Origin of the sequence: Streptomyces sp. NPDC001222 (assembly GCF_042896945.1) — a bacterium.
Taxonomy (GTDB): Bacteria; Actinomycetota; Actinomycetes; order Streptomycetales; family Streptomycetaceae; genus Streptomyces; species Streptomyces gibsoniae.
In genome coordinates this window covers 57,672-106,154 of sequence record NZ_JBIAXT010000031.1, presented here as the reverse complement: position 1 = coordinate 106,154, position 48,483 = coordinate 57,672, and the positions used below count along the sequence as shown (strand labels likewise).

The 48,483-nt window shown below is 71.3% G+C and carries 36 protein-coding genes, 1 tRNA gene, 4 pseudogenes and 1 riboswitch (1 of these 42 cut by a window edge); of the genes and pseudogenes, 23 read left to right on the top strand and 18 right to left on the bottom strand.

The window, feature by feature from the left end; genetic code table 11:
* Positions 1-247 precede the first annotated feature (247 nt).
* Positions 248-706 (top strand): annotated as a pseudogene (locus ACFY2Z_RS32255) (HAD-IC family P-type ATPase); the annotation flags it as partial.
* A gap of 687 nt (positions 707-1,393) precedes the next feature.
* Here ACFY2Z_RS32255 and ACFY2Z_RS32250 read toward each other — a convergent pair.
* Together ACFY2Z_RS32250 and ACFY2Z_RS32245 are read right to left on the bottom strand one after the other, a co-directional pair.
* Complete coding sequence (locus ACFY2Z_RS32250) at positions 1,394-1,612, bottom strand: hypothetical protein (RefSeq protein ID WP_390747602.1); 219 nt, start codon at positions 1,610-1,612, stop codon at positions 1,394-1,396.
* A 208-nt stretch (positions 1,613-1,820) separates the two neighbouring features.
* The gene (locus ACFY2Z_RS32245; protein WP_390747601.1) at positions 1,821-2,930 is read right to left on the bottom strand and encodes a HoxN/HupN/NixA family nickel/cobalt transporter; all 1,110 of its coding nucleotides are present in this window, start codon (positions 2,928-2,930) and stop codon (positions 1,821-1,823) included.
* Positions 2,931-2,956: 26 nt separating this feature from the next.
* Positions 2,957-3,160: riboswitch (cobalamin riboswitch) on the bottom strand.
* Positions 3,161-3,225: 65 nt separating this feature from the next.
* Between ACFY2Z_RS32245 and ACFY2Z_RS32240 the strand changes: the two are divergent.
* Positions 3,226-3,561: pseudogene (locus ACFY2Z_RS32240) on the top strand (ArsR/SmtB family transcription factor); the annotation flags it as partial.
* A 216-nt stretch (positions 3,562-3,777) separates the two neighbouring features.
* Positions 3,778-4,068: pseudogene (locus ACFY2Z_RS32235) on the top strand (hypothetical protein); the annotation flags it as partial.
* A gap of 75 nt (positions 4,069-4,143) precedes the next feature.
* Here ACFY2Z_RS32235 and ACFY2Z_RS32230 read toward each other — a convergent pair.
* A tRNA-Gly gene (locus ACFY2Z_RS32230) sits at positions 4,144-4,217 on the bottom strand.
* Positions 4,218-4,721: 504 nt separating this feature from the next.
* Between ACFY2Z_RS32230 and dcd the strand changes: the two genes are divergently transcribed.
* Together dcd and ACFY2Z_RS32220 are read left to right on the top strand one after the other, a co-directional pair.
* On the top strand, positions 4,722-5,297 hold the full coding sequence (gene dcd / locus ACFY2Z_RS32225; RefSeq protein ID WP_390747600.1) for a dCTP deaminase: 576 nt from the start codon (positions 4,722-4,724) through the stop codon (positions 5,295-5,297).
* A 7-nt stretch (positions 5,298-5,304) separates the two neighbouring features.
* A complete protein-coding gene (locus ACFY2Z_RS32220) occupies positions 5,305-5,814 on the top strand; it encodes a phosphoribosyltransferase (protein WP_390747599.1) in 510 nt (169 codons plus the stop codon).
* 166 nt (positions 5,815-5,980) lie between these two features.
* Here ACFY2Z_RS32220 and ACFY2Z_RS32215 read toward each other — a convergent pair whose 3' ends face one another.
* From ACFY2Z_RS32215 to ACFY2Z_RS32195, 5 genes are all read right to left on the bottom strand, one after another.
* Positions 5,981-6,280 carry a hypothetical protein gene (locus ACFY2Z_RS32215; RefSeq protein WP_390747598.1) on the bottom strand — a complete coding sequence of 100 codons (300 nt, stop codon included), beginning with the start codon at positions 6,278-6,280 and terminating at the stop codon, positions 5,981-5,983.
* A gap of 137 nt (positions 6,281-6,417) precedes the next feature.
* Positions 6,418-7,605 (bottom strand): PP2C family protein-serine/threonine phosphatase, encoded by a 1,188-nt coding sequence (locus tag ACFY2Z_RS32210; RefSeq protein ID WP_390747597.1) that lies wholly within the window; start codon positions 7,603-7,605, stop codon positions 6,418-6,420.
* A 200-nt stretch (positions 7,606-7,805) separates the two neighbouring features.
* Positions 7,806-8,798, bottom strand: coding sequence for a YIP1 family protein (locus ACFY2Z_RS32205; RefSeq protein WP_390747596.1), 993 nt, complete (start codon positions 8,796-8,798; stop codon positions 7,806-7,808).
* A gap of 72 nt (positions 8,799-8,870) precedes the next feature.
* Positions 8,871-9,668, bottom strand: coding sequence for a WecB/TagA/CpsF family glycosyltransferase (locus tag ACFY2Z_RS32200; protein WP_390747595.1), 798 nt, complete (start codon positions 9,666-9,668; stop codon positions 8,871-8,873).
* A 16-nt stretch (positions 9,669-9,684) separates the two neighbouring features.
* Positions 9,685-10,701, bottom strand: coding sequence for a glycosyltransferase family 4 protein (locus ACFY2Z_RS32195; RefSeq protein ID WP_390747594.1), 1,017 nt, complete (start codon positions 10,699-10,701; stop codon positions 9,685-9,687).
* A gap of 391 nt (positions 10,702-11,092) precedes the next feature.
* Here ACFY2Z_RS32195 and ACFY2Z_RS32190 point away from each other — a divergent pair, with 391 nt between their 5' ends.
* The 5 genes from ACFY2Z_RS32190 (at position 11,093) to ACFY2Z_RS32170 (ending at position 17,230) form a co-directional block, all read left to right on the top strand.
* A complete protein-coding gene (locus ACFY2Z_RS32190; protein WP_390747593.1) occupies positions 11,093-12,406 on the top strand; it encodes an O-antigen ligase family protein in 1,314 nt (437 codons plus the stop codon).
* A gap of 204 nt (positions 12,407-12,610) precedes the next feature.
* On the top strand, positions 12,611-13,657 hold the full coding sequence (gene gmd / locus ACFY2Z_RS32185) for a GDP-mannose 4,6-dehydratase (RefSeq protein WP_390747592.1): 1,047 nt from the start codon (positions 12,611-12,613) through the stop codon (positions 13,655-13,657).
* Between the two features lie 164 nt (positions 13,658-13,821).
* Positions 13,822-15,114 (top strand): hypothetical protein, encoded by a 1,293-nt coding sequence (locus tag ACFY2Z_RS32180; RefSeq protein WP_390747591.1) that lies wholly within the window; start codon positions 13,822-13,824, stop codon positions 15,112-15,114.
* Complete coding sequence (locus ACFY2Z_RS32175) at positions 15,111-16,274, top strand: DegT/DnrJ/EryC1/StrS family aminotransferase (RefSeq protein WP_390747590.1); 1,164 nt, start codon at positions 15,111-15,113, stop codon at positions 16,272-16,274. Before ACFY2Z_RS32180 ends, ACFY2Z_RS32175 begins: the two co-directional genes overlap by 4 nt.
* The gene (locus tag ACFY2Z_RS32170; protein WP_390747589.1) at positions 16,271-17,230 is read left to right on the top strand and encodes a GDP-L-fucose synthase family protein; all 960 of its coding nucleotides are present in this window, start codon (positions 16,271-16,273) and stop codon (positions 17,228-17,230) included. Before ACFY2Z_RS32175 ends, ACFY2Z_RS32170 begins: the two co-directional genes overlap by 4 nt.
* Positions 17,231-17,251: 21 nt before the next feature.
* Here the strand turns inward: ACFY2Z_RS32170 and ACFY2Z_RS32165 are convergent, their stop codons facing one another.
* Positions 17,252-18,025 (bottom strand): glycosyltransferase, encoded by a 774-nt coding sequence (locus ACFY2Z_RS32165; protein WP_390747588.1) that lies wholly within the window; start codon positions 18,023-18,025, stop codon positions 17,252-17,254.
* Between the two features lie 253 nt (positions 18,026-18,278).
* Between ACFY2Z_RS32165 and wecC the strand changes: the two are divergent.
* Positions 18,279-19,457: pseudogene (gene wecC / locus ACFY2Z_RS32160) on the top strand (UDP-N-acetyl-D-mannosamine dehydrogenase); the annotation flags it as partial.
* Here wecC and wecB read toward each other — a convergent pair.
* Positions 19,359-20,741 carry a non-hydrolyzing UDP-N-acetylglucosamine 2-epimerase gene (gene wecB, locus ACFY2Z_RS32155; RefSeq protein ID WP_390747587.1) on the bottom strand — a complete coding sequence of 461 codons (1,383 nt, stop codon included), beginning with the start codon at positions 20,739-20,741 and terminating at the stop codon, positions 19,359-19,361. The pseudogene wecC and the gene wecB sit on opposite strands and share 99 nt — an antisense overlap.
* A 290-nt stretch (positions 20,742-21,031) precedes the next feature.
* Here wecB and ACFY2Z_RS32150 point away from each other — a divergent pair, with 290 nt between their 5' ends.
* Entirely contained in the window at positions 21,032-23,305 is a 2,274-nt protein-coding gene (locus ACFY2Z_RS32150) for a bi-domain-containing oxidoreductase (protein WP_390747586.1), read from the top strand.
* The gene (gene asnB, locus ACFY2Z_RS32145; RefSeq protein WP_390747585.1) at positions 23,305-25,212 is read left to right on the top strand and encodes an asparagine synthase (glutamine-hydrolyzing); all 1,908 of its coding nucleotides are present in this window, start codon (positions 23,305-23,307) and stop codon (positions 25,210-25,212) included. Before ACFY2Z_RS32150 ends, asnB begins: the two co-directional genes overlap by 1 nt.
* On the opposite strand, the gene ACFY2Z_RS32140 is transcribed toward asnB, so the two are convergent.
* The 6 genes from ACFY2Z_RS32140 to ACFY2Z_RS32115 form a co-directional block, all read right to left on the bottom strand.
* Complete coding sequence (locus tag ACFY2Z_RS32140) at positions 25,188-26,432, bottom strand: hypothetical protein (protein WP_390747584.1); 1,245 nt, start codon at positions 26,430-26,432, stop codon at positions 25,188-25,190. The genes asnB and ACFY2Z_RS32140 overlap by 25 nt on opposite strands.
* Before the next feature lie 58 nt (positions 26,433-26,490).
* Positions 26,491-27,963: a sugar transferase gene (locus tag ACFY2Z_RS32135; protein WP_390747583.1), complete on the bottom strand. Its 1,473-nt coding sequence runs from the start codon at positions 27,961-27,963 to the stop codon at positions 26,491-26,493.
* 232 nt (positions 27,964-28,195) lie between these two features.
* Positions 28,196-30,478: a (Fe-S)-binding protein gene (locus tag ACFY2Z_RS32130; RefSeq protein ID WP_390747582.1), complete on the bottom strand. Its 2,283-nt coding sequence runs from the start codon at positions 30,476-30,478 to the stop codon at positions 28,196-28,198.
* A 173-nt stretch (positions 30,479-30,651) separates the two neighbouring features.
* The gene (locus ACFY2Z_RS32125) at positions 30,652-31,539 is read right to left on the bottom strand and encodes a glutaminyl-peptide cyclotransferase (RefSeq protein WP_390747581.1); all 888 of its coding nucleotides are present in this window, start codon (positions 31,537-31,539) and stop codon (positions 30,652-30,654) included.
* Positions 31,532-33,409 carry a DUF4012 domain-containing protein gene (locus tag ACFY2Z_RS32120; protein ID WP_390747580.1) on the bottom strand — a complete coding sequence of 626 codons (1,878 nt, stop codon included), beginning with the start codon at positions 33,407-33,409 and terminating at the stop codon, positions 31,532-31,534. Before ACFY2Z_RS32120 ends, ACFY2Z_RS32125 begins: the two co-directional genes overlap by 8 nt.
* Positions 33,406-33,948: a hypothetical protein gene (locus ACFY2Z_RS32115; RefSeq protein ID WP_390747579.1), complete on the bottom strand. Its 543-nt coding sequence runs from the start codon at positions 33,946-33,948 to the stop codon at positions 33,406-33,408. Before ACFY2Z_RS32115 ends, ACFY2Z_RS32120 begins: the two co-directional genes overlap by 4 nt.
* A 390-nt stretch (positions 33,949-34,338) precedes the next feature.
* Here ACFY2Z_RS32115 and ACFY2Z_RS32110 point away from each other — a divergent pair, with 390 nt between their 5' ends.
* From ACFY2Z_RS32110 to ACFY2Z_RS32085, 6 genes are all read left to right on the top strand, one after another.
* On the top strand, positions 34,339-35,802 hold the full coding sequence (locus ACFY2Z_RS32110) for a polysaccharide biosynthesis tyrosine autokinase (protein WP_390747578.1): 1,464 nt from the start codon (positions 34,339-34,341) through the stop codon (positions 35,800-35,802).
* A gap of 16 nt (positions 35,803-35,818) precedes the next feature.
* Entirely contained in the window at positions 35,819-36,376 is a 558-nt protein-coding gene (locus ACFY2Z_RS32105; protein ID WP_390747577.1) for a low molecular weight phosphatase family protein, read from the top strand.
* A 165-nt stretch (positions 36,377-36,541) separates the two neighbouring features.
* Positions 36,542-38,380 carry a molecular chaperone DnaK gene (dnaK, locus tag ACFY2Z_RS32100; RefSeq protein WP_390747576.1) on the top strand — a complete coding sequence of 613 codons (1,839 nt, stop codon included), beginning with the start codon at positions 36,542-36,544 and terminating at the stop codon, positions 38,378-38,380.
* The gene (gene grpE, locus ACFY2Z_RS32095; RefSeq protein ID WP_390747575.1) at positions 38,377-39,036 is read left to right on the top strand and encodes a nucleotide exchange factor GrpE; all 660 of its coding nucleotides are present in this window, start codon (positions 38,377-38,379) and stop codon (positions 39,034-39,036) included. The genes dnaK and grpE overlap by 4 nt, the downstream gene beginning before the upstream one ends.
* Positions 39,037-39,075: 39 nt before the next feature.
* Positions 39,076-40,245 (top strand): molecular chaperone DnaJ, encoded by a 1,170-nt coding sequence (gene dnaJ, locus ACFY2Z_RS32090; RefSeq protein ID WP_390747574.1) that lies wholly within the window; start codon positions 39,076-39,078, stop codon positions 40,243-40,245.
* Between the two features lie 4 nt (positions 40,246-40,249).
* On the top strand, positions 40,250-40,702 hold the full coding sequence (locus ACFY2Z_RS32085; RefSeq protein ID WP_311696519.1) for a heat shock protein transcriptional repressor HspR: 453 nt from the start codon (positions 40,250-40,252) through the stop codon (positions 40,700-40,702).
* 659 nt (positions 40,703-41,361) lie between these two features.
* On the opposite strand, the gene ACFY2Z_RS32080 is transcribed toward ACFY2Z_RS32085, so the two are convergent.
* Positions 41,362-41,619 (bottom strand): hypothetical protein, encoded by a 258-nt coding sequence (locus ACFY2Z_RS32080; RefSeq protein ID WP_390747573.1) that lies wholly within the window; start codon positions 41,617-41,619, stop codon positions 41,362-41,364.
* 481 nt (positions 41,620-42,100) lie between these two features.
* Here ACFY2Z_RS32080 and ACFY2Z_RS32075 point away from each other — a divergent pair, with 481 nt between their 5' ends.
* Together ACFY2Z_RS32075 and ACFY2Z_RS32070 are read left to right on the top strand one after the other, a co-directional pair.
* Entirely contained in the window at positions 42,101-43,207 is a 1,107-nt protein-coding gene (locus ACFY2Z_RS32075) for a sugar ABC transporter substrate-binding protein (RefSeq protein ID WP_390747572.1), read from the top strand.
* A gap of 273 nt (positions 43,208-43,480) precedes the next feature.
* Positions 43,481-44,515: a LuxR C-terminal-related transcriptional regulator gene (locus ACFY2Z_RS32070; protein WP_390747571.1), complete on the top strand. Its 1,035-nt coding sequence runs from the start codon at positions 43,481-43,483 to the stop codon at positions 44,513-44,515.
* Here the strand turns inward: ACFY2Z_RS32070 and ACFY2Z_RS32065 are convergent.
* Positions 44,510-45,565 (bottom strand): helix-turn-helix transcriptional regulator, encoded by a 1,056-nt coding sequence (locus tag ACFY2Z_RS32065; RefSeq protein WP_390747570.1) that lies wholly within the window; start codon positions 45,563-45,565, stop codon positions 44,510-44,512. The two genes, ACFY2Z_RS32070 and ACFY2Z_RS32065, sit on opposite strands and share 6 nt — an antisense overlap.
* 297 nt (positions 45,566-45,862) lie before the next feature.
* Here ACFY2Z_RS32065 and ACFY2Z_RS32060 point away from each other — a divergent pair, with 297 nt between their 5' ends.
* On the top strand, positions 45,863-46,198 hold the full coding sequence (locus tag ACFY2Z_RS32060; protein WP_388973515.1) for a hypothetical protein: 336 nt from the start codon (positions 45,863-45,865) through the stop codon (positions 46,196-46,198).
* Between the two features lie 602 nt (positions 46,199-46,800).
* Positions 46,801-48,483: the 5' portion of an ATP-dependent chaperone ClpB gene (gene clpB, locus ACFY2Z_RS32055; protein ID WP_390747569.1), read on the top strand. It continues 915 nt past the right edge of the window; only the first 1,683 of its 2,598 coding nucleotides appear in the window; the start codon lies at positions 46,801-46,803; its stop codon lies off the right edge, out of view.

The following is a 48,483-nucleotide window of genomic DNA, read 5'->3' as shown; positions in this document are numbered from 1 at the left end:
CTTACGGCCTTGGGCCACCGTCCGCACCTTGCGGATCTGGAACTCCATCGCACCCCTTGGGCTGGGGTGTTGCGACGACTCCTAGAACTCAAGGTTTGGTCCGGGGCCTTTCCCCTTGTGCCCCCGGCAGGATTCGAACCTGCGACATCCGCTTCAGGAGTTCGATCTCGGCGCCGCGCCGTCCGCCGGTGTCCATGAAGGCGGTGGCTTGGCAACGATCGTCGGACCTGCCTGCGCGCGCAGAGCGCTCGCGGACGCCCTGCCGGTGGCCGAAGCCGCCGCCCACACGCCCGTACTGGTCCGCGTGGACGGCGTGGCCGAAGCCCTGATCGAGATCGGGGACGTCGTACGCCCCGGCAGCTACCGGGCCGTCGACCGTCTGCGACGCCTCGGCGTCCGCCCCGTGCTCGCCACCGGCGACCGCGAGGCGCCCGCCCGGGCCGTCGCCTGCGACCTGGGCATCGAAGAGGTGCACGCCCGCCGCACACCCGAGGAAAAGGCCGCCCTCGTCCGGGACCTGCGCGAGCAGGGCTACGGGGTCGCGGTCGTCGGCGACGGCGTGAACGACGCCGCCGCGCTCGCCGGTGCCGACCTGGGCATCGTCATGGGCAGCGGCACCGACGTGGCCATCGGCGCCGCCGACCTCACGCTGGTGCGCGGCGACATCGAGGCCCTCGCGGACGCGATCGGGCTCGCCCGGCGCAGTCCGGTGACCTCGTGGCGTGCACCCTGCACTTCGAACACAGCGGGGCCGCGAAGACGCTCGCGGTGGCGGTGCGCGCAGGCCGGGAGGGAATATGACAGCAGCGGTCCGGAAAACGTGCCGCTGGAGCGCCGGCCCTTAGGACGCTGCCAGACGTCGGGGCCGCGGCCCTGCGGGTTCCGGCCTGCGGTGGCGGGGAAGGACTTCCCCGCAGCCCGGATCGAACGCGATGGCGGAACTGCGTCGATCGGGCGGAGGAGGGATGGCCGGATGCCAGGTCCCGTACGAGTGCCGAGGAAACGGACACCGCAGGTCTGGCCGTGGCAACAGCAGCCAGCCCGAGCCGGACACCTGGGGTCACGGAGCGGCGGGGCGTGGCTCCTGATTGCCGCCACCGTGACGGTGCTGGCGAGCGGTTGTGCCTGGCTGGGCTCCCTGGTGGGGGGTATGCCCGGGGCCCTGGTGGGCTGCGCCCCGGGGCTGGTACTGAGCGGGTTGCTCTTACTGCTGGTGGAGTCGGCGGTCTCGGGTCCTCACAAGTCGCACCTCAGAGGCCCTGGGGCTGCGGAGGCCAGGCGGCGTCTACGCAGACGCCGCTGATCAAAATGCCGAGGAACACGGGGAGCGGCACCACCCGCCCGCTTGCCGCGGGACCTGATCTGCCGCTGCTCCCCCGCCAGTGCACCGGTATCACGCAGGGGTCGCGGTCAGCCGGTCCAGGGCGCCGGACTTGGCCTGGGCGACGAGGTCGGTGAACTGCTCCTCGCTCATCTGCACCTGCTGTCCGAAGTCGTCGGTGATGCGCACCCGCCTGTCCTCGGGTGCGTCCGGGTCGAGAAAGAGCTGGGGACAACCGCAGTTGCAGTTCCCGCAGAAGGTCGCGATCGGTTCCGGGCTTGTCTCGGGCATCTGTGTACCTCGTCCCTTCCGGCGCGCCGGGCGGTCCGGCACTTCGACGATGCCCGGTGCGCGTGGTCGGTGAAACGGCCCCAACTCATGGGGAACACCACGTCACGCGGCGGGAACTCGGTGGCACTTTCCAACGACTCATGGCACGCGCGGTGCGTGTGAAGAGGCATGACAGGGGTGCCGGTCGGGGGCCACGGTTGCGCCGCCGTCAGCCGGTGTCGGCGGTACGGGCGCTCCAGCGTTCCTCGACCTTGGCCAGGCGCCAGTACGCGACCGCCACGGCCCAGACGACCACGAACAGACCGACGATGACGTAGCCGACGTTGTCCAGGTCCAGCCCGGTGATCCAGCCGGTGACCGCGTCGCTCAGGCCGAGCTTGTCGTGCAGGACGCCGACGAGTTCGATGGTGCCGACGAAGAAGGCCACGGCGATGGACAGGCCGGTGATGGTGAGGTTGTAGAACACCTTGCGCACCGGATTGGAGAACGCCCACTGGTAGGCGAAGTTCATGAAGGTGCCGTCGAGGGTGTCGAACAGGCTCATGCCGGCCGCGAACAGCAGCGGCAGGCACAGGACCGCGTACCAGGGCAGCCCGGCGGCGGCGCCGTTGCCGGCCAGGGCGAGGAGCAGAACCTCCGTCGTGGTGTCGAAGCCGATGCCGAAGAGGAAGCCGAGCGGGAACATCTGGCCCGGCCGACGGATGGACTTGGTGAGCCGGCCGAGGATGCGGTTCATGAAGCCGCGCGAGTCCAGGTGCGCCTCCAGCTCCGCCTCGTCGTAGTGGCCGGCGCGCATGGCCTGGAAGACCCGCAGGATGCCGAACAGCGCGACGAGGTTGAGGGCGGCGATGAGGTAAAGGAAACCTCCGGAGACGGTGGTGCCGACGGTGCCCAGGACCTGGTGGGTGCGGGAGCCGTCGTTCATCAGGGTGCCCGCGAGCTTCGCGCCCCCGGCGACCAGCGCGGCCATCGCGACCACGACACTGGAGTGCCCGAGGGCGAACCAGAACCCGACAGACACCGGCCGCTTGCCGTCGGCCATCAGCTTGCGGGTGGTGTTGTCGATGGCGGCGATGTGGTCGGCGTCGAAGGCGTGCCGCATGCCGAGCGTGTACGCCGTGACGCCCAACCCGATGCCGAACGCCTTGGAGCCGACCTCGTAGTGATGCGGGATCACGAGCAGGAACAGGATCCCGAACGCGACCACATGGAGAGCGATGATCACTGCCAGCAGCCCGGCGGTTCGGACGGTGTCCTCGCGGCGCCAGCGAAAGGACGGGGCGGCGGCGGTTTCGGACACACCTTGGGACACGGTCATACAGTCACGCTCCAGCACCTCGTGGATCAGCTTCGTGATGCCGCGGCCGGTCTCCTGGCTGACGGGTCATCGCGCCCGCCCCTGCCTTCCCGGCCGCGAGGCCAGTGGCAATGCATGGGGCGGGAACTTCCCGATCACAGTGGCGAGGGCCGCTCCGGACTGAGCCCCTGAGAGCTTTCACCGGTCTTCCCGAACACCACGGCCCGCCCACCCTAGAAGGGGCGAGGAGTCGCTTGCAAGGTTGCATACCTGAGCAGGTATGGAGCCCGACACAGGGGGCTGCGATGATGGCCGCATGCATCTCGTCCCCCCGGAACACGCCGGGCGGCGCACCATTGACGGCCATCGGGTCTGCGAGGCCATCGCCGCCGTCGGCGAGCCCGAGCGCGTACGCGCATGGGCCGACCGCTTCTCCCTGCTGTCCGATCCGGGACGCCTGTCCTTGCTGCTCGCCCTCCACGAGGCCGGCCCGATCGCCGTCTCCGACCTCGCGGTCGCCACCGGGATGAGGGACGCCGCCGTCTCCCAGGCCCTGCGCCTGCTGCGCACCGCAGGCATCGTCGAGGGCGAGAAGGACGGCCGGATCGTGCGCTACCGGCTTGTCGACGGCCCGGTCTCCGCGCTGCTGGAACACTGCGCGTCTCAAGACGGCGGTGCCGGCTGCACACCGTCCCGGGAGACCATCGAAGTGGCGTTGACACCGACAGGAGAAGTTAGTGGCTCGGGATGACGGCGTGGATCCGAGGCTGCTGCGAAGCCGACTCGGTCCGGCCTGTTGTTCGTGACCGCCCGGCCGGCCATCGCTGTGGGCGGCCTGGTACTGACGGCTCACGCCGGCCTTCGACCTGTCTCAGCCGACATCTCCGCAGAGATCCCGAAGATCGTGAGCGTCGAGGCCGTCCAAGCGTCGGACGTCGTGATCACCATGGGCTGCGGTGACACCTGCCCCGTCTTCCCAGGCAGGACCTACCTGGACTGGAGGTTGGACGGACCGGCCGGGCAGGGCGTCGAAGCCGTACGCCCCATTCGCGACGAGATCGAGGACCGCATCCGCGGTCGCTCACCCACCTCCGCGTGCAGCCCGTGCATGACCCTCGTTACGTGTCCGTCAGGTGTCGTGAACTGCTTCTTTGCGTAAGCGATTTCGCCGACGCTGCAAAAATTGGACTAGACAACAAACAAAACCCCAGGCCACCGACCTGGGGTTTCAATCTGGAGCGGGTGACGAGAATCGAACTCGCGCTCTCAGCTTGGGAAGCTGATGTTCTACCATTAAACTACACCCGCGTAAGACGCCGGCTCAGCCCGGTGTCCGAACGCTCGCTCACTCTACCTCATCTCGGACCCCCGGTGTCGCAGCCGTGGGGTCCGCTGTCGCTTCGGGGTGCGGATGTGGCTGCGGGGGGCGGGAGTTGGGGCGTACGGTGGAGGCGGTGGAGAGGGGTCCTGTGCGGTCGGAGTGCCGCCTGGAGAGCCGTCCCTTTGATCCCGTAATGTGGCTTTCGCCGTCCCGTCGCGGACGTGAGACGAAGGTTCTTGGGGAAGGGACTCAGAGGACTTGATGGAGCGCACCGTCGTCCGATGTGCCGAGGGGCACGTGTTCAGCACCGCTTCGTTCCCGATGCAGCAGGCCGAGCGCCTCGGGCCCGGACGGCTCGTCCGGTGTCCGCGCTGTGCCCGGCTCCGCAGCGCGGTACCGGTGGCCTTGGAGAAGCAGTAGCGGCAAGCGATGAAGGCGCGTGGAGTCGTCACGATTGTGGCGACTCCACGCGCCTTGCGTATTCTCGGGGCGTGCTTCTCTCAGACAAGGACATCCGGACCGAGATCGACAAGGGCCGGGTCGTGATCGACCCGTTCGATCCGACCATGGTGCAGCCCTCGAGCATCGATGTGCGGCTGGACCGCTACTTCCGGGTGTTCGAGAACCACAAGTACCCGCATATCGACCCCTCGATCGAGCAGGCCGACCTGACCCGGCTGGTCGAGCCGGAGGGCGACGAGCCGTTCATCCTGCACCCCGGGGAGTTCGTGCTCGCCTCGACGTACGAGGTCATCACGCTGCCCGACGATCTTGCGTCGAGGCTCGAGGGCAAGAGCTCCCTCGGGCGGCTGGGGCTCGTGACCCACTCCACCGCCGGGTTCATCGACCCCGGGTTCTCCGGCCATGTCACGCTCGAGCTGTCCAACCTCGCCACCCTGCCGATCAAGCTGTGGCCGGGGATGAAGATCGGGCAGCTGTGCATGTTCCGGCTCAGCTCGCCGGCCGAGTACCCCTACGGCAGTGAGCGCTACGGCTCGCGCTACCAGGGCCAGCGCGGACCCACCGCCTCGCGCTCCTTCGTCAACTTCCATCGGACCCAGGTGTGAGCCGGACATGACCAACATACGGGAGAACCTGAGCTACGAGGACTTCGGACGGGCCGTCCGCGAGCTCGCGCAGACCATCGCGGACGACGGCTACGAGCCGGACATCGTGCTCAGCATCGCGCGCGGCGGTGTGTTCGTGGCGGGCGGCCTCGCCTACGCCCTCGACTGCAAGAACATCCACCTGGTGAATGTGGAGTTCTACACCGGTGTGGGTACGACGCTCGAGATGCCGGTCATGCTGGCCCCCGTCCCCAACGCGATCGACTTCACCGACAAGAAGGTGCTGATCGCCGACGACGTGGCCGACACCGGCAAGACCCTGAAGCTGGTCCACGACTTCTGCCTCGAGACCGTCGCCGAGGTCCGCTCCGCAGTGATCTATGAGAAGTCCCACTCGCTCGTGAAGTGCGAGTACGTGTGGAAGCGCACGGACGACTGGATCAACTTCCCGTGGAGTGTTCTGCCCCCGGTACACAAGTCGGGGCAGGCGCCCAAGGACAACAAGGAAGCTCTCTGACCTGATCGCTTCGTGGCCTCGCATTGGGGCGTGCCGCACTCCGTGAAGTGAGGCACGACCCAGCGTCGCCTCAGCGCCGTCCCGTGTGGTCAAAGTGCCCGCAGGCGTCGGCGCTTCGGGTGATCGACTCATGGGCCCCACGCCGTTCACGGGGCAGGCTCGGCCATCACCCGGCGGACGGCCCGGAACCGGTCCGGCGCTTCCCCCGTACGAGCAGGACCAGCGCCGCCGTGACCGCCAGCACCAGACTCAACGAGTCGGCAGTCATCACCACGGCGAAGGGTGCGCCCAAGAGGCGCGGCGCCCTGGCGAGGATCAGGCCAAGGCCCATGAGCAGGGGGAACCCGTAGAAGCGCACGCCCTGGCGGGGGCTTGCTCCTTCGCGGATCTTCGCCCGCGCCCACCGGCGGTGGCCGAGGCTGAGAAGAACCAGCAGGCAGCCCGTCGCGACGACGGACCAGTCCATGAACCCGAGCATCGGGACCCCCCGTCGGCACGGATCTGCCATACGTGCCGGTTCACCAGGCACATCATCGCGGCTCGTGCCCCAGCGCAGAGAGCGTGCCAGGCCGGTCGTACGGCGGGAAAGGCCCGCTCAGGTTCTTAGCGCGATCTTTGCCCGCCATGAGGGGCTACGGGGCTTCGTGGGTCCGCGCCCTCCGGGAGCCGGTCGATGAGCACCATGGCCACGTCGTCCATCAGGGTGTCCGCGGTGTGGTGGATCAGTAGCCGGTGGAGTTCCTCCAGGAACTGCTGCGGGGCCGCCGCGTCCACCGCCTCCATGGCCTCGGGCAGGGGGAAGAAGTCGCCGCAGCCGTTGCGGGCCTCCACCACGCCGTCCGTGTAGAGGAGCAGCCGGTCACCCGGCGCGAAGGCGTAGCTCTCCGCCGCGGGCGGCGGGCCGGTCATCAGGTCCTCCAGGCCGAGGGGCGGCATGGCCGCGTCGGGTCCGAGGGCGCGGACCCGGCCCTCGTGCAGCACCAGCGGAGCCGGATGGCCGCAGTTGACCAGCTCGAGCGCGCAGTCGTCCGTCACCTGGCCGACGAGCGCGGAGACGAAGCACTCCATCCGGTATTCCTCGTCGTGGTCGGCGGCGGCGCGTTCCCTCCGCATGGCGGCCGCGCAGTGCTGGACGACCTCGGCCAGATCGCGCTCGTAGTGGACGGTTTCCCTGAACGCGCCCAGGACGGCCGCGGCCGCGCGTACGGCGGGCAGGCCCTTGCCCCGGACATCGCCCACGATCATCCGGACCCCGTACCGGGTCTGGAGGGCCTCGTACAGGTCACCGCCGATCTGCGCCCCGGACTCTGCTGCCAGGTAGATGCTGGCGGCCCGGAGCGGGCCGAGACGGGGGCTCACGGGCCGCAGCAGGACGTCCTGAGCCGCTGCGGCGACCCGGCGGATCTGGTCCAGCTCGTGCTGTCTGCGCCGTCGCATGAGGTCGCTGATCGTCACGCAGGCGACGGACACCACGAAGAGGCCGAGAAGGTTGCCGTAGACCGGCTCCTCACCCCAGGAGTCATGGAGGGTGGGGGAGATGACGTTGACGGCCAGGGCACCGACCGCCGCCGACAGGGTGCCCCCCGGGCCCATGGTCAGTGCGGCGACCGCCGGCATCGCGGTGAGGAGCGGACCGGTGTACATGAGGTGCATCGGCGAGAGTTCGATGCCCAGCCCGATGAGCAGGACCGCGAAGGGCAGACACTGCCCCAGCCGGAGGCGGACTCGGTCATGAGCGCCCGCTCCTGATTCGGCGGACGTGCGGAAGGGCCGTCGTATGTGCCACCGCATGACAACAGCGTCCCTCTCCGGCGCCCTGATCTTCCACCCACCGGGCGAGTTGTCCACCCCGTGCACGGGGTGCGCACGGTTCGTGTCCGAGCCGAGACGGTCGGTTCACGGGCGGTCGGTACGGGGCTGCCGACGGGATGCGAGAAGGCCCCGTCGCGCGTGGCGTCGGGGCCTTCTGCGTGAGGCCGGGCGAGCGTGCGCTAGAACGTGCCGAGCTTCACGATCGACAGGATCGCGATCAGCTGGATCGCCGACGCGCCCAGCGCCTTCGGCCACGGCAGGTCGTGCGACTTGGAGACCATCAGGGTCAGCAGCGCACCCGCCGCCACCCAGGTCGCCCAGCCCAGGAACTGCACGAAGGGGGCGTCGCCGCCGAAGAACATCGCGACGACCAGGCGCGGCGCGTCCGTGATGGACATGATCAGCATGGACAGGCCCACCGTGGGCTGCCAGGCGCCGTCGCCGCCGAGCTGGCGGGCCAGGGTGTGGGTGACCACGCCGAGGATGAAGGAGCTGAGGACGAACGCCACGGCCGTGGTCAGGACGATCGGGATCGCGCTCGACAGCGTGGCGCTGATCGCGTCCTTGCGTGCGCCGTCGAAGCCGAAGACCGCCAGCAGGCCGTAGAGGAAGGTCACGATGAGGGCCGGGCCCCACATCGTGTAGTCCCGCATCTGGAGGAACGTCCGGGTCGGGGAGAGGACCACGCCCCGCAGCAGCTCCTTCCAGTGCAGCCGCGGACCGACGGGCGGCGCCGGGGCCTGGCCCGCGCGGTAGGTCTCGCCCTGGCTGTACGGGTCCTCGCCGACGGAGAACGCCTGGGTGTGGCCCGGGTTGTCGGCCGCGTACGGGTCCGGGGTCAGGGGACGGCCCTGGCCGCCGTCGTCCCCGAAGTACTCCGGCTCGCCCTGGCCCTGCGGCGCACGCCACTGCGGCTGACCCCCCTGGGGTCCTGCGGCCCCGTAGGGCGCCGCGCCGCCGTACTGCTGCTGCGACGCGGAGGGGTAGCCGTACGACGGGCCCTGCGGTGCCTGTCGGCCGTACGGGGGTTGTTGCGGTCGCGCTTGAGGAGCGCCGTTGTCCCGGCCGCGTCCGATCCTGAATCCAGCCACGTCTTCGAACGTACCTGGTCCCTGAAGGTGACATGCCGGACCCGAGCCAACGGGAGGGGCTTTGCTGCCGAGCTGTGACATCCCCTAAGGGGCCCTCGGGCGGGGAATCAGGGGGATCAGAGGGACACCGAGAGGAATCGAGGGCCACCGCCCTCACCTGCCGCGCCGCCGCTCCCGTGCCCAGTACGTGCCCGTGAGGGCCAGGAAGCGGGTGTTGCCCACCGCGTAGCGCAGGAACATACGGCGTGGCTCCTGGGCCAGACGGTGGAACCATTCGAGGCCGGTCCGCTGCATCCAGCGCGGTGCCCTGCTGCGCACTCCCGCCACCACGTCGAAGGAGCCGCCCACGCCGACGACCAGGGCACAGCCCAGCTCCTGCTGCCGACGGGCGAGGAAGTACTCCTTGCGCGGGCTCGGCACGGCGAGGAACAGCAGGTCGGGGCGGGTCTCGCGGACGGCCGCCACCACCTCGGGCTCCTCGGCCTCGGTCCAGTAGCCGTCCCGGTGTCCGACGACGTCGACGCCCTGCCGGGCGGCGATGCGGGCGGTCTCCCGGACCACCTCCGGCCTCGCGCCGAGCAGATAGACCCGGTAGCCGCCGCGCGCGGCGCTGCGCCACATCGCCAGCATGAAGTCGATGCCCGCGACCCGCTCGGGCAGCGGGCTGCCGAGCAGGCGGCCCGCCCACACGACCGACTGCCCGTCGGCGTTGACGAGCGAGCACGAGCGGATGATGCCCGCGAGTTCCGGATCGTCGTGCGCCTGCACGATCTTGGCGGCGTTCAGCACGACATGCTGGTGGGGGCCGCCGTCAGCGATCAGCGCCTCGGCGGCCGCCACGGACTCCCGCAGGGTGAGCGGGTGGACGGGCAGTCCGCACACCGTCACCGGCCGGCCCGGGCCCCTCGGTCCGGTCGGCGCGTCCTCGTTCACGAGCGGGGTGGTCGGCATACCGGTCTCCGTTCCGTCAACAACGCCCGGCCAGGCCCAGGTTCTGCCAGAACCGCACGAACTCCTCGGTGACACGGTCGGGTTCGTAGCGTGGTCGTAGCTCCTCCCAGGCCTTCTGCTGGCGCCGTCGGATGTCGTCGATGTCGTCCGCGCACGCTTTGAGGAACCCGGCCACGGACTCCGCCGTCGCCCGGACCGGCTCCACACAGCCCTGGCCGAACAGTTCGGCACTGCCGGGCGACGGGGTCGCCGCGACAGCGCAGCGCGCCTGGAGTCCTTCGAGCAGGACGAAGGGGAGCCCCTCGACCCAGCGGGCCGGCAGGACGAACACATCGACCTTCGACCAGAACGACGGGGCCTCGGACAGATCGAGGACCCCGAGGTCCTCGTCCACGCACGCCATACGGCTGAGCGGTACGTCGTGCCGCATCCCGGCGACCCGGAACTCGATCGCGAGTCCCTCTCTCTTCAGCGTGTCGACCGCCGCGCAGACGAGGTCGAACCCCTTGACCCGGCTCATCGTGCCGATCCAGCCGACGCGCAGCGTCCGGGACGGGGCCGACCCCGGCGCGGGCGGGGCCGCCGGGGGCGCGGGGTTGCGCAGCACGGTGACCGACGCGGTACGGCAACCACAGGCCCGCAGCTGCTGCGCCACCTCCTCACTGAGCACGATCCAGTGGCATCCGCCCAGCGAAGCGCACAGTGCGGGGCTCGCGGCGAGGCGGGCGGGCAGCTGGGCGCCATGGAGGTGCAGAACCGTGGTCGAGCCGGCCAGCTTGGCCAGCAGCACGAGGAGCACATCGCGCAGCAGGGGCAGGCCCCACTGGGAGACCGGCAGATAGACGGCGCTCGGTGTCGTCCCGATCAGTGTGCGGGCGGCCTTGGCGAGGGCCGCCACGGTGGCCGAGGCCTTCGCGGGCCAGGAGGCCGCCAGCCGGTCGGAGCCGTCCCGGCTCGCGGAGAGCGAGATGACCGCCCGTACCCGGCAGCGGCCGGTGAGAACGGGTGTGAAGAACTCGGCCGCCCGGCCCATTCCACCGAGACGCGGACTGTGTCGGAAAACAAGGACGGTCGGCCCGGCGGATCGCCGCGGAAAACGTGGACGGACGGGAAACATTCCCTGTCTCCAGGCATGGGGTGCGGGATTGCGTAGTTCGAGTGAATTTCGAGTGGAATTCCGGCGGGAAGACCAGACGATCAACCGAAGCATCTGCTCGGCGGAGAAGTCCAGTGCAACACGTCTAAACGCCTTCTTCATACGGTATGCAGGGGTGAGCTTCGGGGATTCGTTACCCACAGGGCGGCAGAACCGTTATTGCGGACCGGCGTGATATGAATCGACGGAGTTGGCAAAAGGGAGAGCTGTGAGCTTTTTCAACCCCACTCCACAGTTTTATTCCGACTTCGCCGTGGTGTGTGCCGCCGTGTCCGTCGTCAGCGTTCTGGTGCTGGCCAGGTGCCTGCGCGGGGTGGGCTGGCTGCTCTGGGCGGTCTGCCTGGTGCCGCTCTTCCTGCTGGGCAGGACGTACGCGACGGTGGGCGTCCCCCCGTTCTACGCCCTGGACGTGCTGGCCGCCCTCGCGCTGCTCACGACCCTGTACCAGTGGGGGCCGAGGGTGTTCTCGGAGAAGCGGTTGCGCTGGTTCCGCGCGGCCGCCGTGGGGCTGGCGGTGCTGACGTGCCAGGCGGTGTACCGGGGGATGGCCGCGGGGTACCCCGAGGCCCTCAAGGGGCTGATCCTCGGCCTCTATCCGGTCCTCGGATGGTGTGCCGCGACCTGGTTCCTCACCCGGCCCGCGGACGAGGCCGTGCGATGGCGGTGGGTGCTGTACGTGCCGACCGTCGGGCTGCTGCTGGCGTGGGCCCACCGTGTCCCACTGCCCGCCGCGGCCTGGGGCCTCTATCTGGCGATCGTCGGCGCGTTCGGTGCGCAGCTGAGGCTGCGGGGAAACAGCAGGCTGCTGCTGTGGACGCTGGTCGGAGCGGCTCTGATGACCGCCATCGCGAGCAAGCGGGGCCCGCTGCTGGCGGTGCTGGCGGCCATGGCGGCCACCACGGTGGCCGGGCGGGCGTACCACCGGCCCGCCCGCCGTCTGCCCGCGCTGTCGTGGGGCATCGCCACGCTCGGGGTGGTCGGTGTGCTCGGGTTCACCCTCTCCGGGCAGGACGTCTCCGGTGTGCCCGTGGTCGGCGGTCTCGCGGCCCGGGTGTCGCGGTCCCATGACACGAGCACCGAGGCCGGCGCGAACGTCGAACTGCGGCTGGAGATGTGGAAAGAGGCGCTCCGGGAGGTCCGGGAGGATCCGCTGCTGGGCGCCGGGGCCGGACACCCCATCGAGGTGGTCGAGAACGGCAAGCATCTGAACGCCCCCCGGGCCGGCCCGCACAACTCGTTCGTCGGGTACCTCTACTACCTGGGCTGGCCCGCGGGCATCGCCGTGCTCCTGCTCGTCGTCGCGACCCTGCGCCGGACCTGGCGGGCCCGGCACCACCCGGCGGCCGCGTCCTGGTTCGGGGCCACGGTGGGGGTCTCCGTCACCGCGTCCACCAACGTCGCCTTCGAGACCACGTACATCGGACTGCCCTCGTGGATGGTGCTCGCCTGCGCCTATGCGCTGGTCGGTGTCCCGCGGGGCGACGGGGAGGCCGTCCGCGCCCCCCGGGCCGCGGTCCCCGCCGGCCGCTCCCGCCCCGGACGTCCGCGGCCCGCGTCGGCGGCGGTGCCCGTCTCCTCCTGACGCCCGGGCGGGCACGGAAATGTTTGCGAATCCCGGCGAATACGGCCGCACGGGGGATGTGCGGCCGTGATCGTGGAGGGATTCCCGAAATATTTCCTAGGCTGTGCTCGGGGGGAGGTGCGAACCGGCCGCCCGGAAAAGGGAAATAAAAATACGGTCAGCCGTCGAATCGCCGAATCGCCCGCCTCACCCCAGGGAGTGTGAGTGACAGCCAGAAAGGCGCTCATCACCGGAATCACCGGCCAGGACGGCTCCTATCTCGCCGAGCTGCTCCTGGAAAAGGGTTACACCGTTCACGGGATCGTCCGGCGTGCCTCCACGTTCACCACCAGCCGTATCGAACACCTCTACCAGGATCCGCACGATCCCGGCGCCCGGCTCTTCCTGCACTACGGCGATCTGACGGACGGCAGCAGGGTCGCGAGTCTCCTCGAACGTGTGCAGCCCGACGAGGTGTACCACCTGGCCGCCCAGTCGCATGTGCGGGTCTCCTTCGACGAGCCCCTGTTCACCGGGGACACCACGGCGCTCGGCACCACCCGGCTGCTGGAGGCCATCCGCACCACCGGCCTGCCCTGCCGCTTCTACCAGGCCTCCAGTTCCGAGATGTTCGGCGCGTCGCCCCCGCCGCAGCACGAGGGAACCCCGTTCCACCCGCGCTCCCCGTACGGGGTCGCGAAGGTCTACGCGTACTGGATCACCCGTAACTACCGTGAGGCGTACGGCCTCCACGCGGTCAACGGCATCCTCTTCAACCACGAGTCGCCGCGCCGGGGGCCCACGTTCGTCACCCGCAAGATCGCCACCGCCGCGGCCCGGATCAGGGCCGGACTGCAGGAAACCCTGTATCTGGGCAACCTCGACGCGCGGCGGGACTGGGGCTACGCCGCCGAGTACGTCGACGCGATGTGGCGGATGCTGCAACAGGACGAGCCCGACGACTATGTCGTCGCCACGGGCAGCAGCTACAGCGTGCGCGACTTCGTCGAGCACTGCTTCGCCCATGTCGGCCTGGACTGGCGGGAGCATGTGCGCTTCGACGAGCGGTATCTGCGCCCCGCCGAGGTGGACGACCTCGTCGGCGACGCGTCCAAGGCCGCACGCGTCCTCGGCTGGCGGCCCGCCGTGCGGGCGCCGGAGCTGGCGCGGCTGATGACCGACGCGGAACTCGACGTCCTGCGGGGCGGCGAGCGGTCCCTCGCGGCGACGATCCCCGCGCCGGCTCAGGTGCCGGCCGTCCACGGGCGATAGGCGGGAGTGCCGTGGCAGCCCCGCGCCCGTCGCGCGATCTGAGTCCGGCCGGGCGGCCGTCCGGGGCCGCGTCGGTTCCCGCGGCCCGCGCGCCCGAAGGGGCGGACGGCGCGCCGAGGCCGCGGTTCGCCGGTGCCCTCGTCCGGTCGATCGGCGCGCGAGCCGTGACCCTCCCCGTCACCGCGGTGACCAATCTGGCCCTCGCGCATACCGTGGTCGGCGCGGTCGGGGTGCCCGGCTACGCACAGTTCGCGCTGGTCACCACCCTGCCCGCGGTGCTGCCTCTGACGGATCTGGGCGCGGGGGCCGCCATCACGGAGGCCGTCGCCCACGACACCTCGCGCGAACGGCGCCTGGTGCGCGGCGCGGTCCTCACCTCGGCGCGCAATCTGATGTGCGCGGGAGCCGTCATCGCCGCCCTGGGCGTGACACTGGCCCTGTTCGGGATGTGGGACACGTTGCTGGGGGAGGCGGCGCGGCCCGGCTCGGACCTGACGGTCGCCGTCGCCGCGGTGCTGTTCGGGTGCAGCATGCCGCTCGGGCTGAGCAGATCCGTGCTGCTGGCCGTGAACCGCAACGACGTCGCGTTCCTGCTCCAGGGCGTCGGCAGCGTGCTGCTGCTCGCGCTCGTCCTGCTCGCCGCCCGACTGGGCGCCCCCACCGGCGCGTTCGTCGCGGCGGCCTTTCTCTCGCAGTGCCTGGTGAGCGCTGCGGGAGGGGTGCTCGCCGGCCGGTATCTCGGGATGCCGCTGCTCGGTATGACCGTGGGCAGTGTGCGCGCGTCGGCGGTGCGGGAGCGGGCGCCCATCGCGCATCTGGCCCTCCCCATGACCGTCATCACCGCGGCCACCGCCGTCGCCTACGCCACCGACCGGCTCGTCCTCAGCCACACGGCCGACGCGGCCGCGGTGGCCGGCTACTCGGCCGGCGCCCAGTTCTTCGCGCCTGCGAGCAGTCTGCTGGGCGCGGCCGGGCTTCCACTGTGGGCCCTGTTCGCCCGCCGCAGACGCTCACCGGCCGCCCCACGGCGGCAACTGGCCGCCTTCACGGTCTGTTTCGCCGCGGGAAGCCTGGTCGTGGGCGTCGGGATCGTCGTGCTCGGGCCGCTCGCGGGCACCTGGATGATGCACGAGCGCATCCAGGTGGGAACCGGAGTCATGGCCGCGTTCGCCGCGCTGCTGTTCGTGCAGGCGGTCGCCTACCCGGCCACCATGTGGGCGACGGACGAGGCGGGGCTCCGCTTCCAGGCGGTCGCCTGCAGCCTGATGGCCGCGGTGAACCTCGCCGTGTCCATCCCCCTGGCGCGTCTGGGAGCGGAGGGCCCCGTCATCGGCTCGGTCGCCGCCTACGCCCTCCTCGTGCTCGTCCCCACCCTGTTCCGAGCCTTCCGCCCCTGGACGGCGCCGCCGTCGGCGCGAGGGCACCACCGTGTGTCGCCGCAGAGGTCCTCACCGTGATCAAGCTGATCAAGTCCACCTTCCACCGCGAGGCCGAGACCCGGCGCGCCCTGGCCGAGTTCGTGCTCCGCGAGGAGGTGCTGAGCATGAACGAGCAGTGCCGGGCGTTCGAGCGGGCCTTCGCCGCCCGGCAGGGACGCCGGCACGCCGTCTTCGTCGGCAACGGCAGCGTGGCCAACCTGCTGCTGATCCAGGCCCTGCTGAACGAGGGCCGGCTCCGCCGCGGCGACCGGGTCGGTTTCTCGGCCCTGACCTGGCCGACCAATGTCATGCCGCTCATCCAGCTCGGCCTGGAACCGGTGCCGGTCGACTGCGAGCTGGAGACGCTCAACGTGTCGCCGGGCACCCTGGAGCCGCATCTCGCGGGTCTGCGGGCGCTGTTCCTGACCAACGTCCTCGGGTTCTGCGACGATCTGCCCGCGCTGCGGGTGCTGTGCGACGACCACGGTGTGCTGCTGCTGGAGGACAACTGCGAGGCGCTCGGGTCGCGTACGGCGGGCACGCTGCTCGGCAACTTCTCGCTCGCCTCGACGTTCTCCTTCTTCGTCGGCCACCATCTGTCCACCGTCGAGGGCGGGATGGTCTGCACCGACGACGAGGACCTGCACGAGCGGCTGGTGATCGCCCGGGCGCACGGCTGGGACCGCAATCTGCCACCGGAGCGGCAGGCGCGGCTGCGGGCCGACGCCGACGTGGACGACTTCCACGCCAGATACACGTTCCACGATCTGGCGTCGAACTTCCGGCCCACCGAGATCAACGGTTTCATCGGCAACCGGCAGATCCCGTACTGGGACGAGATCGTGGACGCCCGCGCGGCCCACTTCGCGCGCTTCCGCCAGGCCATGACGGGCAACGGGGACGTCCACCAGTACGAGCTGTCGCACATGGACCTCGTGTCCAACTTCGCGATGCCGGTGGTGTGCCGCACGCCGGAGCTGGCCGGGAAGTACCGTGCCGAGTTCGAGGCGGCCGGGGTGGAGATCCGTCCGGTCATCGCCGGCGACATCACCCGGCAGCCGTTCTACCGCCGTCACGTCCCCGGCACCGCCGAGCGCCCGGTGGCCCGGCTCGTGCACACCAACGGCTTCTACTTCGGCAACAACCCCGACCTCACCGAGGACGAGATGGCCACGCTGTGCGAGCTGCTGGGGGGATGAGCGACATGATGGACCGGCGAGCACGGATCCACGTGGCCGGTCACACCGGCATGGTGGGTGCCGCCGTCGTGCGGCGGCTGCGCGCGGCGGGGTACGACAACCTCCTGCTGCGGACCCGCGCCGAACTCGACCTCACCGACCAGGCGGCCGTCCGGGACTTCATGGCGGCGCACCGGCCCGCCTACGTCGTGGACTGCGCGGCCAGGGTCGGCGGCATCAGGGCCAACATGACCCGTCCCGCGGAGTTCCTCTACGAGAACCTCCAGATCCAGAACAACCTGATCTGGTCCGCCCGGGACGCGGGGGTGGAGACGTTCCTCTTCCTCGGCAGTTCGTGCATCTACCCCCGGGGATGCCCGCAGCCGATGCGGGAGGAGTACTTCATGACGGGCCGTCCCGAGCCGACCAACGAGGCGTACGCCTACGCCAAGATCGCCGGGATGAAGCTGTGCGAGTACCTCCACGAGGAGTCCGGCAGGAACTTCGTCTCCTGCATGCCGACCAACATCTACGGCGAGGGGGACAACTTCGACCCGGAGACCTCCCATGTGATCCCGGCCCTGCTGCGGCGGATGCACGAGGCCCGCGAGGCCGGGGCGCCGGAGGTCGTGATCTGGGGGACCGGGGAGAGCCGCAGGGAGTTCCTGCATGTCGAGGATCTGGCCGACGCGGTGCTCTGGCTGCTGGCCCACCACCGCGCCAAGCAGTTCCTCAACGTGGGAACGGGCCAGGACATCTCCGTGCGGCAGCTGGCGGAGCGGATCCGGCGCCTCGTCGGGTACGAGGGCGCGCTGGTCTTCGACGCGTCCGAGCCGGACGGCATGCCGAGGAAGGCGCTGGACGTGTCCGCGCTGCACGCGGCGGGCTGGCACCACCGGATCGGCTTCGAGGAGGGTCTGCGGCGTACGTACGACTGGTATCTCGCCCATGTCGCGCGCACCGGGGTGCCGGCGTAGGCGGTCGGGGCCCCTCCCCGGTCAGATCAGACCGCATCTCGCCGTCGCGCCCCACGCCTTGCTGACCCCCTGCGCCAGGGGCCACCAGCACGACTCCAGGCGCAGTGCGGTGGGCCCCAGATAGCGGCGCATGACACGGCGGCCCTCGTCGTCCGGGGAGGCGCAGGTCACGGTGAGGGAGGTGGAGTGGACCCGGAAGCAGCCGAGGACCCGCGGCAGGTACACCATGCCCCCGCCCCGCCGCAGCCGCAGATGCAGGTCGAAGTCCATGGCGTAGCGCAGTTCCGGATCGAGCATGCCCGCCCGCAGCACGGCGCTGCGGCGGTAGAGGGAGCCGGGCTGGCCGACGAAGTTCTGGCCGTACCGGGAGAGCCAGGAGGCGAAGACGCCCGGACGCAGTGTGTACAGGGTGCGGTCGTCGGCGTCGATGACCCGCAGCCGCCCGTAGGCCATGGCGGCCCGGGGACTCCGGTCGAGCGCGGCGCGGGCCGCGGCCAGGCTGTCCCCGGTGAGCAGGTCGTCGTCGCCGAGCCAGGCCAGATACTCCGTGCCGGCGTCCCGCCAGCCCTGGTTGACCGCGTTGCTGAGCCCCCGTCGCCCCTCCACGAGGAAGCGGCACCCGTGACGCTCGGCAGCGGCGCGCAGTCCGTCCTCGGCCCGGGCGGGTCCGACGAGGACGACCTCCACGGCCTCGCGCTGCCGTCCGACGGAGGCGAGGCACTGTTCCAGGTACTCGGGGCGCTCCCCGTTGGTCGGCACCACCAGCCGGACTCGCGGAGCGGTTCGGGAGTTCATCGCCTGTGCGCCTTTTCTGCTCGGCTTTTCTCGGCCTGCCGCGGCCGGTCCATAGGTAGAGCTACACCGGATCGGACGGCCCCCGCGCCCGACACGGCCGGTACCCGCTGAAAACGATTCGTTCGGAACAGGTGCGGCGCGTTTGCCCCGGTAGCCGCAGGGCCCGGGGCCATGCTGTCCGAGCCTTTTCGTTTTCCGTGGAAGACCCTCAGTCAATTCACCAACGGCACATTTTCGGAAAGGAATTCTTCTGGTGTTCTCCACTGTGTGCGTGATCGGCCTCGGCTATATCGGACTCCCCACCGCCGCCGCGCTCGCCACGAACGGGATCGACGTCGTCGGCGTCGATGTGAACCCGGCGACCGTCGGCCTCATCAACGCGGGCCGTGCCCCCTTCGTCGAACCGGACCTGGCCGTGGCCGTCAGCGGCGCCGTGGCCATGGGGCGGCTGCGGGCGACGGGGGTGCCCGAGCCCGCGGAGGCTTTCATCATCGCCGTCCCGACCCCGCTCCAGGACGACCGCACGGCGGACCTGTCGTATGTGAGGGCGGCCGCGGCCTCGGTGGCGCCCGTGCTCAAGCCGGGCGACCTCGTGATCCTCGAGTCCACCTCGCCGCCCGGCACGACGGTGGAGCTGTCCCGGTGGCTCGGCAAGCACCGGCCCGATCTGTCGTTCCCGCACGAGTCGGGTGAGGCGCCCGACGTGCGGATCGCCCACTGCCCGGAACGGGTGCTGCCGGGCCGCACGATGATCGAGATCGTCACCAACGACCGGGTCGTCGGCGGGGTGGGGGAGGGCTGTGCCGAGCGGGCCCGGGCGCTCTACGACGTGTTCACCAAGGGGGAGTGCCTGCTCACCGACGCGACGACGGCGGAGATGGCCAAGCTCAGCGAGAACGCCTTCCGGGACGTCAACATCGCCTTCGCCAACGAGCTGTCCATGGTCTGCGACCACCTCGGTATCGACGCCGGTGACGTCATCGCCCTGGCCAACCGCCACCCCCGGGTCGACATCCTGCGTCCGGGGCCGGGTGTGGGCGGGCACTGCATCGCCGTGGACCCCTGGTTCATCGTCGGTACCGCGCCCGGGCAGTCCCGGCTGATCCGGCTGGCCCGCGAGGTCAACGACGGGCGGCCCGACTATGTGCTGGGCGAGGTCGTCCGGACGGCCGGCCGGTTCAAGGACCCCGTGATCGCCTGCCTCGGCCTGTCCTTCAAGGCGAACATCGACGACCTGAGGGAGAGCCCCGCCCTGCACATCGTCACGCAGCTCGCCGAACGCCAGGTCGGCCGGTTGCTCGTCGCCGAACCGCACATCAGGGAACTGCCCAAGTCACTGGCACGCACGGGCACCGTCGGGCTCGTCGACGTCACCACGGCCGTGCGGGACGCGGACGTCGTGGTGCTGCTCGTGGACCACGACGCCTTCCGCGGCGTCCGGCGCACCGCGCTGCGCGGCAAGGCGGTGTTCGACACCCGCGGTTTCTGGCGCTGACGCCCGCCCGCCCGCGCCGCACTCCGCGGCACCGAAGGAAGCGGAGTCCGGCGTGGGCGGGAACCCCGCGGAGTCCGGCACCGGGCGGAACTCCTCGGGAGGCGGGCACAGCTCCAGCCAGTGCCCGACGGCCCGCACGGTGCGGTCCGCGGCGCGCCCGTCGCCGTACGGATTGACGGCCTTGGCCATCGCCGCGTAGGCCGCCCGGTCGTGCAGCAGTCGGCGCACCTCCTTCACGATGCGCTCGCGGTCGGTGCCCACCAGCCGGGAGGTGCCCGCGCGCAGGGCCTCGGGGCGTTCCGTCGTGTCCCGCATGACCAGTACCGGCTTGCCCAGTCCCGGCCCCTCCTCCTGGATGCCGCCGCTGTCGGTCAGGATGAGATGCGCGCGGTTCATCAGCCGGGCGAAGGCGCCGTAGGGCAGCGGCCCGGTGAGGCGTACGCCCTCCAGGTCCGCCAGTTGCGGCAGGATCGCGGCCCGCACCACCGGATTGGGGTGCAGCGGCAGCACGATGAGCAGCCCGGGCTCGCTGCGGGCCAGATCGGCCAGGGCACCGCCGATGGACTCCATGCCGCCGCCCCACGACTCCCGGCGATGGGCCGTCACCAGCAGCACCCGGCGGGGCAGGTCGTCGAGGTCGGCGAGCGCCGGGTCCCCGTAGTGCGCCGCACGCCCGACCGCCCAGCGCAGGGCGTCGACGACGGTGTTCCCGGTGACCACGACCGACGACGGGGGGACGCCGTCGCGCAGCAGGTTGTCCCGCGCGTGGGCGGTGGGCGCCAGATGGAGGGACGCCAGCTGCGTCGCGAGCCGGCGGTTGATCTCCTCGGGGAAGGGCGCGTACCGGTCGTCGGTGCGCAGCCCCGCCTCCAGGTGCACCACGGGAACGCGGTGGTAGAAGGCGGCGAGCGCCCCGGCGAACGCGGTCGTGGTGTCGCCCTGCACCAGCACCGCGTCCGGCCGCGCCCGCTCCAGCACGGGGCACAGTCCGGCCAGGACCCGCACGGTGATGTCGGCGAGGGACTGGCGCTCGGTGAGGATGTCGAGGTCGTGGTCGGCGCGGATGCCGAACAGCGCGTGCACCTGGTCGAGCAGCCCGCGGTGCTGGGCGGTCACCGTCACCGTCGGCTCGAAGAGCGGAGACCTCTCGAGGGCCTCGATGACGGGGGCCATCTTGATGGCCTCTGGTCTTGTTCCGTAGACGACCATGAGTCGTTTCACGGGAGTCCTCCTTCCGCAGGGCGCCGGGCCGCTGCCGGGGCGGCACTGCACGGGCGGCCGTGCCGCCCCGGAGCGGAGGAAGCGCTCTCTTCGGGCACCAGCGAATCGCTGTTCGGCTACGGCGCCCGCCAGGCCGAGGGCGTGTTCACTCGGCCGAATGGAGATGTTCGGCCGTCTGGTCCGCCCGGCGGGACAAGGAACACGCTCCGTCACATTGCGGTCCCTACAGTGCGCGGTGGCCCACGTACCGCTCCCGAAGCGGGCGCTTTTCCCTCCCGTAAAGGCAGGAAATGAAAACAGTCCTCCTGTCCCCGCGCACCGGTGCCATCACGGTGGGAGACATTCCCGCCCCCGAGGCGAGCCCAGGGACGGTGGTGATCCGCAACGAGTGGTCGCTCATCAGCGCGGGTACGGAGCGGGCCACGGTCTCGACCGGAGCGCAGAGCCTGATCGGCAAGGCGCGGCAGCGCCCGGACCAGGTGGCGCAGGTGATCGACAGCGTGCGGCGCACCGGCCTCGCCGAGACCTACCGGACCGTCAGGGAGCGCCTGGACCGCCCGGTGCAGCTCGGCTACTCCTGCGCGGGCACGGTGCTGCGGGCGGGCGCGGGCGTCGAGGACCTCTGCACCGGGATGCGGGTCGCCGCGGCCGGGGCCCGCTACGCGTCCCACGCGGAGATCGTCGCCGTGCCCCGCAACCTCGTGGTCCCGGTGCCGGACGGGGTGGACAGCCGGTGGGCGGCCTTCGCCACCGTCGGCGCGATCGCCCTTCAGGGCATCCATCAGGCGGAGGCGGTGCCGGGGTCCCGGATCGCCGTCATCGGCCTCGGGCTGGTCGGCCAGATCACCCTGCAACTGCTGCGGGCCTACGGCTACGACGCGGTCGGCGTCGACCCCGACCCCGCCATGGTGGCGCTGGCCGAGTCGGCGGGGCTCGTGGCCCTCCCGCGGGGCGCGGACGGTCTGCCGGGCGCCGTCCTGCGGCACTGGGCGGGCGCCGGCGCGGACGCGGTGCTCATCACCGCCGCCACCGCCAGCTCCGACCCCGTGGAGTTCGCCGGCCAGCTCGCCCGGGACCGGGCCACCGTGGTCGTGGTCGGCGACGTGGGCGTCGTACCGCCGCGATCGTCGTACTACCACAAGGAACTGTCGATCCGTTATGCCCGTTCCTACGGTCCCGGCCGCTACGACCCCCGCTTCGAGGAGGGCGGCCACCCCTACCCGGAGGGCTATGTCCCGTGGACGGAGCGCCGCAATCTCGCCGAGGTGCTGCGGCTGACGGCGGCCGGAGCGCTGGACCTCTCCCTGCTGAACCCGCGGATCTTCCCCGTCGAGGACGCGGCCGACGCCTACGAGGCGCTGAAGCCGTCGTCGCCCGGCGGCCGCGGTGTCGCCCTGCTGCTGCGCTACGCCGGAACGGCCGAGCTGCCGGATCCACCCGCCGCCCCGGCCGCCGCCGCCCCATGGAGCGCCCCCCGGGGCGCGCTGCGCCTGGCGGCGATCGGCGCGGGCAACTTCGCCACCAGGACACTGTTTCCCGAGCTGAGGCGGCAGCCCGGCGTCGCCTTCTCCTGGGTCGCCGGCGGACGGGGGCTGTCCGCCGCGCACCAGGGGCGGCGATGGGGTTTTCGGACCGTCGCCGACAGCGTCGAGGACGGTCTCGCCTCCGGCGGCGCGGACTGTGTGATGGTGCTCAGCCGCCATGACAGCCACGGCCGGTACGCGGCCCGGGTGCTGCGCGGCGGCGCCGCCCTCTACTGCGAGAAGCCGCTCGGCCTGACCGAGACGGAACTGGAGGACGTGGCCGACGCCTGGCTCGCCTCGGGCGCCCCGGCGATGGCCGGGTTCAACCGGCGGTTCGCGCCCGCCGTGCGGGACCTGCGGGCCGCGCTCCCCACCGGGGCTCCCCTGCAGGTGGTCTACCGGGTGTTCGCAGGCCGGGTCCCCGCCGACCACTGGTACTTCGACCCCCGGCAGGGCGGCCGGCTCCTCGGCGAGGTCTGCCACTTCATCGACACGGCGGGCTTCCTGGTGCCGGGCCGGCCGGTCGGGGTGCGGGCCGTCGGCGTGGACGGGCGGGACGCGGCCACCGCGCAGAGCGTCACCCTCCAGCTGACGTACGACGACGGCTCGGCCGCCAGCGTCGTCTACGGGGGACTGACTCCGCCGGGCGCGCCCAAGGAACTCCTGGAGGTCGCCTGCGACGGGGTGGCGGCCAAGATCGACGACTTCCGCTCGCTGACCGTGTGGAAGGGGGGCAGGGCGGTCACGACGGCCTACCGCGGCGGGCCCAAGGGACACGCGGCCGAGATGCAGGGCCTCGTCCGGCTGGTGCGGGGCGACTCCCTGGGCGAGGCGGCGGCCGCCGCCGACTTCCCCTCGGCGCTGTGGAGTTCGCTGGTGGCCTGTCGCGCGGTCCGGTCGCTCACCGAGGACCGCGTCGTGGAGACGGCCCCCGCCACCCCCGCGCTGGCCCGGGCGCTGGGCTGCCCGGTGCCAGGGCCCGGTGCCGCGGCCGGGGTACCGAGACCCGGCGGCCCCGCCGCGGCCACGGCGGCGACCTGATGTGCGGCTTCGTCCTGCTGCTGAACCAGGCCGCGCGCCGTCGGCGGCCGTCGGAGCCGGACCCGTGCGCGGCGCTCGCGCACCGCGGGCCCGACGCCGACGGCCATCTGGACCTCGACGGCGGCGACTGGCGCGCGGAGCTGCACTTCCGCCGGCTGGCCGTGGTGGACCTCGACCCGCGCAGCGACCAGCCCTTCGGCTCCCCCGAGCGGGCGGTGCTGGTCTACAACGGCGAGATCTACAACGTGCCCCGGCTGCGCGAGCTGCTGGGCCGGCGGGGGGTGGTGTTCAGCACCGAGGGCGACACCGAGGTCCTCTACGAGCTTCTGCTGCAACCGGACGCCGCGCGGCTGCTCGACCAGGTGGACGGGATGTTCGCCTTCGCCCTCGTCCTGCCCGGCGGCGAGGTCCGCTACGGGCGCGACCGGCTGGGCGTCAAACCCCTGTACGCGGCCTCGGACACGGGGGGCCGACTGGCCGCGCTCGCCAGCGAGATCGAACCGCTGCGGGCCGCCGGTCTGGCCGGTGACGCCGATCCGGTAGCGGTGGCCCAGGGCGCCATGTTCCTGTGGACACCGCCGCCCCGCACCGGCTGGCAGCGGGTGCGTGCCGTCCCGGCCGGGACGGTGCTCGCCGTACGCGCCCCCGGATATGACGAGGTGTCGGTGCACTGGCGGGCGGGTGCCACCGAGCCCGTCGCGGACATCGGCGCGGCGGTGCGCACCGCGGTCGCCCGGCAGCTGCGCGCGGACGTGACGGTGGGGCTGCTGCTGAGCGGGGGCCTGGACAGCACCTGGCTGGGTGTGGAGATGGCCCGGCACGGCTTCGCGGGGCCCTCCTTCGCCGCACGGCCCCGCACCCCGGCGGCCGGCGCGGAGCCGTTCGAGGACGACGCCCCCTACGCGGCCCGGGTGGCCCGCCGGCTGGGGCTGCCGCTGACCTGGGTGGACCTCGACGTCGATGTGCTGCGCCGGATCCCGGAACTGGTCGCCACCACCGAGGTGCCCTTCGGGGACCCCGCCGCCGTCGCCCTGATGCAGCTCTCCCACGCCGCCCGCGGCAGGGCCACCGTGCTGCTGTCGGGCCTCGGGGTGGAGGAGCTCTTCCTCGGCTACGAGCGCTACCAGGCCGTCCAACTGCTGCAGCGCTTCCCCGCCTGGGCCCGCCCCGCCCTCGGCGCCACCGGCGCGGTCCCCGCGCCCCGCCGCTACCGGGGCCGCGCGGACAAGTTCGGGCGGCTGCTCCAGCTCGGTGCCCGCGACTGGTCCTGGGCGACGCAGGCGTACTACTCCGGACGGGAGTGGGCGGCGCTGTCCCCGCACGTCGGCCTCGACGCGGTCACCGAACGGCACCGCGACGTGGCGGGCGGCGTCCTGGACGCGGGCGGCACCCCGCTCGCCGCACTGGCGGAGTGCGACCGGCGGCTGTTCCTGCCGGGGCTGAACCTGCTGTACGCGGACCGGGCGTCGATGCGGGCGAGCGTGGAGCTGCGGGTGCCCTTCCTGGGCGAGCCGGTGGTGGCCGCCGCGTTCGGTGCCGTCGCCGAGGACCAGTTGCGGCTGGGCGACGGCAAGGCGCGCTTCCGCGCGGCGGCGGTGGCGTCCGGGGTGCCGCAGTTCGTCGCCCGGCGCCCCAAGACGGGGTTCGGGGCGCCGGTGCGGTCGCTGCTGCGGGAGCACGGGAGCCGGCTGTGGCGGGAGGTGCGGCGCTCCCCGCTGTTCGACGACGTCTTCGACCGGCGGACCGCGGACCGGCTCGTCGCGCAGCACGTCCAGGGCCGCCGCGACCGGGGGCTGGCGGTGTTCGGTCTGCTGTGCGCGGCCGTGTGGTGGGAGCGGAACGCGGTGGCGGGCGCGGGACGGGCCGCGGACGTCCTGTCGGGCTACGAGGCGGCCGCCGTCGGCTGACCTCCGGAGGCGGTCGGCCGCGGTCCGTCCCGCAGGACGCCGTGCAGGGCGGTCAGCGCGTCCAGCAGGGGGGCGGCGCTCCAGCGGGGCGACTCCCACAGGGCCCGGTTCCCCCGGGAGTGCCCGGCCTGCCGGCCGAGGCCGGGGTAGCGGTCCACGACGGCCGCCAGCACGGCACACGCGAAATCGGGGGTGGCGAGGCCCCTTTCGGCCGCCCAGGCCGCCATCCGTACCGCCGTCGCGTCGTTGTTCGGGTCGCGGCGGGGCCGGCCGTCCGCGAGGTAGCGGGGCAGGGGCCCGTCGAAGAGGGCCCGCAGATAGTGGCGCGCCCCTCGTTCGAGAGGGGCCGTGACGTCCATGCCGAGCCGGGTGCCCGCCTGGTGCAGGCGCAGCAGCACGTATCCGGTGTGGAAGCCGTCCACCCAGTCCAGGTTCGGGCGGTCGCCGTACGGCCAGGAGCCGTCGGCGCGCTGACCGGCGAGGCTCACCTCGACCGCGTCGCAGGCGGCGGCGGCCAGCCGGTCCGCCAGGCCGCCCGGCAGGCTGCCGGCGCGGGACAGCCGGGCGGCGAGTGCGGCGCCCATCAGGTTGGCGTTGTGGACCAGGACGCCGCTGGAGGGGGTGTAGGTGAAGAACTCGCCGTTGTGCAGGTGCTCCAGCAGCGCGTGGGCGAGGGTGAGCACGGCCGGGTCGTCGAGCGTCCCGGTGTCCAGGCAGCCGTCCGCGCAGAAGGTGGTGGCGACCAGGTTGGGGACGGAGGCGGGGTAGTGGGCCCAGCGGGTCTGCACGTCGAACTCGTAGCGCCACAGCCCGGCGTGGCGTCCGGACAGCTGCTCGGCCGCCGTCCGCCGGCCCAGCCGCAGCGCGCGCTCGTGCCAGGCGGGGGAGGCGGCGAGCCGGGCGCAGGCGCTCGCGGCGGTGCCGGTGGCCGTCGCGGTGCGCAGGGGGCGGATGCCGAGGAGGGGGCGCAGGTCGAACGGGCTGCGTTTGACGGTCTGCAGCAGGCCCTGCCGGAGCACGCGGTGCACGGCCGCCCGTCCCAGCGGCCCGGTCAGCCCGTCGTACGGGTCGGGGCCCGCCCAGTCCCGGCCGTCGGCCCAGGCGAAGACCCGCTCCGCGAGGGTGTGGACCTCCGTGCTGTCGTACGCCGTCCGGAGCCCGGCAGGTGCGGCGGGCAGCCCCCGTCGCGGGGAGTCGGCGGAGGCGGTGGTCGACGGCATGAGCCCTCCCGGGAAGATCGCCGGTGCTGTGACGGGTGTCGGGGGCCGCTGTCACGGCTCAGTAGGCGCCGGTGCCCGCCAGCACGGCGCGCACCGTCCGGACGAGCACCCCGGCGTCCAGGGACAGGGACCAGTTGTCCACGTACCGGAGGTCCAGGGCGACGGTCTCGTCCCAGGACAGATCGGAGCGCCCGCTGACCTGCCACAGGCCGGTGAGCCCGGGTTTGACGGCCAGCCGGCGCAGTTCCACCTCGTCGTAGCCGGCGACCTCGTCGGGCAGCGGCGGCCGGGGACCGACCAGGGACATGTCCCCGCGCAGGACGTTGAACAGCTGGGGCAGCTCGTCCAGGGAGTAGCGGCGCAGCACCCGGCCGACTCGGGTGATCCGGGGGTCGCGGCGGATCTTGAACATGCGGCCGTCGTTCTCGTTGGTCCCGGTCATCTCCGGCCGGAGCCGCTCGGCGTCGGCGACCATGGTGCGGAACTTGGCCATGGTGAAGGGCACCTGGCCGCGGCCGATGCGGGTCTGCCGGTGCACGACGGGGCCCGGCGAGTCGAGCCGTACGGCGAGGGCCACCGCCGCGAACAGCGGGGAGAGCAGCGCGATCAGCAGTGCCGCGCCGAGGCGGTCCGTCACCGCCTTCAGCACCGCGCGCAGCCCCCGGCGCACCGGCGGGGCCACGTTCAGCAGGGTGAGTCCGGCCACGGAGGAGACACCGACCCGGCGTCCGGCCACCTCGGTCAGGCCCGGTACGACCACGAGCGGGCACTGGGCGCCGTGCAGGGCCCAGGACAGCCGCCGCAGCCGGACTCCGCTCAGATGCGGTCCCGGTACGACGACCACCACGTCCACGCCGAGCCGCCGGGCCGCCTCCAGCACCGGCGCGGAGTCGGCCGACATGCGCGGCGGTGTCTGTCTGCCCAGGCGGGCGGCGACCGGGGCCAGGTCGTGCGGGTCCTCGTCGCCGATGGGGCACACCCCGACGACGACGAGTTCGTGGTCGGTGCGTCTGGCGAGATGGCTCACCAGACCGTCGACGGCGCCCGCCTCCCCGATCACCAGGGCCCGGCGGACGCCCTGGCCGGTGCGGCGCCGGGCGAGCAGATGACGGTGGATCAGTGTGTGCACGGCGGCGCTCGCCGGGGCGCACGGGACGAGGGCGGCCAGGGCGAGGAGGAAGGGGGACTCCTCGCCCGTCGCCGCCCGTACCACCGCGAGCAGTCCGACCAGCACGGGCCAGTCCTGCAGCGCGGGGCCGACGTTGTCGCGCTCGCCGAGCCGGCGCTCCGCGTAGCGGTCGCGTGCGGCCCGTACGAGCAGCCAGGCCAGGGCCGCCACGATCGCGTACGCCGCCGCGTTCCTGCCGTCGGCCGGGGCGAAGGCCGCCCAGACCGGCGCTCCCGAGGCGACCGCGTCGCCGAGGACGGCCGCGGGCGCGTACCAGGCGGGCTTGCCGGTGCGGCGCCCGGCGGGTGGCTGTTCTCGGATGACCTGCGTCCGCGCGGGGCTCGTCGTCGGTGCGTGGGGCATTGTCTCCCCGAACAGCCACATGCGCCCTCCAGGAGGATCGGAAAGGACGAATCGAGTCTGTACGGCTGTCAGTGGGGGAACGGGCCACGACGCGGGTGGCGGTGAAGTCTCACCCGATGAGCAGAGCTTCGGAGCGCAGGTCCGGGGCACCGGAGACATGGCCGGCGCACGCACGAGGGGCCGGGGTCGCTCGGCTGGCGACCCCGGCCCCTCGTGACGGTGGGCGGACGGGCTACTTCACGGGCTCCGGCTCCGGCGCGTTCTCCGTCTCCGCCTCGCCCGCCGGGTCGACCGGCGTCCTGACGGAGTCGAGCAGCAGCTGGGCCACGTCGACGACCTGGACGGATTCCTTGGCCTGGCCCTCGTTCTTCTTGCCGTTGACCGAGTCGGTCAGCATGACGAGGCAGAACGGGCAGGCCGTGGAGACGATGTCGGGGTTGAGGGAGAGGGCCTCGTCGACGCGCTCGTTGTTGATGCGCTTGCCGATCCGCTCCTCCATCCACATCCGGGCGCCGCCGGCGCCGCAGCAGAAGCCGCGCTCCTTGTGGCGGTGCATCTCCTCGTTGCGCAGACCCGGGACCTTGCCGATGATCTCGCGCGGAGGCGTGTAGATCTTGTTGTGGCGGCCCAGGTAGCACGGGTCGTGGTAGGTGATGATGCCCTCGACCGGGGTGACCGGGACCAGCTTGCCCTCGTCGACCAGGTGCTGGAGCAGCTGGGTGTGGTGGATGACCTCGTAGTCGCCGCCGAGCTGCGGGTACTCGTTGCCGATGGTGTTGAGGCAGTGCGGGCAGGTCGCGACGATCTTCTTCGCCGACCTCGGCTTCCTCGACTCTGCCGTGACCTTGCCCTCGTCGTCCAGCTCCTCGCCGAACGCCGTGTTCAGGGCCATGACGTTCTCCATGCCGAGCTCCTGGAACAGGGGCTCGTTGCCCAGGCGGCGGGCGGAGTCACCGGTGCACTTCTCGTCGCCGCCCATGATCGCGAACTTGACGCCCGCGATGTGCAGCAGCTCGGCGAAGGCCTTGGTGGTCTTCTTGGCGCGGTCCTCCAGGGCGCCGGCGCAGCCGACCCAGTACAGGTACTCGACCTCGGTGAGGTCCTCGATGTCCCTGCCGACGACCGGGACCTCGAAGTCGACCTCCTTGGTCCACTCCAGGCGCTGCTTCTTGGCCAGGCCCCAGGGGTTGCCCTTCTTCTCCAGGTTCTTGAGCATCGTGCCCGCCTCGGACGGGAACGCGGACTCGATCATCACCTGGTAGCGGCGCATGTCGACGATGTGGTCGACGTGCTCGATGTCGACGGGGCACTGCTCGACGCAGGCGCCGCAGGTGGTGCAGGACCACAGGACGTCCGGGTCGATGACGCCGTTCTCCTCGACCGTGCCGATCAGCGGGCGCTCGGCCTCGGCGAGAGCGGCGGCGGGCACGTCCTTGAGCTGCTCGGCGGAGGCCTTCTCCTCGCCCTCCACGGTCTTGCCGCCACCCGCGAGCAGGTAGGGCGCCTTGGCGTGGGCGTTGTCGCGCAGCGACATGATCAGCAGCTTCGGGGAGAGCGGCTTGCCGGTGTTCCAGGCGGGGCACTGCGACTGGCAGCGGCCGCACTCGGTGCAGGTGGAGAAGTCCAGCAGGCCCTTCCAGGAGAACTGCTCGACCTGGGAGACGCCGAAGACGTCGTCCTCGCCGGGGTCCTCGAAGTTGATCGGCTTGCCGCCGGAGGTCATCGGGAGCAGGGCGCCCAGGGAGGTCCCGCCGTCGGCGTTGCGCTTGAACCAGATGTTCGGGAACGCCAGGAAGCGGTGCCAGGCCACACCCATGTCGGTCTTCAGGGCGACCGTGATCATCCAGATGAAGGAGGTCGCGATCTTCAGACCCGCGAAGAAGTAGGTGAGGTTCTGGAGCGTGGAGACGTCCATGCCCTTCAGCCACGACACCACCGGGTACGAGATGAAGAACGAGGCCTCGTAGCCGTCCACGTGGTGCTGGGCGCCCTCCAGCGCGTGCAGCATGAAGATGCAGACGCCGACGATGAGGATGACGGCCTCGACGAAGTACGCCTGGCCGAAGTTGGAGCCGGCGAAGCGGGACTTGCGGCCCGGCTTGTTCGGCCTGCTCAGCTGACGGATCACGATCAGGACGGCGATGCCGAGCACCGTCATCGTGCCGATGAACTCGACGAAGACGTTGTACGGCGCCCAGTCGCCGATGATCGGCAGGATCCAGTCGGCCTGGAAGAGCTGGCCGATGGCGTTGACGATCGTCAGCAACAGCGAGAAGAAGCCCACCGCCACGAACCAGTGCGCGACGCCGACGATGCCCCAGCGGTTCATCCGGGTGTGGCCGAGGAACTCCCTGACCACGGTGACGGTGCGCTGGACGGGCTCGTCGGTGCGGGTGCCCGCGGGCACGTTCTGGCCGAGCCGCATGAAGTTGTAGATCTGCAGGAGGGCGCGGGCGAACAGGGCCACGCCGACCACGATCAGAACCAGCGACACGATGATCGCGGCGAGTTGCATTTGGGGGCTCCTCGGGCCTGCGAGGGGGTTTCCTCCGATGTACGTCCTGTGTACTCCGAAGGTGCGATTACTAAGCGGTAACTTATGCAGTCCGTCTGAGACTACCCACTTACGCCGCCGCACTGTAGTGGCGGTGGCGGTGATCTGCGTCGCTGTGGCCCTGCCGCCCGCGCTCAGCGGCCCGTGCCGCCGACCGGCGCGAACGTCACACGGAACATTGTGGGCCAATACTTCCCCGTGACGAGGAACTGGTCCGTTCCGGGGACGGCCGCGATGCCGTTGAGCACGGCTCCGGGGGCGAGCCGGTCCGCCCGCACCAGGCCCGAGGCGTCGATGTCCGCGGTCACCGCGCCCGTGGCCGGGTCGATCCGCACGATCCGGTCGGTGGTGTACACGTTGGCGTACACGGCGGTGCCTGCGCACTCCAGCTCGTTGAGCCGGGGCAGCGGAGCGCCGTTCTCGGTGACCGTGACCCGGCCCGTGGCCGCGAGCGTACGCGGGTCGCGGAACGTCAGCCGGGCCGAGCCGTCGCTCGTCACCAGCCGGTGCCGGTCCTTCTGGAAGCAGATCCCCCAGCCCTCGTCCGGGTACCGGACGCGGCGCAGCTCCTTCAGGGTGGTGGCGTCGCGCTCGACGGCGATCCGGTCCCGCCAGGTGAGCTGCCACAGAGTGCGGCCGAGCACGGTGATCCCCTCGCCGAACAGCGGCTCGGGCAGGGGCGCGCGCACCGTGGGCTTCCGGCCCGGGGGCCCGGCCTGCACCCAGGAGTCGCCGGAGATGCCGGTGCCCTCGTAGAGCGTGCGGCCGGCCAGTTCGAGGCCCTCGGTGAAGGCGGCCGGGTTGTGCGGAAGGGTCTGCAGCACCTTGACCCGCAGAAGCTCGGCGCCCCGGTGCGCGGCGGGGGCGCCCGCGGCGGGGGCCGGGGAGTGGCGGGAGCCTCGGTCCCCTGCGGGCGCCGGAGCGCCGCCGGGGGCGCGGCCCCCCGCGGCGCACGACACCAGCAGCAGCGCCCCGGCCAGCAGGGCCGTTCCGGACGGCACCGGTCCCGTACGGTCACGCATGGCAGGCACCGCCCGGCTTCAGGGCCGTCCGCATCGGGGTCACCAGGGGCTGGCGCAGCAGCGTGGGGGTGCGGTCGGCGTGGGGTTCCAGCAGATGCAGGACCAGGGTGCGCCGGGAGCGGGCGGGCAGCTCCAGGTCCAGGGTGAACACCGAGTGGCCGCGTTCGACGCCGGACGAGAGCATCGCCGGGCGGCCGTCCAGCTCGGCGCCGGTGAGGGTGGCGCCGACCCCCGCGTAGTACGAGACCAGCAGGCGGTTGTCGCCCGGCCGGGTGCGGTAGGGCGGGGAGTCCTCCCGGAGCGTGACATAGGAGGGCAGGCCGGATGCCGGGGCCCGGTTGGCCAGGGTCACGGTGGCGGTGACCGGGCGGTCGCCGGTCGAGCAGCCGTCCCCCTCCGCCTTCCACGCCAGGCTCCGGTCGAGGTAGTAGTCCAGCTTGGAGCCCGCCGCGTTGTTCACCACCAGGCCCGCGAAGGGGCCCGGGGTGTCCGGGAGCGTGCCGGCGTACGGGCGGGACTCGAGGAGCTGCTGCTCCTGGGCGTGGGCGCTCCAAATCTTCAGCCGTCCGTCCCGCTCGGCGCCGTGCGCGGCGAGCATCAGTCCCGGCAGCGCCCCGGCGTCGTCGGCCGCGGCCATCAGCCGCCCGGCGGCGGCACGGGCCGCCTCCACGAAGAACGCCTTGCGCCGGGTGAGGTCGCCGTAGCGCGCGTAGCTGGTCCGCTCGGTGAGGTCCACCACATCGGCGGCGGTCAGCTCGGTGCCGTCGGCCGTGCGGGCGGGCCCGGTGACCTGGAGGAAACGGCTCAGGGTGACCGGGTCCACGGCGATCACGCCGTCCACCCGCTCCCCGGTGTGCTTGCGCCATGCCGCCGCCCAGATACAGGCCGCGTAGGGGAAGTGCGGGCTCATGTTGGAGTTGGCCCAGACCCGGGTGGGCGCGTCGCCCCGGTAGCGGGCCGTGAAGTCGGGCCCCAGGTCGAGGTCCGCGTCGACCGTGGACATCTCGGTGTTGTTGCCGAACCGTTCGAAGGACAGCCGGCCCCGGTCGGCCCGCAGCACGGCGAAGGCCCCCGGCACACCTCCGGTGCCGCGTGCCTCGGCGATGTTCTGGAAGGCGAGGAAGTAGTGCCGCTCCCCCTGTGCGCCGAGCATCGGCGGCAGGACGCGGGCCGCCACGGAGACATCGGTCATCACGGGCGCGAGGCGGTCCAGCTGCCGGGCGAGCCGGTCGCGGGCCCGGTCGGCGGCGGACAGCCAGGTGCTTTCGGGCAGCCGGTGCACATCGGCCCGTACCTCGGCCGTGACCTGTGCGGCCCGCACCAGCCGCGGCCCGGACTGCCGCAGTCCCGCGAGGACCTTCGCCATCCCGCCGCCGTGGCCGTCCGGACCGGTCGCCGGAAGGGCGCCCGCCAGCGGGGTCAGCACCTCGCCGGCCAGCCGGTCCGCCGCGGACGCGGCTCCGCGCACGGTGCCGAGCGGTTCCCCGGCGACCGGCAGCAGGGCCGCCGCGTACCAGGCCGGGCCGCTGGTCAGGCGGTGCGCCCGGGCGGCGTGCACGGCCGCGGAACGCACCGCCGCCAGCCGCTGTCCGGTGGAGCGGGACGCCGGGCCGGACGTCGCGGACTGCCGTAGCGTCTCCAGGTCCCGCTGGGCCGCGACCAGCTCGGAGCGGGCGAACACCCCGGTGACCCCGATCCAGACGGCGGCGGCCACCGGCAGCGCGGCGGCGGTCAGCAGGGCGGCCTTGAGCACGCGCCGGCGGATCCGGGCCCCCGCGCCGGGCGAGCCGTCGCCGGGCGCGCGGACGGCGTCCCGGCGGGGGCCGCCGGGACGCCGTGATTCCGCGGGAGGGGTGTCCTGCTCCGTCATGAACTGCGGCGACGGCGTACGGCCAGCACGGTGCCGCCGCCCGCCGCGATCAGGCCCGCCGCGGTGCCGCCGACGGCCAGGGCCTTCTCACTGCCGGTGGCCGCGAGGTTTGCACGGTGCCTGGAGTGTTCCCAGGAGCTGTTACGGCCGTGACCGCCACCGGGTCCGCCGGGTCCGCCGGGTCCGCCGGGCGCGCCGAGCCTGGGCAACACCCGGATACGGGTTCCGACGCTCACGCGGGGATTGCGCTCGACGAGGCGGAAGGTGTGCCAGCCGACGCGGACCCTCCTCGGGATGGTCACGGTGCCGTCCACCGTTCCGTCGGCGGCGATCAGGAAGCGCCCGATCTCGATCGGACGCGACTCCACCTGCGCCGTGACCAACCGTGCGGGGAAGCCGGCCGGGGGAGGAGCGAAGCCCGTGCCGTGGAAGGTCAGCGTCTCGCCGATCCGTACCGTGGTCGTGTTGAGAGTCAGGGTGGGGGGCGGCGGCGGGTACTGCGCATGGGCGGTCTGAGCCCCCATCAGCGGTGCGACCACGACCACAGCAGCCGATGCTGCGGATGCCAGTGCGCACCCCCATCTGGGCGATGACGTCATTTCTTCACTCTCCTCGACTTCGGTCCCGGCCAGGCGGCTGCTGCGTCGGCCATAAGTAAAACCTGGATACATCGAATAAATGAGACATTTGGCCGCGACGGACCCGGTACCGCCCAGAAGTCACCGGATGGGGGAGCGGCCGCTTCCTCGATGGCCCACGCGATCGTGTCGATGGAGTGACGGGGTGGTGTGCGTCGCCAGGGTCGTTCGCCGGGCCGACATGCACCGCCTCCCCCGGTTGGTGTGCGCGAGTCCCTATCTTCGGCTGTGCGCACAGGGAACAGAACGCCTCAATTCGGGCGGTTCCCTTGGTTCTATGAGGGGTGCAGCTTGGATCTCCACGGATTCCTGAAGGCTCTTGCCAGACGCTGGCCGACCGTCCTGGTCAGTCTGGTGCTCGCGATCGGGGCGGCGTTCGCCGCGACGGCTCTGAGCACTCCCGTCTACGAGGCCCGGACCCAGCTCTTCGTCGCCACCCGCACCGGTGACGACACCGCCCAGCTGAACCAGGGGCAGAGTTTCTCGCAGGCCCGAGTGCAGTCGTACGCGGCAATTGTGACGACACGTCAGGTGACCGGGTTCGTGGTGAAGAAGCTGCGTCTGCGCACCACGCCGGAGGAACTCGCCTCCCGGATCACCGCCGAGGCCCCGATCAACACCGTGCTCATCGACATCACCGTCCGGGACACGGTGCCCCGGCGCGCGGCACGCATCGCCAACGCGGTCGCCGATCGGTTCGGCGATGTCGTCGAGCGACTGGAGACGCCCCGGCGCGCGGCCGGGTCCGAGCACTCCGGGGGGTCCTCCTCGCGCTCCGGGACGCCGGCCTCCCCCGTCTCGCTGGGCGTCACCCAGGAGGCCGTCGCCCCCACCGCCCCGGTCTCACCCCGCCCGGTGCTCAATCTGGCGGCGGGGGCGCTGGCCGGTCTGCTGCTCGGGGCCGCGCTCGTCGCCGTGCGCGAGAACCTCGACACCACCCTCAAGACGAGTGCGGCGCTGGGCGAGTTCACCGCGCTGCCGGGCCTCGGCAGCATCCCCTACGACAAGAGCGTGCCCAAGCAGCCGCTGGTCAGCGCCGATGTGCACTCCAAACGCGCCGAGGCCTTCCGCAAGTTGCGCACCAATCTGCAGTTCGCGCAGGTCGACGACCGCCCGCGGATCATCGTGGTGACGAGCTCGGTGCCCGGCGAGGGCAAGACCAACACCGCGGCGAACCTCGCCCTCTCGCTCGCCGAGGCGGGTGTGTCCACCTGCCTGGTCGACGCCGATCTGCGCCGTCCCTGTGTGGCCGGGGCCTTCGGTCTGGTCCAGGACGCCGGTCTGACCACGGTCCTGATCGGGCAGGCCCGGATCGAGGACGTGCTGCAGGAGGGTGGCGGCCGGCTCGCCGTGCTCACCAGCGGTGCCGCGCCGCCGAACCCCACGGAGCTGCTCGCGTCGGCGCGGATGAAGGAGGTGCTGCGCGAGCTGGCGGACAGCTACGAGGTCGTCATCGTGGACTCCGCACCGCTGCTCCCGGTCGCCGACACCGTAGGACTCGCCTCGCTCGCCCAGGGCGCGCTGCTCGTCGTCCGCGCGGTGCGGACGCGCCGGGAGCAGGTCCGCCTCGCCGCCGAGTCGCTGGAGCGGGTGGGCGTCCGCGTGCTCGGCACCGTCTTCAACATGGACCCGGCCCCGAAGGGCGACCAGTACGGCGCCTACGGCAGGTACGGCGAGCTGCCCGCTCCCCGCGCCTCGACCCCCCGGGGCGGGGCCGGCGCGCCCCCGGCGGCGCGTGGCGTGGGCGGATCATGATGCGGGACGGCGGAGCATGACCCGGGTTCTGTTCGTCTGTACGGGCAATGTGCACCGCTCGGCGCTGGCCGAGCGGTTGCTGGCCGCGCGACTGCGGCCCGGTTCGGGCGTACGGCCCGAGAGCGCGGGCACCCAGGCGTGGCCCCGGGCAGGCATGGAGTGCGCCACCCGGGCCCTGCTGGAGGCGCTGGGCGGTGACGGCTCGGGCTTCGCGGCCCGGCCGCTCGGCGCGGAGCTGGTCGGGGGCGCGGCGCTGGTCCTCGGGCTGGCCCGGGAGCACCGGGAGGCGGCCGTGCGACTCGCCCCGGTGGCCCTGCGGCGCTGCTTCACCCTGAAGGAGTTCGTCCGGCTGGCGTCCGGGGCCGCGGCGGCGCCGGACCGCGGCCGGATCGACGGCGTGGTGGCGGCCGCGGCCGCCCGCCGGGGCCGCGTCGCCCCGGTCGAGCCGTACGAGGACGACATCGCGGACCCTTGGGGCAGACCGCACCATGAGTTGCAGGGGTGTGCCCGGGAGATCGACGGGCAGGTGACCAGTCTCGCCCGGCTGCTGGAAGGTGCCGGAGTGGACGCCTGAGCACCGTCCGATCCGCCCGTCACCCGGGCTCTGACCTGGGGCTTTCTTGTGATTGCCACATAGTGCCGGACGAAAGTTGAGTCGGTGCGACTCAGGTCTGTTGACGCCGTGCGATCCCTCGTGCATCCTTGAGCCTGTTCCACTCAAGTCACTGGAGGAATCGAAATGGCACGTGCGGTCGGCATCGACCTGGGCACGACTAACTCCGTCGTCAGCGTTCTGGAGGGCGGCGAGCCCACCGTCATCACCAACGCCGAGGGTGCCAGGACCACGCCGTCCGTCGTCGCCTTCGCCAAGAACGGCGAGGTGCTGGTCGGTGAGGTGGCCAAGCGTCAGGCGGTCACCAACGTCGACCGGACCATCCGGTCCGTGAAGCGTCACATGGGCACCGACTGGAAGATCGCGCTCGACGGGAAGGACTTCAACCCGCAGCAGATCTCCGCGTTCATCCTGCAGAAGCTGAAGCGGGATGCCGAGGCGTACCTGGGCGAGAAGGTGACCGACGCGGTCATCACCGTCCCGGCGTACTTCAACGACTCCGAGCGTCAGGCCACCAAGGAGGCCGGCGAGATCGCGGGCCTGAACGTCCTGCGCATCGTCAACGAGCCGACCGCGGCCGCGCTGGCCTACGGCCTCGACAAGGACGACCAGACGATCCTCGTCTTCGACCTCGGTGGCGGCACCTTCGACGTGTCCCTGCTGGAGATCGGCGACGGCGTCGTCGAGGTGAAGGCCACCAACGGTGACAACCACCTCGGTGGTGACGACTGGGACCAGCGCGTCGTCGACTACCTGGTCAAGCAGTTCGCCGCCGGCCACGGCGTCGACCTCGGCAAGGACAAGATGGCCCTCCAGCGCCTCCGTGAGGCCGCCGAGAAGGCCAAGATCGAGCTGTCCTCGTCCACCGAGACCTCGATCAACCTGCCGTACATCACCGCGTCCGCCGAGGGCCCGCTGCACCTGGACGAGAAGCTCACCCGGGCTCAGTTCCAGCAGCTGACGGCCGACCTGCTGGAGCGCTGCAAGACGCCGTTCCACAACGTCATCAAGGACGCCGGCATCTCCATCAACGAGATCGACCACGTCGTCCTCGTGGGTGGCTCGACCCGTATGCCCGCCGTCGCCGAACTGGTCAAGGAACTGACCGGCGGCAAGGAGGCCAACAAGGGCGTGAACCCGGACGAGGTCGTCGCCATCGGCGCCTCGCTCCAGGCCGGTGTCCTCAAGGGTGAGGTCAAGGACGTCCTGCTCCTCGACGTGACCCCGCTGTCCCTCGGTATCGAGACCAAGGGCGGCATCATGACCAAGCTCATCGAGCGCAACACCACGATCCCGACCAAGCGGTCCGAGATCTTCACCACGGCCGAGGACAACCAGCCGTCCGTGCAGATCCAGGTCTACCAGGGCGAGCGCGAGATCGCGGCGTACAACAAGAAGCTCGGCATGTTCGAGCTGACCGGTCTGCCGCCGGCGCCGCGTGGCGTCCCGCAGATCGAGGTGTCCTTCGACATCGACGCCAACGGCATCATGCACGTCACGGCGAAGGACCTCGGCACCGGTAAGGAGCAGAAGATGACCGTCACCGGCGGCTCCTCGCTGCCGAAGGACGAGGTCGACCGGATGCGCCAGGAGGCCGAGCAGTACGCGGAGGAGGACCACCGCCGCCGCGAGGCCGCCGAGACCCGCAACCAGGGCGAGCAGCTCGTCTACCAGACCGAGAAGTTCCTCAAGGACAACGAGGACAAGGTCCCCGGCGAGATCAAGACCGAGGTCGAGTCCGCCGTCGCCGAGCTGAAGGAGACGCTCAAGGGCGAGGACACCGCCGAGATCCGCAACGCCACGGAGAAGGTCGCGGCCGTCTCGCAGAAGCTCGGCCAGGCCATGTACGCCGACGCCCAGGCCGCGCAGGCCGCCGGTGACGCCGGTGCCGGCCAGGCCAAGGCCGACGACGACGTGGTCGACGCCGAGATCGTGGACGACGAGCGCAAGGACGGTGCCGCGTGACGGAGGAGACCCCGGGCTTCGAGGAGAAGCCCGACGTCCCCTCCGGCGCCACCCCTGAGGACGCCGAGCCGAAGGCCGCCTCCCCCTCTTCGGAGGGGGCGGCGGCCCCGGCGGGGGACGCAAGCGCACAGAACGCCGGTCTGGTGGCTCAGCTGGACCAGGTTCGCACGGCGCTCGGTGAGCGCACGATGGACCTCCAGCGCCTCCAGGCCGAGTACCAGAACTACCGCCGCCGCGTCGAGCGTGACCGGATCGCGGTCAAGGAGATCGCCATCGCGAACCTCCTGACCGAGCTCCTGCCCGTGCTCGACGACATCGGCCGCGCGCGGGAGCACGGTGAGCTGGTCGGCGGGTTCAAGTCCGTCGCCGAGTCGCTGGAGACCGTCGCGGCGAAGATGGGTCTGCAGCAGTTCGGCAAGGAGGGCGAGCCCTTCGACCCGACGATCCACGAGGCCCTGATGCACAGCTACGCGCCGGACGTCACCGAGACGACGTGCGTGGCGATTCTGCAGCCCGGGTATCGCTTCGGCGAGCGCACCATCCGCCCCGCGCGGGTGGCGGTTGCCGAGCCGCAGCCGGGAGCGCAGACGGTCAAGGCCGAGGAGAGCACCGAGGCGGGCGACGACAAGGAGAACGGTGGCCCGGACGAGGGCTGACGTACACCACGAACGCGTAGGGAAGGAGGGACGTCGGGGATGAGCACCAAGGACTTCATCGAGAAGGACTTCTACAAGGTCCTCGGCGTCCCCAAGGACGCCACCGAGGCCGAGATCAAGAAGGCGTACCGGAAGCTCGCCCGCGAGTTCCACCCGGACGCCAACAAGGGCAACGCCAAGGCGGAGGAACGTTTCAAGGAGATCTCCGAGGCGAACGACGTCCTCGGCGACCCCAAGAAGCGCAAGGAGTACGACGAGGCCCGCGCCCTCTTCGGCAACGGCGGCTTCCGTCCCGGTCCCGGGGCGGGCGGCGGCTCGTTCAACTTCGACCTCGGCGATCTCTTCGGCGGCCAGGCCGGCACCGGAGGGAACTTCGGCGGGGGCATCGGTGACGTCTTCGGGGGCCTGTTCAACCGTGGCGGCGGCGCGGGCACGCGTACGCAGCCGAGGCGCGGCCAGGACATCGAGTCCGAGGTCACGCTCAGCTTCATGGAGGCGGTGGACGGCGCGACCGTACCGCTCCGCATGTCCTCGCAGGCACCCTGCAAGGCCTGTTCGGGCACCGGCGACAAGAACGGCACTCCGCGTGTGTGCCCGACCTGCGTCGGCACCGGGCAGGTCGCGCGGGGTTCGGGCGGCGGCTTCTCGCTGACCGACCCCTGCCCGGACTGCAAGGGCCGCGGTCTGATCGCGGAGAACCCCTGCGAGGTCTGCCACGGCAGCGGCAGGGCGAAGTCGTCCCGGACGATGCAGGTGCGCATCCCCGCGGGTGTCTCCGACGGGCAGCGCATCCGCCTGCGCGGCAAGGGCGCGCCCGGCGAGCGGGGCGGCCCGGCCGGCGATCTGTATGTCGTCGTGCATGTGAATCCGCATCCAATCTTCGGCCGCAAGGACGACAACCTGACGGTGAGCGTGCCGGTGACGTTCGCGGAGGCGGCGCTCGGCGCCGAGATCCGGGTGCCCACCCTGGGCGGGCCCCCGGTGACGCTGAAGCTGCCTCCGGGCACGCCCAACGGACGCACGATGCGCGCCCGCGGCAAGGGCGCGGTCCGCAAGGACGGCACCCGCGGGGACCTGCTGGTCACCGTCGAGGTGAGTGTCCCCAAGGATGTCTCGGGCAAGGCTCGTGACGCGCTGGAGGCGTATCGCGAGGCGACCGCGGACGAGGACCCGCGGGCTGAGCTGTTCCAGGCGGCGAAGGGAGCTTGAGGAGATGGACGGCCGTCGACGTAACCCGTACGAGCTGACCGAGGACACCCCGGTCTACGTCATCTCGGTGGCGGCCCAGCTCTCCGGACTGCACCCGCAGACACTGCGCCAGTACGACCGCCTCGGCCTGGTGTCCCCGGACCGCACCGCGGGCCGGGGCCGGCGCTACTCGGCCCGTGACATCGAACTGCTCCGCCAGGTGCAGCAGTTGTCGCAGGACGAGGGCATCAACCTGGCCGGCATCAAGCGCATCATCGAACTGGAGAACCAGGTGGTCGCGCTCCAGTCCCGCGTGGCGGAACTCCAGGACGCGCTGGAGGGCGCGGCGGCGACGATGCGTCAGCGCGAGGCGGCGGTGCACGCCTCGTACCGCCGCGACCTGGTGCCGTACCAGGAGGTGCAGCAGACCAGCGCGCTCGTGGTCTGGCGGCCCAAGCGGCAGCAGCAGGGCGACTGACCTGTCCCGAAGGGGCGGTAGCGGACCTCGTTCCGGTACCGCCCCTTTCGCATGCGGTCGGAGCCAGGAGTCCCGGATGCCGTAGGCCTGGCTCCGCACGGCCTTCTCGGCGCCCGACGCGGCGGTGTGGACGACGCGGTAGTAGTACAGGCCGAGCTCGTTGCCCGCCCTGTCGTGGGCGCGGACCTCGTAGGAGAAGACCTGACCGGTCGCCGGGGGAGCGTCGGCGTACGTCGTCGTCGCCGTCGTCGTGGTCGGCCTCGTCCAGCCGGTGCCGCCCCTCGGGCGGCGGTAGACGCGGTAGCCGGCGAGGTCCATCTCCTTGTTCCTCGCCCAGGAGACCTTCGCCTTGCGGGTCGCCTTGTCGTAGGCGACCGTGACGCCCGCCCGGGGCCGGCGGCCTCACCTTGTCGACGGTGGCGGAAGCGCGCGGTGCGTAGGTGAACTCGACGGCGGCCTTGCCGGTCCGGTTCACATGGTCGATCCGCAGGGGTGTGCGTGCCCTTGGGGACGGTCAGGTGGGGCCCCGTCGAGCGCGAACCGCGGGTGTCCGACCAGAGGTTCAGCTTCCGGACGCCGTCGAGGCATACGCGGATCCCGTCGGTCCCGCCGGCACCGAAGGCGAAGGGTCCGCCGGAGCCGAAGTCGCGGGTGACGGTTTAGCGGACGCCGAACCGGTCCGCCGGCAGCCCGGAGACCGGGGCGCCGCTCCAGCTCTGGTCGACGGCGCTGTCGCAGTCGGTCCTCCTCGGGGTGCCGGTGAGACCGGTGTTCGCGAAGAGCTGCCGCTCGAACACCGGCGAGGTGCAGGAGGTCGCGGCCGAGGCGGGAGCGGCGGCGGTGAGCAGGGCGCCCGCGGTGGCGAGCACGACGGCGGTGGCGGCCGCGGCGGTGACGCGTCGTCTGGCCGGGTTCATTCGGTCCTCTGCTCGGATCGAGACGCGGAAAGGCGTTCGTGACCAGGACACGCGAGACTCGGAAGAGGTTGGACAGATCTTTACGACCCCACGACTTGCCCTTTGTGTGAGGTGCGCGGTGTGCGGCAAGGGTCGGTCGACGTAAGGAGAGTGAGAGATGTGCCGATGCGTGATGCAGCTCACGTTTGGCGTCAGGTGTGAACGGTGGCTAACCACAAAGGAGTTGACGGAGCGTAGGTTTCCGGATCTCCGCAGGTGACGGCGGAGATCTTCATCAGGCGGAGGTTTGGCAAAGGCCCTGGCGGCGCGCTTTCTTGGTCTTCACTTGACTTCCACTCGGATGCTGTTGCCATCTCGTTAACCCGTTCTTCTTGACGCTGCATGCCGTCGCCGCGTTGGCTTTCAGCCACTTGGGTCGCAATGCTGCTCCCCCGCCCGGAAGGCATCTGATGTGAACGCTCGTACCACCCGCAGGACCGCTGTGCGTCGAACCGCCATAGCCCTGGCCGCGTCCGCGGCGGCCGTCTCTCTCGCCGCGTGCGGCGTCATGGACGGAGTCGGCGGGAGCAGCAGCTCCGCGTCTCCGAAGAAGGGCGACGACATCACAGTGGGTCTTCTTCTGCCGGAGAAGGAGAACCCGAGGTACGACAAGTTCGACTACCTGATCATCCGGGACCAGGTGCGCTCCCTGACCCACGACAAGGGCAAGGTCGTCTACGAGAACGCCGACGCCGACGCGGCCAAGCAGAGCGAGCAGCTCGACCAGATGATCGCCGACAAGGTGGATGTGCTGCTGGTCGACCCGGTGGACGCCAAGGCCCTCAAGGCGGGCGTGACTAAGGCCCACGAGGCGGGCATCCCGGTCATCGCCTACGACCGGCTCGCCCAGGGGCCGATCGACGCGTACATCTCCTTCGACAACCAGCTGGTCGGCCAGGTGCAGGGACGCGCCCTCGTCGAGGCGCTCGGCAGCAAGGCGGAGACCAGCAAGGTCGTCATGATGAACGGTTCGGTCACCGACCCGAACGCGGCGCAGTTCAAGGAGGGCGCGCTCAGCGAACTCCAGGGCAAGGTCAACATCGTCAAGTCCTACGACACGAAGGACTGGAAGCCGGAGAACGCCAAGGCGAACATGGTCGAGGCGATCCAGGCCGTCGGCCTGAGCAACATCGCGGGTGTCTACTCGGCCAACGACGACGTGGCCGGCGCCGTCATCGAGGCGATGAAGGAAGCGGGCATCAGCAAGATCCCGCCGGTGACCGGGCAGGACGCCTCGCTGGCCGCCGTGCAGCGGATCGTCTCGGGCGAGCAGTACATGAGCGTGTACAAGTCGTACCCGGAGGAGGCCAACAACGCCGCGGAGATGGCGGTGGCCAAGGTTCAGGGCCGTTCGATCGAGTTCGACGCGCTGACCCGGGACAAGGTCGACAGCCCGACGCAGCAGAAGATCCCGTCGATGCTGGTGCCGGTGGTCGCGCTGACGAAGTCCAACATCAAGGACACGGTCATCCAGGACAACATCTACACCGTCGGGGACATCTGCACCCCCAAGTACAAGGCCGCGTGCACGGCGATCGGTCTGAAGTAGCGGGCACGCCGCTCCTGGAGCAACGGCCGTGGTGGAGGGCAGCGTCGCCCGTCCACCACGGCCGTTTCGTCTTCCGCCGGACCGGGCCGCCCCGACCCTCCGTCAACTGGGTGCAGACGGAACTTCCGGAGGGAGGGAGAATTCGGGACATTCCCGGCAAGTGCGGGCGTTGGGGCGGCGGAGCCTTGTTGCGGAGGCGGGCGGCTCCGCGCATAGTTGCGCTGCGAACACGCTGCAGGACGCTGAGCCGGGAGTTGGAGCCAGGAGTGGAAGATGGCCGGGCACGGGACGGACGCGCATCCGCACGGCGCTGACCGGCTCTGCGAGTCCGGGAACCGGGTGTACTCCCGGGCCGTACGCCGGGGCCGGGTGCCCCGCGCGGACGCCGCGCCGGTGCCCTGTCTGCTGGAACTCGCGCTGCTGCACCCGGATCCCGACGACATGGACTGGCTGGTGCCGACCTCCCCGCAGGAGGTCATGACGCGGCTGCTGCGCGGCGTCCACGAGGAGGTCAGCGCGAGTCAGGCGCGGGTCGGGGCGGCGGTGGCCGCGGTCGAGTGGTACGCCGGGCTCGGCGGCCGTGAGCAGGGCTCCGCGGAGGGCGTGGCGATCCGTGTCCTGGACGGGCTGCCGCGGATCCGGGCCGCCATGGACGAGGCGACCGAGCGGTGCACACGCGAGGTGCTGACGGTCCAGCCCGGCGGTATCCGCCGCGAGGACGAACTCTCCGAGGGCCTGCACCGGGCGCTGGAGATGCGCCGCAGGGGCGTCCGCATGCGCGATCTGTACACGCATGTCGCCCGGCACGGCCAGGGGCTGCACACCTACATGGAGCTGATGGGCGAGGCGGCCGAGGCCCGCACCCTGGACGAGGTGCCCGAGCGCCTCATCCTGTTCGACCGCACGGTCGCCTTCATCCCCGCCAACCCCGACCGCACCATCGCGCTGGAACTGCGGCACCCGGCCCTGATCGACTACCTGGTGACCATCTTCGAACGGCTGTGGCGTCTGGCGATCCCGCTGACGTCCCCGCTGCCGGAGACCGGTATCGACGGCATCACCCACCGGGAACGCTCGATCGCGGCGCTGCTCGCGGAGGGCCACCAGGACGCCGTGGTCGCCGAACGCCTCGGCATCAGCGTGCGCACCTGCCGGGCGCACATCGCCCGGCTCTCCGAGACGCTGGGCGCGGCGAGCCGTACCCAACTGGGCGTCCGGATCGCCCAGGCGGGCCTGGACGGGCCCTCGCAGGCGCCCGAACTGCTGCCCCTCACCGCTCGGGCCCCGGAGCCTCCCGTCGGCCTATGAGCCCCCCTCGCGGGGCCCCGGGCCGCCTTCCCCGGCCAGTGGGTTGCTCTGGCTCAGGATCCCCGACTTCGCTATCAGATAGCCGAGTTGTGCCCGGCTGCCGCTGCCGAGGGCCGTGGCCAGCTTGGCTATGTGGGCGCGGCAGGTACGCACGTTCATGCCCAGGCGGCGGGCGATGGCCTCGTCGACATGGCCCTCCACCAGGAGCTTGGCGATGGAGTGCTGGATGTCCGTGATGCCGTCCGGATCGGTCTCGTAGGGGGTGCCCGCTCGCAGCGGCACCGCCCGGCCCCACATGAACTCGAAGACCTTCACCAGATAGCGGACGAGCCCCGGGTGCCGCAGTTCCAGGGCGACCTGTCGGTCGTCGCTGATGGGGATGAACGCGACCGCCTCGTCGCAGATGATGAGCCGCTCGACGAGTTCGTCGATGGTGCGGTACTCGGCCTTGCCGTCGGTGAACTGGTCCACGTAGGCCAGCCGTTCCGGGCTGTAGCGGGCCGTGTGCTGGTAGAGGGTCCGGATGCGCACCCCGCGCTCGATCAGCGGCCGGTCGCGCTCCAGGCCCTCGATGAGCCGGCGCTCGGGGCGGTGGCCGCTCGGCTGGACCGTCAGCATCTCGTTCTGGCACTGGGCGGTGGCCAGGTCGAGTGCCGCGTTGATCCGGTCGAGCCCCTCCAGCACCGTGATCGAGTGGGTGGGCGCGGTCACCTGCGCGCTGAGGGCCATGAACGGCTCGAAGGCTTCGGCCAGGTTGGTCGACAGCCGCCTGCGCTCGGAGATCTCACGCTCTATCGGGTTCAGCCGCTGGGCCAGGGCGACCGAGGGCGGAACCGGGCGCAGCCAGTTGGCGTCGTCCGGATCGGGATGGAGGAGGGCGAACTCCATGAGACACGGGGCCTCTTCCGCGTCGGCGCGTGCGATACGCCCTGTGCGCAGGGCGTTCGCGTAAAGACGCCCGCCCTCCTCGCACAGTTCGGTCAAGGCATGGGGATGTGTCGCTTTAGCCCGATTGGTTGTCAAACCTCCACCCCCCAGGGTCCTGAACATGCAGGAACATGATGCACCGATTGTGTGGCCATGACGTGCCCGAATGAGCCATCGTCTTAGTCGACGGGGGAAGAGGGGACCTTCAAGTGAGGACGAAGCCGACTATGGGTAAGAGAATGCTTCGCTCGGTGCTTGTCGCCACCTTCTCCGCCGTTGTGGCCTTCGGAACGTTGAGTGGGCTCGCCGGCGCGAAGGAGGACGTACGAGCGGACAGTGTCTGGTCGTTGGTACCCGCTTCTTCCGCGGCCGGCGATAGTGCCACACCCGTCGGCCCAGATGACAGCGTGTGGAGCTGATGTGACCACTCCTCCGGACGACCGCACCTTCCGTCGCGAGATGGCCACGGCCTACCGCTCCGGCTGGCACTTCATCGACCTGGCCACTGCCATCCCGCACAACGGTGACTCGCTGATGGTGACCGTGTTCGGGGAGCCCGTCGTCGTCGCCCGTGACGAGGACGACGATGTGCGGGCCTACCGGCTGCTGCGACGGCCTCGGGGGGCGCCGCAGCCTGTCCGGTGCGCCATACGGTACGGAATGATCTTTGTGAATCTGGACCAGCGCGACCACCGGCTGGTCGAACCGGACACCCCGGTCATGCGGACTGTCTCAGCCACCCCCCGCAGTGCCTGACGCGATTCCCCCGTCGTAACAAATCGCTCAGGTGCTTCCCCCCGCAGCGGCGTCACCGTGACCTGAACACGGTGACGCCGCTGCAGTTTGTGCGGAAACTCCGGGTATGCCGTGTTGCCACGGTGGCTGGAATCGGTCCTTACCTGGGGTTCGCCCGCGGGCTACCCCCTCACCGTCCGTGATGACGTCGCTGCGCGCGCCTCCCCGATGTCACACGCGCCCCCTCGTGTCACTTGCTGCGGCCCCTTGCCGGGCCGTCCGCGCCCCCTTTGCGCGCCCGCCGTCGGGTCCGCGCCCCCTGTCCGCCGGCGATCACCGAGTCGCGCCCGCGCCCGGCGCGTATTCCCCTACGGCCGGAGCGGCCTTCGTGCCGCCCTCCGGGCCGGGAAGGGTGGTCGGGTGCTGCTCCTGCCCGGATCCGGGGTACCGGACGTCGGACGCCCCCGGGTGGGTGAGCGAACGGCTCTCGGTCGCGGAACCTCGCCGGTCTCCCTCCCGTTTGGCTCCTTGAGTGGAATAGACTCAACTTTATGTACGTTGCTCGCGTCAGACCGAAGGGCTGACGACAGCTGAGCGGCCGACGCAAGGAGGAGAACGGGAACGTGGACGCCGAGCTGACCAACAGGAGCCGGGACGCGATCAACGCGGCCAGCAGCCGGGCCGTTGCCGAGGGGCACCCGGACCTCACCCCCGCCCATCTGCTCCTCGCGCTGCTGGAGGGGCAGGACAACGAGAACATCATCGACCTGCTGGCCGCCGTGGACGCCGACCAGGCCTCCGTGCGGGCCGGCGCCGAGCGCGTGCTCGGCGGTCTGCCCAGCGTGACCGGGTCGACCGTGGCACCGCCCCAGCCCAACCGCGAGATGCTGGCCGTGATCGCCGACGCGGGCAAGCGCGCCAAGGACCTCGGCGACGAGTACCTCTCCACCGAGCATCTGCTCATCGGCATCGCCGCCAAGGGCGGCGCCGCGGGGGAGGTCCTGACCGGCCAGGGCGCGGACGCCAAGAAGCTCTTGAACGCGTTCCAGAGGACAAGGGGAGGACGCCGGGTGACGACCCCGGACCCGGAGGGCCAGTACAAGGCCCTCGAGAAGTTCGGCACCGACTTCACCGCCGCCGCGCGTGACGGCAAGCTCGACCCGGTCATCGGCCGGGACCAGGAGATCCGCCGCGTGGTGCAGGTGCTGTCCCGCCGTACGAAGAACAACCCGGTGCTCATCGGTGAGCCCGGCGTCGGCAAGACCGCCGTCGTGGAGGGCCTCGCCCAGCGGATCGTGAAGGGCGACGTGCCCGAGTCCCTCAAGGACAAGCGGCTGGTCGCGCTGGACCTCGGCGCCATGGTCGCGGGCGCCAAGTACCGCGGTGAGTTCGAGGAGCGCCTGAAGACCGTCCTCGCCGAGATCAAGGACTCCGACGGCCAGATCATCACCTTCATCGACGAGCTGCACACCGTGGTGGGCGCCGGCGCCGGCGGGGACTCCGCCATGGACGCCGGCAACATGCTCAAGCCGATGCTGGCGCGCGGTGAGCTGCGCATGGTCGGTGCGACGACCCTCGACGAGTACCGCGAGCGGATCGAGAAGGACCCGGCCCTGGAGCGCCGCTTCCAGCAGGTGCTGGTCGCCGAGCCGACCGTCGAGGACTCCATCGCGATCCTGCGCGGTCTCAAGGGCCGCTACGAGGCCCACCACAAGGTGCAGATCGCGGACAGCGCGCTGGTCGCCGCGGCCAGCCTCTCCGATCGGTACATCACCTCCCGCTTCCTGCCCGACAAGGCCATCGACCTGGTCGACGAGTCCGCCTCGCGGCTGCGGATGGAGATCGACTCCTCCCCGGTCGAGATCGACGAGCTGCAGCGCGCCGTGGACCGGCTGCGCATGGAGGAACTCGCGCTCAGCAAGGAGACCGACCGGGCCTCCAAGGAACGGCTGGAGAAGCTGCGCCGCGACCTCGCCGACAAGGAGGAGGAGCTGCGGGGCCTGACCGCCCGCTGGGAGAAGGAGAAGCAGTCCCTCAACCGGGTCGGCGAGCTGAAGGAGAAGCTGGACGACCTGCGCGGCCAGGCCGAACGCGCCCAGCGCGACGGCGACTTCGACACCGCCTCCAAGCTGCTGTACGGCGAGATCCCGGGCGTGGAGAAGGAGCTGGAGGCCGCCTCCGAGGCCGAGGAGGAGGCGTCCAAGGGCACGATGGTCAAGGACGAGGTCGGCCCCGACGACATCGCGGACGTCGTCGCCTCCTGGACGGGCATCCCCGCCGGACGCCTTCTGGAGGGCGAGACGCAG

Coding starts and splice junctions, on each gene's coding strand:
- dnaJ (WP_390747574.1), top strand. CDS start 39,076: ATGAGCACCAAGGACTTCATCGAGAAGGACTTCTACAAGGTCCTCGGC.
- dnaK (WP_390747576.1), top strand. CDS start 36,542: ATGGCACGTGCGGTCGGCATCGACCTGGGCACGACTAACTCCGTCGTC.
- ACFY2Z_RS32220 (WP_390747599.1), top strand. CDS start 5,305: ATGACCAACATACGGGAGAACCTGAGCTACGAGGACTTCGGACGGGCC.
- ACFY2Z_RS32085 (WP_311696519.1), top strand. CDS start 40,250: ATGGACGGCCGTCGACGTAACCCGTACGAGCTGACCGAGGACACCCCG.
- ACFY2Z_RS32080 (WP_390747573.1), bottom strand. CDS start 41,619: ATGAACCCGGCCAGACGACGCGTCACCGCCGCGGCCGCCACCGCCGTC.
- ACFY2Z_RS32135 (WP_390747583.1), bottom strand. CDS start 27,963: ATGCCCCACGCACCGACGACGAGCCCCGCGCGGACGCAGGTCATCCGA.
- ACFY2Z_RS32200 (WP_390747595.1), bottom strand. CDS start 9,668: ATGCCGACCACCCCGCTCGTGAACGAGGACGCGCCGACCGGACCGAGG.
- ACFY2Z_RS32215 (WP_390747598.1), bottom strand. CDS start 6,280: ATGGACTGGTCCGTCGTCGCGACGGGCTGCCTGCTGGTTCTTCTCAGC.
- ACFY2Z_RS32210 (WP_390747597.1), bottom strand. CDS start 7,605: ATGCGGTGGCACATACGACGGCCCTTCCGCACGTCCGCCGAATCAGGA.
- ACFY2Z_RS32150 (WP_390747586.1), top strand. CDS start 21,032: ATGAAAACAGTCCTCCTGTCCCCGCGCACCGGTGCCATCACGGTGGGA.
- ACFY2Z_RS32120 (WP_390747580.1), bottom strand. CDS start 33,409: ATGACGGAGCAGGACACCCCTCCCGCGGAATCACGGCGTCCCGGCGGC.
- asnB (WP_390747585.1), top strand. CDS start 23,305: ATGTGCGGCTTCGTCCTGCTGCTGAACCAGGCCGCGCGCCGTCGGCGG.
- ACFY2Z_RS32195 (WP_390747594.1), bottom strand. CDS start 10,701: ATGGGCCGGGCGGCCGAGTTCTTCACACCCGTTCTCACCGGCCGCTGC.
- ACFY2Z_RS32165 (WP_390747588.1), bottom strand. CDS start 18,025: ATGAACTCCCGAACCGCTCCGCGAGTCCGGCTGGTGGTGCCGACCAAC.
- ACFY2Z_RS32250 (WP_390747602.1), bottom strand. CDS start 1,612: ATGCCCGAGACAAGCCCGGAACCGATCGCGACCTTCTGCGGGAACTGC.
- ACFY2Z_RS32205 (WP_390747596.1), bottom strand. CDS start 8,798: ATGTCACAGCTCGGCAGCAAAGCCCCTCCCGTTGGCTCGGGTCCGGCA.
- ACFY2Z_RS32130 (WP_390747582.1), bottom strand. CDS start 30,478: ATGCAACTCGCCGCGATCATCGTGTCGCTGGTTCTGATCGTGGTCGGC.
- ACFY2Z_RS32065 (WP_390747570.1), bottom strand. CDS start 45,565: ATGTTCAGGACCCTGGGGGGTGGAGGTTTGACAACCAATCGGGCTAAA.
- ACFY2Z_RS32245 (WP_390747601.1), bottom strand. CDS start 2,930: ATGACCGTGTCCCAAGGTGTGTCCGAAACCGCCGCCGCCCCGTCCTTT.
- ACFY2Z_RS32140 (WP_390747584.1), bottom strand. CDS start 26,432: ATGCCGTCGACCACCGCCTCCGCCGACTCCCCGCGACGGGGGCTGCCC.
- ACFY2Z_RS32070 (WP_390747571.1), top strand. CDS start 43,481: ATGGCCGGGCACGGGACGGACGCGCATCCGCACGGCGCTGACCGGCTC.
- ACFY2Z_RS32105 (WP_390747577.1), top strand. CDS start 35,819: ATGACCCGGGTTCTGTTCGTCTGTACGGGCAATGTGCACCGCTCGGCG.
- ACFY2Z_RS32170 (WP_390747589.1), top strand. CDS start 16,271: ATGAGCGACATGATGGACCGGCGAGCACGGATCCACGTGGCCGGTCAC.
- ACFY2Z_RS32125 (WP_390747581.1), bottom strand. CDS start 31,539: ATGCGTGACCGTACGGGACCGGTGCCGTCCGGAACGGCCCTGCTGGCC.